The 44572-nt window shown below is 60.9% G+C and carries 40 protein-coding genes and 2 pseudogenes; 24 read left to right on the top strand and 18 right to left on the bottom strand.

Annotated features, from left to right (window positions below):
* Positions 1-345 precede the first annotated feature (345 nt).
* Positions 346-1728: a NorM family multidrug efflux MATE transporter gene (locus VF672_RS06480; RefSeq protein ID WP_331102674.1), complete on the bottom strand. Its 1383-nt coding sequence runs from the start codon at positions 1726-1728 to the stop codon at positions 346-348.
* Positions 1729-1892: 164 nt separating this feature from the next.
* On the opposite strand from VF672_RS06480, the gene VF672_RS06475 reads away from it, so the two are divergent.
* Positions 1893-2813 (top strand): LysR substrate-binding domain-containing protein, encoded by a 921-nt coding sequence (locus VF672_RS06475; RefSeq protein WP_331102672.1) that lies wholly within the window; start codon positions 1893-1895, stop codon positions 2811-2813.
* 239 nt (positions 2814-3052) lie between these two features.
* Positions 3053-5029: a methyl-accepting chemotaxis protein gene (locus VF672_RS06470; protein WP_331102670.1), complete on the top strand. Its 1977-nt coding sequence runs from the start codon at positions 3053-3055 to the stop codon at positions 5027-5029.
* Between the two features lie 276 nt (positions 5030-5305).
* Here VF672_RS06470 and VF672_RS06465 read toward each other — a convergent pair whose 3' ends face one another.
* On the bottom strand, positions 5306-6799 hold the full coding sequence (locus VF672_RS06465) for a YifB family Mg chelatase-like AAA ATPase (protein ID WP_331102667.1): 1494 nt from the start codon (positions 6797-6799) through the stop codon (positions 5306-5308).
* A gap of 113 nt (positions 6800-6912) precedes the next feature.
* Here VF672_RS06465 and VF672_RS06460 point away from each other — a divergent pair, with 113 nt between their 5' ends.
* Positions 6913-7449: a GNAT family N-acetyltransferase gene (locus VF672_RS06460; protein WP_331102665.1), complete on the top strand. Its 537-nt coding sequence runs from the start codon at positions 6913-6915 to the stop codon at positions 7447-7449.
* A gap of 121 nt (positions 7450-7570) precedes the next feature.
* Positions 7571-7684: pseudogene (locus VF672_RS06455) on the top strand (addiction module antidote protein, HigA family); the annotation flags it as partial.
* A 20-nt stretch (positions 7685-7704) separates the two neighbouring features.
* Here the strand turns inward: VF672_RS06455 and VF672_RS06450 are convergent.
* A complete protein-coding gene (locus VF672_RS06450; protein ID WP_331102663.1) occupies positions 7705-7989 on the bottom strand; it encodes an accessory factor UbiK family protein in 285 nt (94 codons plus the stop codon).
* 413 nt (positions 7990-8402) lie between these two features.
* On the opposite strand from VF672_RS06450, the gene glnK reads away from it, so the two are divergent.
* From glnK to VF672_RS06430, 4 genes are all read left to right on the top strand, one after another.
* Positions 8403-8741 (top strand): P-II family nitrogen regulator, encoded by a 339-nt coding sequence (gene glnK / locus VF672_RS06445; protein ID WP_002555808.1) that lies wholly within the window; start codon positions 8403-8405, stop codon positions 8739-8741.
* Positions 8742-8775: 34 nt separating this feature from the next.
* Positions 8776-10113, top strand: coding sequence for an ammonium transporter (locus VF672_RS06440; protein ID WP_331102659.1), 1338 nt, complete (start codon positions 8776-8778; stop codon positions 10111-10113).
* 250 nt (positions 10114-10363) lie between these two features.
* Entirely contained in the window at positions 10364-10795 is a 432-nt protein-coding gene (locus VF672_RS06435; RefSeq protein ID WP_331102657.1) for a secondary thiamine-phosphate synthase enzyme YjbQ, read from the top strand.
* A gap of 93 nt (positions 10796-10888) precedes the next feature.
* Complete coding sequence (locus VF672_RS06430; protein ID WP_192171409.1) at positions 10889-11218, top strand: hypothetical protein; 330 nt, start codon at positions 10889-10891, stop codon at positions 11216-11218.
* 113 nt (positions 11219-11331) lie between these two features.
* Here VF672_RS06430 and VF672_RS06425 read toward each other — a convergent pair whose 3' ends face one another.
* Genes VF672_RS06425 through lptM form a run of 6 tightly spaced genes read right to left on the bottom strand, consistent with a single transcriptional unit; the run spans position 11332 to position 15929 of the window.
* Entirely contained in the window at positions 11332-12027 is a 696-nt protein-coding gene (locus tag VF672_RS06425) for an HAD family hydrolase (protein ID WP_331102654.1), read from the bottom strand.
* Entirely contained in the window at positions 12017-12922 is a 906-nt protein-coding gene (gene xerC, locus VF672_RS06420; RefSeq protein WP_331102652.1) for a tyrosine recombinase XerC, read from the bottom strand. Before xerC ends, VF672_RS06425 begins: the two co-directional genes overlap by 11 nt.
* A 2-nt stretch (positions 12923-12924) precedes the next feature.
* A complete protein-coding gene (locus VF672_RS06415; protein ID WP_331102650.1) occupies positions 12925-13662 on the bottom strand; it encodes a DUF484 family protein in 738 nt (245 codons plus the stop codon).
* A 13-nt stretch (positions 13663-13675) separates the two neighbouring features.
* Positions 13676-14506, bottom strand: coding sequence for a diaminopimelate epimerase (gene dapF / locus VF672_RS06410; protein ID WP_331102648.1), 831 nt, complete (start codon positions 14504-14506; stop codon positions 13676-13678).
* Positions 14507-14510: 4 nt separating this feature from the next.
* Complete coding sequence (gene lysA / locus VF672_RS06405; protein WP_331102646.1) at positions 14511-15758, bottom strand: diaminopimelate decarboxylase; 1248 nt, start codon at positions 15756-15758, stop codon at positions 14511-14513.
* A 9-nt stretch (positions 15759-15767) separates the two neighbouring features.
* A complete protein-coding gene (lptM, locus tag VF672_RS06400; protein ID WP_083233039.1) occupies positions 15768-15929 on the bottom strand; it encodes an LPS translocon maturation chaperone LptM in 162 nt (53 codons plus the stop codon).
* A 286-nt stretch (positions 15930-16215) separates the two neighbouring features.
* Here lptM and cyaY point away from each other — a divergent pair, with 286 nt between their 5' ends.
* Positions 16216-16572 (top strand): iron donor protein CyaY, encoded by a 357-nt coding sequence (gene cyaY, locus VF672_RS06395; protein ID WP_331102642.1) that lies wholly within the window; start codon positions 16216-16218, stop codon positions 16570-16572.
* Positions 16569-16814, top strand: coding sequence for a DUF1289 domain-containing protein (locus VF672_RS06390; protein ID WP_331102640.1), 246 nt, complete (start codon positions 16569-16571; stop codon positions 16812-16814). Before cyaY ends, VF672_RS06390 begins: the two co-directional genes overlap by 4 nt.
* Positions 16815-16834: 20 nt before the next feature.
* Here the strand turns inward: VF672_RS06390 and VF672_RS06385 are convergent, their stop codons facing one another.
* From VF672_RS06385 to argH, 4 genes are all read right to left on the bottom strand, one after another.
* Positions 16835-19684 carry a class I adenylate cyclase gene (locus VF672_RS06385; protein ID WP_331102638.1) on the bottom strand — a complete coding sequence of 950 codons (2850 nt, stop codon included), beginning with the start codon at positions 19682-19684 and terminating at the stop codon, positions 16835-16837.
* Between the two features lie 200 nt (positions 19685-19884).
* Positions 19885-20136, bottom strand: coding sequence for a TIGR02647 family protein (locus VF672_RS06380; RefSeq protein WP_331102636.1), 252 nt, complete (start codon positions 20134-20136; stop codon positions 19885-19887).
* Between the two features lie 171 nt (positions 20137-20307).
* Positions 20308-20601, bottom strand: coding sequence for a hypothetical protein (locus VF672_RS06375; RefSeq protein WP_331102634.1), 294 nt, complete (start codon positions 20599-20601; stop codon positions 20308-20310).
* Between the two features lie 63 nt (positions 20602-20664).
* Positions 20665-22059 carry an argininosuccinate lyase gene (argH, locus tag VF672_RS06370; protein ID WP_331102632.1) on the bottom strand — a complete coding sequence of 465 codons (1395 nt, stop codon included), beginning with the start codon at positions 22057-22059 and terminating at the stop codon, positions 20665-20667.
* A 146-nt stretch (positions 22060-22205) separates the two neighbouring features.
* Here argH and VF672_RS06365 point away from each other — a divergent pair, with 146 nt between their 5' ends.
* The 8 genes from VF672_RS06365 to rsd all read left to right on the top strand — a co-directional run bounded on the left by VF672_RS06365 (position 22206) and on the right by rsd (position 29756).
* Positions 22206-23288 carry a sensor histidine kinase gene (locus tag VF672_RS06365; RefSeq protein WP_331102630.1) on the top strand — a complete coding sequence of 361 codons (1083 nt, stop codon included), beginning with the start codon at positions 22206-22208 and terminating at the stop codon, positions 23286-23288.
* Positions 23285-24031, top strand: coding sequence for a LytTR family DNA-binding domain-containing protein (locus VF672_RS06360; protein WP_331102628.1), 747 nt, complete (start codon positions 23285-23287; stop codon positions 24029-24031). Before VF672_RS06365 ends, VF672_RS06360 begins: the two co-directional genes overlap by 4 nt.
* 162 nt (positions 24032-24193) lie before the next feature.
* Entirely contained in the window at positions 24194-25135 is a 942-nt protein-coding gene (gene hemC, locus VF672_RS06355; protein ID WP_331102626.1) for a hydroxymethylbilane synthase, read from the top strand.
* Complete coding sequence (locus VF672_RS06350) at positions 25132-25905, top strand: uroporphyrinogen-III synthase (RefSeq protein ID WP_331102624.1); 774 nt, start codon at positions 25132-25134, stop codon at positions 25903-25905. The genes hemC and VF672_RS06350 overlap by 4 nt, the downstream gene beginning before the upstream one ends.
* Before the next feature lie 49 nt (positions 25906-25954).
* Positions 25955-27097 (top strand): uroporphyrinogen-III C-methyltransferase, encoded by a 1143-nt coding sequence (locus tag VF672_RS06345; protein WP_331102622.1) that lies wholly within the window; start codon positions 25955-25957, stop codon positions 27095-27097.
* Positions 27094-28341 carry a heme biosynthesis protein HemY gene (locus tag VF672_RS06340; protein WP_331102620.1) on the top strand — a complete coding sequence of 416 codons (1248 nt, stop codon included), beginning with the start codon at positions 27094-27096 and terminating at the stop codon, positions 28339-28341. The genes VF672_RS06345 and VF672_RS06340 overlap by 4 nt, the downstream gene beginning before the upstream one ends.
* Before the next feature lie 249 nt (positions 28342-28590).
* A complete protein-coding gene (locus tag VF672_RS06335) occupies positions 28591-29118 on the top strand; it encodes a disulfide bond formation protein B (RefSeq protein WP_331102618.1) in 528 nt (175 codons plus the stop codon).
* 179 nt (positions 29119-29297) lie between these two features.
* On the top strand, positions 29298-29756 hold the full coding sequence (gene rsd, locus VF672_RS06330) for a sigma D regulator (RefSeq protein ID WP_331102616.1): 459 nt from the start codon (positions 29298-29300) through the stop codon (positions 29754-29756).
* 81 nt (positions 29757-29837) lie between these two features.
* On the opposite strand, the gene VF672_RS06325 is transcribed toward rsd, so the two are convergent.
* Positions 29838-30515: an FKBP-type peptidyl-prolyl cis-trans isomerase gene (locus tag VF672_RS06325; protein WP_331102614.1), complete on the bottom strand. Its 678-nt coding sequence runs from the start codon at positions 30513-30515 to the stop codon at positions 29838-29840.
* A 179-nt stretch (positions 30516-30694) separates the two neighbouring features.
* On the opposite strand from VF672_RS06325, the gene VF672_RS06320 reads away from it, so the two are divergent.
* A complete protein-coding gene (locus VF672_RS06320) occupies positions 30695-31675 on the top strand; it encodes an AlgP family protein (RefSeq protein ID WP_331102612.1) in 981 nt (326 codons plus the stop codon).
* Here VF672_RS06320 and VF672_RS06315 read toward each other — a convergent pair.
* On the bottom strand, positions 31672-32139 hold the full coding sequence (locus VF672_RS06315) for a TIGR02444 family protein (protein ID WP_331102610.1): 468 nt from the start codon (positions 32137-32139) through the stop codon (positions 31672-31674). The two genes, VF672_RS06320 and VF672_RS06315, sit on opposite strands and share 4 nt — an antisense overlap.
* A 46-nt stretch (positions 32140-32185) precedes the next feature.
* Between VF672_RS06315 and VF672_RS06310 the strand changes: the two genes are divergently transcribed.
* From VF672_RS06310 to VF672_RS06295, 4 genes and pseudogenes are all read left to right on the top strand, one after another.
* Positions 32186-34096 carry an ATP-binding cassette domain-containing protein gene (locus VF672_RS06310; protein WP_331102608.1) on the top strand — a complete coding sequence of 637 codons (1911 nt, stop codon included), beginning with the start codon at positions 32186-32188 and terminating at the stop codon, positions 34094-34096.
* Positions 34097-34236: 140 nt separating this feature from the next.
* Positions 34237-34863 (top strand): LysE family transporter, encoded by a 627-nt coding sequence (locus tag VF672_RS06305; RefSeq protein WP_331102606.1) that lies wholly within the window; start codon positions 34237-34239, stop codon positions 34861-34863.
* A gap of 206 nt (positions 34864-35069) precedes the next feature.
* The gene (locus VF672_RS06300; RefSeq protein WP_331102604.1) at positions 35070-36962 is read left to right on the top strand and encodes a cytochrome c/FTR1 family iron permease; all 1893 of its coding nucleotides are present in this window, start codon (positions 35070-35072) and stop codon (positions 36960-36962) included.
* Between the two features lie 27 nt (positions 36963-36989).
* Positions 36990-37439, top strand: a pseudogene (locus VF672_RS06295) (YaiI/YqxD family protein); the annotation flags it as partial.
* 79 nt (positions 37440-37518) lie between these two features.
* Here the strand turns inward: VF672_RS06295 and elbB are convergent.
* The gene (gene elbB, locus VF672_RS06290) at positions 37519-38199 is read right to left on the bottom strand and encodes an isoprenoid biosynthesis glyoxalase ElbB (protein WP_331102602.1); all 681 of its coding nucleotides are present in this window, start codon (positions 38197-38199) and stop codon (positions 37519-37521) included.
* A gap of 127 nt (positions 38200-38326) precedes the next feature.
* Complete coding sequence (locus VF672_RS06285; protein WP_331102600.1) at positions 38327-38944, bottom strand: DedA family protein; 618 nt, start codon at positions 38942-38944, stop codon at positions 38327-38329.
* A gap of 517 nt (positions 38945-39461) precedes the next feature.
* Between VF672_RS06285 and ppk1 the strand changes: the two genes are divergently transcribed.
* On the top strand, positions 39462-41684 hold the full coding sequence (ppk1, locus tag VF672_RS06280; protein ID WP_331102597.1) for a polyphosphate kinase 1: 2223 nt from the start codon (positions 39462-39464) through the stop codon (positions 41682-41684).
* Here ppk1 and ppx read toward each other — a convergent pair.
* Positions 41671-43173 carry an exopolyphosphatase gene (gene ppx, locus VF672_RS06275; protein WP_331102595.1) on the bottom strand — a complete coding sequence of 501 codons (1503 nt, stop codon included), beginning with the start codon at positions 43171-43173 and terminating at the stop codon, positions 41671-41673. The genes ppk1 and ppx overlap by 14 nt on opposite strands.
* Positions 43174-44572 lie beyond the last annotated feature (1399 nt).

Raw genomic sequence — 44572 nt, 5'->3', positions numbered from 1 at the left:
GTAATGCGAAGTCCGATTCGTCGGCTTCTCGATACTCTACGTGGTGGGCAATGAGGCGGGGGGACCTCTCTACAGACAAGGTCAGGCGCAAGTCCTGCCTTAAGGAGCGATCGGTCTCCCCCAGAACACATCTTTTTGGTGGCGCACTCACGAGAATAACGAGTCTCAGTGGGTGTGTGGGAAACATACAAGGAGCGTGGCTTGTCCCGCGATCGGCTGCGCAGCAGTCGTAAATCTGACGACTCCGTTTGTCCTGATGCACCGCGTTCGCTTGTTTTGCTGCCGCTGCGCGGCAGATCGCGGGACAAGCCACGCTCCTACCATTTGACCCGCGCCATCACTTCCTCAGCCCATCACCACAACACCCTTTGCTTCCTTACGCAGCAGCCTCGCCGTCTTGCGCTCGAATGCCCAGGTCAGTGCAACCGCTGAGCAGAGCAGGCCGATCGCCAGCCCCCACCACACACCCACTGCGCCCTGATTCGCCAGAAAGCCCAAGCCCCACGCCAACGGCGCGCCGACGACCCAGTAACTTGCCAGTCCGATCAGGAACGTGGTCTTGGCATCCTTGAAGCCCCGAATCGCGCCCATTGCAATGGTCTGTGTGCCGTCGAGAATCTCGAACCAGGCGGCAATAGCCAACAGTTTTACCGCCAGCTCCACGACACCCTGGTACTTGGGATCGTTGACGTCGACGAACAGACCGATGACGGCATGGGGCGCGACCCAGAACAGAATGCCGAACGACAGCATCAACAGACCGCCGAAACCAATCCCCATGCGTCCGGCAGTGCGCGCCAGCAGCAGGTTCCCGGCCCCGTAGTGCAAGCCGATGCGCATGGTCACCGCGTAGGAAATCCCGACCGGCACCATGAACGCCATCGACACCGATTGCAGGGCAATCTGGTGCGCAGCCATCTGGGTACTGCCCATCGCGCCCATGCAGAACGCCGCAAACGTGAACAGCCCGACTTCCACCGCGTACGTGCCGCCAATGGGCAGACCCAGACGCCACAGTTCTTTCAGGCAGCTGCGGGAGAGCTTCATCAGTTCTTTGTGCAACGGGTAAGCGGCATAAGCGCTGTGATAACGAATGTGCAGGGCCAGGGCCAGGGCCATGGCATTGGTGACAATGGCCGTGACCAGACCGATACCCATCAGGCCCCAGTGCGGCAGGCCGAACAGGCCGTGGATAAAGGCGTAATTGAGTCCGAAGTTCAGCGCCACGCCCACCAGGCTGATAACCATCACGGGGGTGGCACGCCCCAGCGCGCTGGTGAATCCGCGCAGGGCCATGAAGCTCAAAAGGCCGGGCAGCGCCAATGGCAGCGTGATCAGGAATTCACTGGCCATATGGACGTTGGCTTCGTCCTGACCGAAGTGCAGCAGGATGGGCTCCAGGTTCCATAAAATCAGCGCGGCGATCAGCGCCATGCCCCACGCCAGCCACAAACCTGCCTGAGTCAGGCGGGTGACGCCTGCGTGATCATTCGCGCCCTTGCGAATGGCCACCAGCGTGCCGACGGCAGCCATGACGCCGACGCAGAAAAACGACACGAAGTTATAGCTCGCCGCGCCCAGCCCGCCACCGGCCAGGGATTCCGGCCCCAGCTTTCCCATCATTACGGTGTCGGTGAACACCATCAGCATGTGCGCCATCTGCGAAGCAATCAGCGGCGCGGCCAGACGCAGGATGATCCACAGTTCTTTGAAGGCGTGCTGATGCATGGTCTAGGCGCTCGGGTTGCGGGTGTTGGCAGGCCGGTCATTGTGGGGACTGCGGCGTCGATGCACAAAGGGATAAATCCGATCATTGGCATGAGTAAAACTCATCCTGGCGATTGTGCAGTAGAGTGGCCGCAACCGCCCGCCCGTCCGAGGAGTCTGCGCCGATGTCTCGCCATCTTCCGCCGCTGTATGCCCTTCGCGCGTTCGAAGCCGCTGCGCGACACAGTTCGTTCACACGTGCAGCCGAGGAGCTTTCAATCACCCAGAGCGCCGTGAGTCGGCATATCCGCACGCTGGAGGAGCATTTTGCCTGCCGTTTGTTTCGCCGCAACGGTCGCAATCTGCAGCTCACCGAGGCGGCGCGTGAACTGTTGCCGGGCGTGCGTGAGGGGTTTTCGGCGCTGGAGCGAGCGTGCAGCGCGCTGATGGCGGAAGAGGGCATTCTGCGGATGAAAGCGCCTTCGACCCTCACCATGCGCTGGCTCCTGGCCCGGTTGAGTCGGTTTCGCCATCTGCAGGTGGGCAACGAGGTGCAACTGACCAGCGCGTGGATGGACATCGACAGCGTGGACTTCACTCAGGAGCCATTCGATTGCGCGGTGCTGCTCAGCCACGGGCATTTCCCGCCGGAGTGGGAGGCGGCCTATCTGTTCCCGGAGCTGCTGATTCCCGTCGGGGCCCCGACGTTGCTGGATGATGCGCCGTGGGACGCTGATCGACTGGCAGGTGCCGAGCTGCTGCACCCCACGCCCGACCGCCGCGACTGGCGTCGATGGCTGGAGCGAATGGAGTTGTCTGACCGGGTCTCGCTCAAGGGCGGGCAAGTGTTCGACACCCTTGAGCTGGGCATGATTGCAGCGGCTCGAGGGTATGGGGTGTCCATGGGCGATTTGCTGATGGTGGCGGAAGACGTCGCTCAGGGGCGCCTTAGCCTGCCTTGGCGCATAGCGGTGGTCAGTGGCGAGAACTATTACCTCGTCTGGCCCAAGACCCGACCGGGCGGCGAGCGCCTGCGCCGGCTAAGCGACTTTTTGCAGGGCGAAGTGCAGGCGATGGAATTACCGTCGGTGCTGATTCTGGAATGAGCCGGCGGCGCCAGGTTCGCGAAAGCTGTCGTCGCGGGCGCAGGCGAGCGGCACCGGACCGCTGAAGACGCGATTGATTCCGTCGAGTACCGGTGCAGGCCTCAAGTATTTCCAGCGCCAGCCGAATGTGTATTGCAGAGCCGGTTCACTTCAATCGGCTCATCGATTCCCTCTATTAGCATTAGTCCGAATGGTGTCCCTGAGATCAGGACGGCCCAGTCGTTCGGCAAGGAGCACCAATGCCTCAGCCTCGCGCCCGAATTGCTTCGCAACTCGGCATTGCCCTGGCCGTTATTCTGGCCGTCGTCATCAGCGGCAGCACACTGTTCGCCCTGCGCTCACTGGACTCGGCAAACCTGGCCATCCGTGAAGAGCACATGGGCAGCGAAGCCCGGTTGCTCGCCGACCAGTTGAATACTTTCCACAGCACGCTGCGTGACAGTACCCAGCGCCTGAGTGGCCTGTTCGAGAAGCGTTTTTCGGGCGGTCTGAGCCTTCAGGCGGATCAGCAAATTGCAGTCGCGGGCGTGCAGACTCCGGCGTTGCTGCTTAACGGCACCGCGCTGAACAACGATTTCACGGAAGCCGACGACTTCAAAAAGATGACCGCCGGCGTTGCGACCGTCTTCGTGCGCAACGGCGAGGATTTCATTCGCGTCAGCACTTCACTGACCAAGCAGGACGGTTCGCGGGCTATCGGCACCTCCCTGGATCACAAGCATCCGGCCTACGAAAAGCTCCTTGCCGGGCAGGGTTACGTGGGACGCGCGCTGTTGTTCGACCGTCTGTACATGACGCAATACAGCCCGGTGCGCGACAGCAGCGGCAAGGTTATCGCCGTGCTGTTTGTCGGCTTCGATTACACCGACGCGCAGAAGGCGCAATTCGACAACCTGAAGAACTTCCGCATCGGTTCAACCGGTTCGCTGGCCCTGCTCGATGAACAAAACAAATGGCTGGTGGCACCGGCAGGTGTGAAGGATCTGGACCAGGCGAGCACCACGCTGGCCGAGTTCGCCAAAACACCCGGTGTCGGGCGCTTCTGGCAGGACGCCGACGAAGATTTCTACACCGTCGGCGAGAAGTTTGCGGGCGGCCCATGGACGGTTCTGGCGACGATGCCGAGGGATGAAATCAGCGCAGTGACCTGGAGCGTCGGCACGCAACTGGCCATCGGCAGCCTGCTGGCGATGTTGATTGCTGTCACCGCCGCGATCTGGCTGTTGCGCAGCAAGCTGCGGCCGCTGTCGGCTTTGGTTGCCCAGGCCGAAGCCCTCGGCGCCGGTGATCTGAGCGCGCGTCTGAACGTCGCCAGCCACGATGAAATCGGGCAGTTGGCGGGCAGTTTCAACAAAATGGGTCAGGCGCTGGAAACCATGGTTTCCCACATCCGCACGGCTGCTCTGGAAGTCAGCGGCCGGGCCAACGCGTTGTCGGGCCTGTCGGGCGGCGCTTATGAAGGCATGGAGCAGCAGTCCGGCGAGATCACCAGCATGGCCGGAGCAGTGGAGGAGTTCAGCGCCACGGCCCTGACCATCGCCGACAACATGGGCACCACCGAACGCATGGCGCAGGGCAATGCCCAGCAGACGCGCATCGGTCGTACGTCGATGGAGGAGGCCTCGGCTTCGCTGGAGCAGATCGCAGGCTCGCTGAGCAGCACCGCGACGGTGATCGATACCTTGGGCCAGCGCTCGCAAGAGATTGGCGGGATCGTCAGCGTCATTACCTCCATCGCCGAGCAAACCAACCTCCTGGCGCTCAACGCCGCCATCGAGGCCGCACGTGCGGGCGAGCAGGGCCGTGGTTTTGCGGTGGTGGCGGATGAAGTCCGCAGCCTCGCATCACGGACACGTCAGGCCACTGATGAAATTTCCGGCATGATCAGCAGCATCCAGCAGGAAACCAGCAATGCCATCAGCACCATGCAGCAAGGCAATGCGCTGATGCAGGAAGGCCTGTCGCGCAACGCCAAAGTCGCAGCGGCGCTGGCCCAGATCGACGAACAAAGCCGCTCGGCCGGTGAGCAGTTCACGTCGATTACCACGGCAACCCAGGAGCAGAGCAACACCGCGACCCTGCTCAGCGCCAACCTGCAAAGCATCGCCCTGGCGAACAGCGAGCAGCGCGAAGTTGTGTCCAACTTGGCGATCACGGCTCAAGAACTGAATGCCCTGGCGTCTGATCTGCAGAAGGAAGTGGATCGGTTTCGGTGAGGATGTAGGGCCGTCAGTCGCCAGAACGAACCTGTGTAGAGTGAGCAAGCTCAGCCTCATCAAACAACACCGCAGATGGATCTAGCGATACATGAGTTGTGGGAGCGAGCTTGCTCGCGAAGAGGCCGTGAAATCAGCAACGTCTTCAGCGTCTGAAATATTGTCTTCGTGAGCACGCTCACTCCCACATGGGCTTTGTTCGCTGTGGGACGGCGTAGCGTCTAGACGTCGGCAAATCTCCCGCAGTAAATCTTGGTTCACCACGGGATCCGACCTTCAGTTCGTGGAAGGCCGATACTGGAGTGCCTCGGCGATGTGGCGGCGCGCGATGGCGTCCACCTTCTCCAGATCAGCCAGCGTGCGCGCCACTTTCAGCAGGCGGTGGGCGGCGCGCAGGGAGAGGTTCAGCCGTTCGCAGGCGTTCTCGAGCCAGGCTTCGTCTTCCGGCAGCAGCGCGCAGTGTTGGCGCAGCGCCGGCAGATCAAGAAAGGCGTTGGCGCAGCCCTGGCGTCTTTGTTGGCGCTGGCGGGCGTCCGACACCTCTTGCGCGGCACTGGCGCTTTCACCTTTGCAATCAGCTGTGGCCGCCAGAGAAGTGGTTTCGCGAGCGACTGTCAGGTGCAGGTCAATTCGGTCGAGCAACGGGCCGGACAGCTTGTTGCGGTAACGCTGAATCTGGTCGGTGGAGCAGCGGCAGCGCCCGGTTGGCTCGCCGTGATAACCGCAGGGGCAGGGATTCATCGCGGCGACCAGTTGAAAGCGCGCCGGAAAGCGCACCCGGTCTCGCGCCCGGGAAATCACGATGTGACCCGATTCAAGGGGTTCGCGGAGCACCTCCAGAACACGCCGATCAAATTCCGGAAGCTCATCCAGAAACAGCACGCCATGGTGCGCGAGCGTGATTTCGCCGGGTTGCGGACGACTGCCGCCGCCGACCAATGCAGGACCCGACGCCGAATGATGAGGCTGTCGAAAGGGGCGTTGAGGCCAGCTGGTCAGTGGCGCGTGGCTGGCCACAGATTGAATCGCCGCCACTTCCAGCGCTTCGAGTTCATCCAGCGGCGGCAACAGTCCCGGCAAACGGCTCGCCAACAGCGTTTTGCCAGTGCCGGGAGGCCCGCTGAAAAGAAGATTGTGAGCTCCGGCGGCCGCCACCAGCAGGGCGCGCTTGGCAGCGGTCTGACCCTGCACCTCGCTTAAATCGGGATAAGGCTGCGTCCGCAGGATCAAGCCGTTTGATTTATAGGGCGGGATCACCGTGTGCCCATTCAGGTGAGACACCAGCTCCAGCAGATGGCTGACAGCGATGACCTTCAAGCCTGACGCCAGACATGCCTCCTCGGCATTCACCGCCGGCACGATCAGCGTGTGTCCGGCTTCCCGCGCAGCAAGTGCAGCCGGAAGCACGCCCTGCACCGGCCGAATTGCGCCTGACAATGCCAGCTCCCCCAGACATTCAATGCCTTCCAACGCAAGGGCCGGCACCTGCGCGCTGGCGGCCAGCAAGCCAAGTGCGATGGCGACATCGAAGCGCCCGCCGTCTTTGGGCAAATCGGCAGGGGCCAGATTCAGCGTGATCCGCCGCGACGGGAATTCCAACCGGCAGTTGAGGATCGCGCTGCGCACCCGATCCTTGCTTTCCTTCACCGCCCCCTCGGGCAAGCCCACCAGCGTGAGGCTGGGCAACCCGTTGGCCAGATGAGTCTCGACAGTGACAGCAGGCGCTTCGACACCCACTTGGGCGCGGCTTAGAACAATCGCGAGGGACATGTCTTTCCTTGAAGGCAGCACCGCTTCCTGCGGCGAGCTGAAGGATAGTCATTGCTCCGGCGCGTGGCCCCGTGCATGTTCTACGGCATGTGTATGAATGCAAGGAAGGAAGCGTGATGACCAGTAATGGAGAGTGGCCTGTGCATCCAGGGGAAATTCCAAGCGAGGAGTTTCTCGAACCGCTGGCCTCTGCGGTCACCTTCACCGGGGCGCGAGCCGGTGACTTCGAAGCGCTTGTTTCCGTCCGGATTGACGCCATGCGTGAGAGCCTTGAGCGCATTGGTCGATTTGATCCCGTGCGCGCCCGCGAACGTTTCCGTGATGGCTTTTCCCCCAAATTTACTCGTCACGTTGTGGTTGCCCGCAAGCGGGTGGGTTTTGTCGTGGTCAAGCCGCGTATCGACGGACTGTTGCTGGATCACCTCTACATCAAGCAAGGCGCACAAGGATCAGGAATAGGTTCGATTGTCCTTCGTCAGGTCTGCATGGAAGCAGATGCGGCGGCACTGACGTTATACGTTGGGGCGTTGAAGGAAAGCGCTTCAAATCGGTTTTACACTCGTCATGGTTTTCAGTTCGTCGAAGCTGGCGAATTTGACAATTATTATGTTCGGCACGCCGCTCAAGGCTGCCCGCCAGGGGGTGGCTGAACAAAGCCTTCATAGACAGTCGTTGCTGCGGCGCATGTCCCCGTCCATGTTCTACGGAATGTGGAAGAGTCAACGGACTCAGGGGCGTCATGAACAGGATTGGAATGCGGCACGTTTCAAGACCACCCCGGAGTTCTGGCTGAATTTGCAGCTCACTTACGACGTGGGCAAAGCAGAGATAGAGCGGGGTGTGGCGATCAAGCCCCAGGCTCGGCGCAATGCGCACTTTGCCTGAGCATCCTCAAGATTCAACGCTCAATCCTGTGGCTCAGCCCCTGCCGTTTTCGGCTGCGTCGCCAACTGCGCTTCCATGTCTGCCATCTTCGCTTCCAGTGCCTCGAGCCGGGCACGGGTGCGGGCGAGGACGATCATCTGGCTGTCGAATTCTTCCCGGCTGACCAGGTCCAGCTTGCTGAAGCCGCTCTGTAGCAGCGCCTTGAACTGGGTTTCGAATTCGCTGCGGGGAACCGGGGTTTCGCCGTTGAACAGGCGGGAGGCGTGGCCGCTCAGGGCGTCGAGAAAGGCTTTAGGGGCGAGCATGATGAGATTCCAGAATCAGATGGCCCGAGTGTAGCACGCAGCTTTTGCCTCCAAGCCGAGGGAAGCGCTGCACGCTTTTCGCGCATCGTACCGGGCACGCACGCACCGTTGTTGTGCGGTGGTAGCTGAAGATAACTACGCTCATGCATGAATTACCGTCTGAAGCATCGATATTCTTGCCGATCGCTGAAATGGCAAGCTTTCTGCTTAGTGGCTTGTAACCCATGCACTGATGCAGTCGCTGTGACGAATGCAGTGCGGCAGGCGGAGCGGGGATGTTTCGTCAGAAGCGGTTTTCTGGAGTTGGTCAGGTCTGATTCGGGCCACGACGCGTTACAAAGCCAGACACTGCGCTTAGACTTGAGTCGGGTTTGTTTTCCTGGGGCAAGTCCACCAATTCGGGAGAAAGTTTCATGAAGCTAGTCACTGCCATCATCAAGCCGTTCAAGCTGGACGACGTACGCGAGTCGCTGTCCGAAATCGGCGTGCAGGGCATCACGGTAACTGAAGTCAAAGGCTTCGGACGTCAGAAAGGCCACACCGAGCTGTATCGCGGTGCGGAATATGTAGTCGACTTCCTCCCCAAGGTGAAGATCGATGTTGCGATCGACGACAAGGATCTGGACCGCGTTATCGAAGCGATAACTAAAGCGGCCAACACCGGCAAGATCGGTGACGGAAAGATCTTCGTGGTCAATCTGGAACAGGCCATTCGCATCCGTACCGGCGAAACCGATACCGACGCAATCTAAGCCGCCAAACCCCAACGCCCCAGGAGAAAACAATATGACTCTGCGTCAATTCGCAGGGCTAGGAGCCCTGTTGTCCCTCGTCACCCCTGGCTTGGCCATGGCGGCAGACGAAGTGGCAGCCCCTGTACTCAATTCCGGCGACACCGCCTGGATGCTGACCTCGACCGCGCTGGTGCTGTTCATGACCATCCCCGGTCTTGCGCTTTTCTACGGCGGCATGGTCCGCTCGAAAAATATTCTTTCCGTGATGATGCAGTGCTTCGCCATTACCGGCCTGATCAGCATCCTGTGGGTCGTCTACGGCTACAGCATGGCGTTCGACACCACCGGGATGGAAGCCAACGTCGTCAACTTCAACTCCTTCGTTGGCGGCCTTTCCAAGGCGTTCCTGGCAGGCATTACCCCTGCGAGCATCACCGGCCCTGCCGCGCTGTTTCCGGAAGCTGTCTTTGTGACCTTCCAGATGACCTTCGCCATCATCACTCCGGCCCTGATCGTCGGCGCGTTCGCCGAACGCATGAAGTTCTCGGCGATGCTGATCTTCATGGCGATCTGGTTCACCCTGGTTTACGCGCCAATCGCGCACATGGTCTGGAGCGGCGTCGGTGGCCTGTTGTGGGACTGGGGCGTTCTCGATTTCGCGGGCGGCACCGTTGTTCACATCAACGCCGGTGTGGCTGGCTTGGTAGCGTGCCTGGTACTGGGCAAGCGTAAAGGTTTCCCGACTACCCCGATGGCTCCGCACAATCTGGGCTACACCCTGGTGGGTGCGGCAATGCTCTGGGTGGGCTGGTTCGGTTTCAACGCCGGTTCCGCCGCTGCAGCCAACGGCACCGCCGGCATGGCGATGCTGGTTACCCAGATCGCCACCGCTGCTGCAGCGCTGGGCTGGATGTTCGCCGAATGGCTGACCCACGGTAAGCCAAGCGCTCTGGGCATTGCCTCGGGTGTGGTTGCCGGTCTGGTTGCAGTAACGCCAGCGGCGGGTACTGTCGGCCCAATGGGCGGCCTGATCATCGGTCTGGCGGCCGGCGTGGTCTGCTTCTTCTGCGCCACCAGCCTGAAACGCAAACTGGGCTATGACGACTCCCTGGATGCCTTCGGCGTTCACGGTATCGGCGGTATCCTCGGCGCAATCCTGACAGGTGTGTTCGCCGCGCCTTCGCTGGGCGGCTTCGGCACGGTGACCGACATCGCTGCACAAGTCTGGATTCAGTGCAAAGGCGTAGGCTTCACGGTCATCTACACCGCGATCGTGACCTTCATCATTCTCAAGGTGCTGGACGTGGTCATGGGGCTGCGTGTCACCGAGGAAGAGGAAGCGGTTGGCCTGGACCTGGCGCAACACAACGAACGTGGCTACAACTTGTAATCCACGCATCAAATAATGCCCGGTTCTCCGGGCATTTTTTTGTCTGGCGTTTGTCGATAGGGTTGTCGGCACTGGGGGCGGGATTTTTCCCAGCAAAACACCTGCTGCAATGTCCGGCCAAACCTGGCGGTTTTGAACGCTTGCGAGGGCATTTATGCCCTCGTTCAGTGCTTGAGAAAATCGTCGCACATTACGCACTTTGTTTTTTTTTCCAGCGCGTTAGAATGCGCGCCGAAGGGCGGAGAACGGTATGTGGCAACAGACCCTGATCACGCTGCGGGCAAGGCCTCGCGGTTTCCATCTGGTCACTGACGAGATCATTGCGGGCCTTCGCGAATTACGCGAATGCCGTATCGGCTTGCTGCATGTCTTGTTGCAACACACCTCAGCCTCGTTGACCGTCAACGAGAACGCTGACCCGGCAGTGCGGCGCGATTTCGAACGTTTTTTCAACCGTCTGGTGCCTCAGGGACGCGACGGCTATGAACATGACGACGAAGGGCCCGATGATCTGCCTGCGCACTTCAAAGCCAGTCTGCTTGGCTGCCAGCTGACGTTACCGGTTACAAATGGTCGGCTGGCGTTGGGGACATGGCAAGGTATTTATCTGGGCGAGCACCGCGATGCTGGCGGTGCCCGTAAAGTCCTCGTCACGCTTCAGGGTGAGGGGCACGACCGCTGACGGTACGCGGTAGTTGAATTTTTTCCGGCTGTCCAAGTAATCAAGCCCGGCTGGGCTATAACTAATCTGCTTTCGCAAGTCATGAGGTAGAACATGAGCGACGACGACATCGAAGAAGGTCTGGAAGACGATCTGGAAGAAGGGGAGGACGGTGAGGGACTTGCAGCGGCATCCGATGAAGATGTAGTGGAAGTCGACGACAGCGCTGAAGTCTCTGCGACTCCGGCCAAAGGCAAGGCCAAGGCCGCCGTCTCGGTTGACGAATTGCCCAGCGTGGAAGCCAAGAACAAAGAGCGTGATGCTCTGGCTCGCGCGATGGAAGAATTCCTCGCCCGTGGTGGAAAGGTCGTGGAAGTGGAGGCCAATGTGGTCGCCGATCCGCCCAAGAAGCCAGACAACAAGTACGGCAGCCGTCCTATCTAAGGATTGGCTGCGCGTAATGAAAAACCCGCTGTCGCTGCGGGTTTTTTATTGCCCGAAATTCACTTGGAGGAATGCAATGGCTTCAGGACGAACTTCGTTCATTCAGTACGGCATCAACCCCAGCGCGCCAGCACCTCAGGCAATTGCGTCAGGCTGTTGATTTCGGCATCCGGCGCCTTCTCAGCTTCCCAGACCTTGCCGCCCGGGTTGTACCAGACAGCACGCATCCCGGCTTGTTGAGCGCCGGCAATGTCGTCACCCGGATGATCACCGACATGCACGGCCTCGCTGGCGTCGGCCTCGCCGCGCTTCAGCGCCTCAACAAAGGGGGCAGGGTCAGGTTTGCCGATGCCCAGGTCCTCGGCGCACAGCGCGAAGGCGAAATAATCGGCCAGGCCCAGGCGGCGTACGTCTGCGTTGCCGTTGGTCACGACCCCCAGCGTGTATGACTTGGTCAGGATCTCCAGCGTCGGCACGACTTCAGGAAAGATATCCAGCTGGTGCCGACCCTGAAGGAACACTTCAAAGCTCTGGTCCGCCAGCTCATGGGCTTCGTCGTGACCGTAGCCGGCATCCTCAAGGGCGTTAAACAGCACCTTGCGGCGCAACGCACTGATCCGATGCTTGAACGTCGGATCCTGCTCAATCAGCCGCGAGCGTATTTCCCACAGATGCTCGACCGGGACCGGACCGAGTTTTGGCGCGTTAACAGCCAGCCACTCACGCAGCTTGGCCTCGGCACTGACAATCGCCGGTGCGGTTTCCCACAGCGTGTCGTCAAGATCGAAGGTGATCAGCTTAATGCTCATTGTCGGCGTTACCTTTGCGCTTGGCCCGTGGATGGGCGCTGTCATACACCGTGGCCAGATGCTGGAAATCCAGATGGGTGTAGATCTGAGTGGTGGCGATGTCTGCATGGCCCAGCAGTTCCTGTACGGCACGCAGGTCCTGGGACGACTCAAGCAAGTGGCTGGCGAAGGAATGCCGAAGCATGTGCGGGTGCAGATTCTGCCCCAACTCGCGCTCGCCGGCGGCCTTCACGCGCAGTTGGATCGAGCGCGGCCCGAGGCGGCGGCCTTGCTGGCTGACGAACACCGCATCGTCCTGCGGGTTGGCCAGGGCCCGTTGCTTGAGCCACTCTTCGAGCGCTTCGCGGGCCTTTCTGCCGACCGGTAAAACCCGGGTTTTGCTGCCTTTACCGAGGACCTGCACCAGACCGTCCGCCAGATCCAGGTCCTCGCAATTCAAGCCAGTCAGCTCTGACAGCCGCAAACCCGATGAATAGAACAGCTCGAGGATGGCCTGATCGCGCCGGGCCAGAAAATCGTCCTCGACCCCGCCTTCAAGCAGCTGCAGGGCGCGATCGGCATCCAGGGTTTTCGGCAGGCGGCGCTCGCCCTTGGGCGGCGACAACCCATTGGCAGGGTCGTGATCGCAGAGTCCCTCGCGGTTGAGGTAGTGATAGAAACCCCGCACCGCTGACAGCAGTCTGGCTAGGCTGCGCGAAGATTGGCCCTGTTGGTGAAGGCGCGCGACGAGGCTGCGCATCGCCTGAATATCCAGCGCTTTCCAGCTGTCGATAGGCTGTTTTTCGCAGAACGCCAGGACCTTGTTCAGGTCGCGGCGATAGGCTTCCAGGGTATGGCTCGACACCTGGCGCTCACTGCGCAGGTGCGTGCAGTAAGCGTCCAGTTGCCGCTCCATGACTAGCGAACCGACCGAAGCGAATTGGTGAAGCGTGGCAACAGGCGGCTGAGCACGTCGGCGATGTAGCTCAAAAACAGCGTGCCGACCGAGCTTTTGTAATGCTGTGGATCGCGGCTGCCGATCGCCAGAACGCCATGCAGGCCTTGGTGACTGAGGGCCGCCAGGGCCGTTGAGCCGACTTCCTTGCTTTGCTCGCTGCCAAACAGAAACTCGAGTTCGTGCTCACGCAGCGCGCCACTCATGGGCTTGCCGCCGGACAAGAGTCCGCCGATTGCCTTGTGCGCATCGGCGGCGCTGACCCAGCGGCCAACGGTCATCGGGTTGTCGCTGAACAGGATCAGGCTGACGAAGGGCACCTGGAACTCTTGGCGCAGGCTATCTTCAACGGCAATGACGATGTCTTCCAGGCTGGTCGCGTCCATCAGATCAAGCGTCAGCCGGCGAGTTTTCTCGAACAGTCGGTCGTTGTCCCGCGCCACGTCCATCAGTTGCGAAAGGCGATGGCGCATTTCGATATTGCGTTCACGAAGCAGCTTGAGCTGTCGCTCCACCAGCGAGACCGTATCGCCGCGTTGATGGGGGACGCGCATCATTGCCAGCAGTTCGTCGTGCTCGGCGAAGAAATCAGGGTGTTGTTGCAGCCAGGCCGCGACCGCCTCGGCTTCAAGGGCAGGCACTGCGTCATCGGCAGGTGCCTGGCCAGGGGTGTCGTTTGAAGTTTGAGGCTGGTCGGTCATTGGATACTCTCACTCATAGACGTACTTGGCCTTCGTAAACCCGGACAGCCGGACCCGTCATCACCACCGGATGGCCGGGGCCGGCCCACTCGATGGACAAGCGTCCACCTGGCAAATCAATCAGCATCGGCGAATCCATCCAGCCCTGGGTAATGGCCGCCACGGCTGCAGCGCAGGCACCGGTGCCGCAGGCCTGGGTTTCCCCGGCGCCTCGCTCCCACACCCGCAGTTGAGCGCGCTGACGGTCGACGACATGCAGAAAGCCTACGTTCACCCGAGCCGGAAAGCGCGGATGGTGTTCGATCTTCGGCCCCAGCACGTGCACGGGCGCATTGTTGATGTCGTAGACACGCAGCACAGCATGCGGGTTGCCCATGGACACGGCGGCGAGCTCAATGGACTCGCCATCGACGTCGACTGCATAACTGGCAGCCTGCTCCGGCGCCTCAAACGGAATGTCCGCCGGCACCAGACGCGGCGCGCCCATATCCACGCTGATCTGGCCGTCATTGCGGATGTCCAGCTCAATGATGCCGCTCTTGGTCTCGACGCGGATCTGCTTCTTGGCCGTGAGGCGTTTGTCCAGCACGAACCGGGCGAAGCAGCGCGCGCCGTTGCCGCACTGCTCGACCTCGGAGCCGTCGGAATTGAAAATCCGGTAACGGAAGTCCACGTCCGGGTTGTTCGGCGCCTCGACCAGCAGCAACTGGTCGAAACCGATGCCGGTGTGGCGATCGCCCCATTGCTTGGCGTGCTTGGGCAAAATGTGCGCGTGTTGGCTCACAAGGTCCAGCACCATGAAATCATTGCCCAGGCCATGCATCTTGGTAAAACGCAGCAGCATGGGATTACTCCGGCAGCAGGCTTTCGCCGGCAAACAGCTCAGTCACGGTTTCGCGGCGACGTACTTCGAAGGCGTGCTCACCATCCACAAGCACCTCTGCGGTACGTCCGCGAGTGTTGTAGTTGGAGCTCATCACGAAGCCATAAGCGCCGGCCGAATGCACGGCCAGCAAATCCCCTTCAGCCAGCGCCAATTCACGATCCTTGGCCAGAAAATCGCCGGTTTCGCAGATCGGGCCGACGATGTCGTAAGTGCGTTGGGCACCTTCGCGCGGTTTGACAGCCGTTACGTCCATCCATGCCTGATACAGCGCCGGACGGATCAGGTCGTTCATGGCGGCGTCGACGATAGCGAAGTCTTTGTGCTCGGTGTGCTTGAGGTACTCGATACGGGTCAAGAGCACGCCGGCATTGGCAACGATGAAGCGGCCGGGCTCGAACATCAGCGCCAGATCGCGGCCATCGAGGCGTTCACGCACCGCCTTGATGTAGTCGCCTGCGAGTGGCGGCTCTTCATCGCGGTAACGCACGCCCAGACCGCCGCCCAGGTCGATATGCCGCAACTGGATGCCGCAGTCGCCCAGGCGATCGACGAGATCGAGCAAGCGATCCAGTGCATCAACGAAAGGCGCGAGGGTGGTCAGCTGAGAGCCAATGTGGCAGTCAACGCCGATGACGTCGAGGTTCGGCAGTTGCGCGGCGCGGATGTAAACGTCTTCGGCGTCCGCGATGGCGATGCCGAATTTGTTTTCCTTGAGGCCGGTGGAAATGTAGGGGTGGGTGCCGGCGTCGACGTCCGGGTTCACACGCAACGAAACCGGCGCGCGCGCGCCCATTTCAGCGGCGACGACCTGAAGGCGTTCGAGCTCGTCGGTGGATTCGACGTTGAAGCAATGCACGCCGACTTCCAGCGCACGCCGCATGTCATCGCGGGTCTTGCCAACGCCGGAAAAGACAATCTTGTCTGCCTGACCGCCCGCTGCCAGCACGCGCTCCAGTTCGCCACGGGACACGATGTCGAAACCGGCACCCAGACGCGCCAGGACATTGAGGACGCCCAGGTTGGAGTTGGCTTTGACGGCGAAGCAGACCAGGTGCGGCATGCCGCTCAGGGCATCGGCGTAGGCGCGATACTGCGCCTCGATGTGCGCGCGGGAATAGACGTATGTCGGCGTGCCGAAGCGTTCGGCGATGGCAGACAACGCCACTCCTTCCGCGAACAGCTCGCCGTCGCGGTAGTTGAAGGCGTCCATGACTGATTCCTAGTAGGTCGAAGTCTGATGCTTGTGCGAGTGCGACTTGGTCTGGCTGGTGCCGTCGGACGAGTCGTCGTCGGGCAGATACAGTGGACCTTTCTGACCGCAGGCAGAGACCAGACACGCAACTGCAAGCAGCGCGGCCAGGGAGGAAATCAGGCGCTTCATGGCGAAATCCTTTGTATAAGCATTAATTGCGCCCGAGTATACCGACCACCCGACAGATTGCCTATGCGCTGGAGTTCCCGTCCGGCGGGGGTTTGACGCCGCCGCGCGATCTTGCTATTGAGGTGGCGCGGATTTCTGACGCAGCGTGTGGGCGCCGAGAGGCTACACCTCTACCCGACAAAGACAGTCTCACCCCTGCAGTTGGGCGGGTAGGCTTTGCATTTGCCGGGGAGCGACCGTATCGTGCGTCGCTGCGCCATCCGCTGACACTTTTGAGGTTCATGCAATGAGTTTGACCGAAGCCCGCTTCCACGACCTGGTCGATACCACCCAGGAAAAGCTCGAGGATATCTTTGACGAGAGCGGTCTGGACCTGGACCTTGAGAGCTCCGCCGGGGTGTTGACCGTGAAGTTCGAGAACGGCTCTCAGTTCATTTTCAGCCGTCAAGAGCCTCTGCGTCAGCTGTGGCTGGCGGCCGTCGATGGTGGTTTTCACTTCGACTACGACGAAGAGGGCAATCGCTGGGTGTGCGATAAGTCCGAAGAGTTGCTGGGCGAAATGCTTCAGCGCCTGGCGGCCAAGCAGGCGGGCGCCGAGTTGGACTTCGACACCCTTGATGGCAACGACGGCAACCGCGAATGACTGTTGGTGCTACGCCGGCCAGACCGCCAAAGCCGCTGTTCAGTAACGTCAGCCCGGCGGTGCCGTCGCCCTGCATCAGCGTCTGCCGGCTTGACGAGGACAAGGTGTGCACGGGATGTCAGCGCCACGTCGAAGACATCCGCGAATGGCGGGCGGCCACCGATGAGCGCCGTCGGGAGATCGTGCGGCAGGCGGATCAGCGTCGCAGTGCAAGCTCTCTGCCCATGCTGAACCCTCTGTAGGCGTCGACTTCTATTCGGCATCACGCCTCATCCATCGCGGCATTCAATGACTGCTCCAGCTCGGCTTTGTAGCGCAGGAACAGGATGGTCTGGCCGCGTGTATCCCCTAGTATTCCGGACAGATCCAGGTCAGTGAGGTAGCAGCGATAGCGTTGCGTCTCGCGGCGCTGGTCGAGAATGTGCTGCGCCACGACGCAGAATAACTGATCGCCAAACTCGAGCTCGGAAAACTCCATCCCGTTGCAATACAGCGTCACGCTGACCTGACCGGGGGAGGCCTCCTCGATGATCGCCTGCACCTCAAAAAACGATTTATCGACCGACATCGCTGGCGTGGGGCGGTGCTCTATGCGGCGGGCTCTGCCAGGCCCATCGGGGGTGATGCGGTAATACAAAGCCTCCAGCGAGGTTGATTCCAGCGGATTATCCAGTGGCAGCAACGCGACGCGCCGGTACGTCAGCGACTGAAAGAAACGCTGCAGCGGCACCAGCAGGCTGGACTCGTTGTGATAGGGCACCTGCTGATGCCATAACGCATTGCGCTCATCGAGCACGTACAGGTCGGCATAGGGCTCGTTGATCCGGTAAAACAGCTGAATGCATTCAGGCTGCCCGTAAGGAATGAACAGCGACAGGTCCGAGTCATCCAGCGCCTGGGGGTCGAGATGAATCGGGCTGTAGCCGGAGAGCTCTTCTCCCAGATAGTCAAAGAGCGCCGGCAGATGTTCGAGCGCGACATGGCTGACCTGGCCGGGGACCATTTCCAGCACGTGGTAGCGCTGCTCGACCTGAATGAGATAACGATGGTTCAGGCGCCGGTCCAGCAACAGTTGCGCGGTGCCGATGAGCTCCTCCACGCGCTGGGCGATTGCCTGAGCGCGGTTGTGGCAAAAGCATCGCACGCGGATCACAGGCCGGGCGGACTTTTCCGGCAGGCCGTTGAGCAATTCGGTCAGGCAATCCAGCAGCGCGTGCGGGCCGTCGAAGCGATTGACCAGCACCTCGTTCCAGCTGTTGAGGGTGATCTGGTCGAAGGTGAGCACCAGGTTTTCGCGGACCCCGGCGTAGCTCAGCGAGTCAGTCCGCTCGGTGGTCATCAGGATGTTGAGCTCTTTGTGGTGCCTGAGGGGATCGACGCCGACATTGACCAACAGCAGAATCTCGCGGGGCACGCTCGGGCTCAGCAGTACTTGTTCCTCGACCATGCCCGGTGGCAGCGCAATGCTCTGTTGTAGCGCGCTTTGCAGGTTGAACAGCTCGAATTCGGTCAGATCGCTGATGCCGGGGTGCAGCGCCAGGCGCGTGCTGCTGTCGATGACGTTGTTGCGATGGCACCACGTGAGCAGTTCCAGCAGTTCGCGGCTGCGCTTGATCGGCGCGAATGTCTCCAGCTCGTGCGCACTCAGGCTGCCGTTATAAAGGCACCACTGATACCGCCCGGGCTCGCGCTTGTTGGGCAATTGCGCCAGCGTTAGCGTGTCTTCTGCCAGGTCTGGTGCGATGCCCGGATTGAGAAATTCCACTTTGCCCGATTTGCGTTCGAACGCTGCATACAGACGGCGCCCGAGCACATTGAGGTCGCGCTTATTGATCGAGTTGACGGCCTTTTGCGCGCGCGCGAACTGGGTCAAAAAGCGGTAACTGAAGTTAAGCTCGCCGACCAGCGCGCGGCGCTCGCTGGCGACCTGGCGCACTTTCCACTGGCTGCGGCTGTCGAGCAGCGCCAGTTGACGCTCGTCCCAGTGCCACTCTTTGACCAGCCGCTCCAGCAGCAGGCGTTGCCAGCCGCTACTGCGGTGGCGCGTGGCGCCCGTGAGTTTCTTGTTCACCTTCAGGTACAGACTGCGGCGTACCAGCTCGAGTCGCTCCGGTTCGCCCCTCGCCAGCAAGTATTCCTCGATGCGCCGGTACACCATCACGTACGGGTCCAGCTCGTCGAGGTCTACGCGGTTGGCGAAAACGGCTTTCTTGAAGCGCATGCTCAGGCACTGCACATGGGGATGCTCGCTGGCATACACCTCAGTGAGCAGCAGCTTGAGCACCGACTTGTAGGGCGATTCAATGCCCTTGAACAGCTGCCACAGCCCGGCACCGATGAATTCCCCCGGCGGGATGTGCGACATGTTGCCAAGGTCCAGCACCTCGTCCGCACGAATGAACCGCTTCGACAGCAGGGTGTGGGTGAACTCGGCGTAGCGCGTTTCCTCATAGACCGGCACCAGCCACCACATCGGGGTGCGCCCTGCCAGCCAGATGGCGGTGCGATAAAACTCATCGAGGAGCAAATAGTGCTGGGTCGTGCCGCAGTCCTCGCCGCTCAGTTGCGCGTCGCGCTCGCCGAGGACGAAGCGCTCCGGGTCGACGAGGAAGAAGTGCGCCTCGGCGCCCATGCTTGCCGCCCAGCTTTCGAGCGACTGGCATTTCTTGCGCAGTTCCTGGATCTCGTCTGCCGACAGCAGCGGGTCGTGGCAGATCCATACGTCCATGTCGCTCTGGTCGGCTTGGGCGAGCGTACCCAGGCTGCCCATCAGGAAAATGCCATGAATGGGCTGCGGTGGATTCACCCGGCGCGGTTTGTAGGAAAACGACCGCGTCAGGCGCTGCGCCTCAGCAAGGGCCTGGGCGTCAGGCTCGTAGTGGGAGACGCCAGCGGGGGTCGAGCCCGACACATAGCCTGGCAGCAGCGGGTGGTTCACGTGGAAGAACAACGGAAGCAACGAGAGCACGCTTTGCTGGCGCGTCGACAGACCTTCGTAAGCGCGCGCCAGCCGGCTCTTGCTCAGGGCCAGAAAACGGCTGCGTAATTGAGCGAGGACCTTGCGATCAATGCCCTCATCCAGATCCGGGCGAATTTCGGAACTTCGCGTCATCGCGACTCGTGGCCGGCGGGCGGCACTGCATAAGGTGGGGGTTGTAGCGATAATCAAGACAGCAGGGCGTCAGGCCGATACGGCTCAACGGCACGTCTTTTTTATGGCGCCATTATTTTATCGGCGCAGCATCGTCGAAATGGAGGATTCGCGAAACCTTTATTTGATGCGGCCAGGCAAAGGTTTCGCGAGAGACGAAATCAGGCAGCTTCCTGGCTCGTGGCGAGAATAATCAACAGCGATTGGGCGTGGTCGGCGGCATCCAGCCCCAGGCTGGTCAGGTAGCCCCCGTCCTTTTGCGTGGTCAGGCCTTTATCGAAGAGTCGTTGAGCGGCCGCGACGGCCGAAGGTGCCGCAGAGTGAAGGTGGACTTTCAGACCCTCTTTGGTGTTGCTCAGATTGAACAGTGACAGGATTTCCAGCTCGGCAACCAATTCAGGGGTAAAGGACATAGGTGCTCCAGACTTTTTCCAGTGGATACACCGCGACCGGAATCGCAGGCGTGACGGCCCCGTCGCCATGCGGCAGCGAGGCTGTTGGAGTGTAGTTAGCGTCTGGGGGTTTTGCAGAAAGTATCTGGCCGGTCGTCAGGTCAGGTCGAGGACCGGCATCGTAGCCTGGCTTTACTCTTCTTCAGACAGTCGCACGCCGGGCGGCATGTCGGGCAACGCACGCAGCGCCGCCTCGTACCAGACGGTATTGAATGGGCGATCTTCAGCCAGGATCCCGTCGATCTCTAAAGCCAGGATGTGCGCCATCATCTGCAAAATCTCGTCACGCTCGACACCCACCAGCGTGAGCTTGTTGAACGTGGCCCTGGCCGCTGGCGGGTTGTCGCTTTCGATTTGATTCTCGATGGCCTCAATCAGCGTCGCTTCAGCAAACTCTTCTTCGTCGTTTTCGATGTGGTCGCTCATGTCGTTCTCGATGTCCTGCCAATTGAATGGGATCGCCCGCACCGGACGATCCCTTTGATGTGCTTAGCGGGTGGCGAGCAAACGCTGACCACGCACGACCGCCGCCTTGACCTGCTCCGGCGCCGTACCGCCAACGTGGTTGCGGGCATTGACCGAACCTTCGAGCGTGAGCACCGCAAATACATCCTGTTCGATCTGGTCACTGAACTGGCTCAGCTCCTCCAGCGTCATCTCGGCCAAGTCCTTGCCGGTCTCGACGCCATACTTCACCGCGTGACCGACGATCTCGTGGCAATCACGGAATGGCAGGCCGCGCCGGACCAGGTAGTCGGCGAGGTCGGTGGCGGTGGAGAAACCGCGCAGTGCGGCTTCGCGCATGATCGCCGTCTTCGGTTTGATCGCCGGGATCATGTCGGCAAAGGCACGTAGCGAGTCGCGCAGCGTGTCGGCGGCATCGAACAGGGGCTCCTTGTCTTCCTGATTGTCCTTGTTGTAAGCCAGTGGCTGGCCCTTCATCAAGGTCAACAGCCCCATCAAGGCGCCGAATACCCGGCCGCTTTTGCCACGGACGAGCTCGGGCACATCAGGGTTTTTCTTTTGCGGCATGATCGAGCTGCCGGTGCAGAAGCGGTCGGGCAGGTCGATGAACTGAAATTGCGCGCTGGTCCACAGCACCAGCTCTTCGGAGAAACGCGACAAGTGCATCATCGCAATGCTCGCTGCGGAGCAAAACTCGATGGCGAAGTCACGATCGGAAACGCTGTCCAGCGAGTTGCCACCGACCGCTTCGAAACCCAGCAGTTGGCAGGTCAGTTCACGGTCGATCGGGTAGGTCGTGCCGGCCAACGCGGCGCTGCCCAACGGCATGCGATTGGTGCGCTTGCGGCAGTCGACCAGGCGTTCGTAATCACGGCTGAGCATTTCAAACCACGCCAGCATGTGGTGGCCGAACGTCACCGGTTGTGCGGTTTGCAGGTGAGTGAAACCCGGCATGATGGTGTCGGCTTCGCGTTCGGCCAGCCCCAGCAGACCTTCCTGCAGGCGAGTGATCTCAGCCAGAATCAGGTCGATTTCGTCACGCAGCCAGAGACGGATGTCGGTGGCGACCTGGTCGTTGCGGCTGCGCCCGGTGTGCAGCTTTTTACCGGTGACGCCGATGCGGTCGGTCAGGCGCGCTTCGATATTCATGTGCACGTCTTCGAGGTCAACGCGCCAGTCGAACGTGCCGGCTTCGATCTCGCCCTGGATGATCTTCAGCCCGTCGATGATGGTGTCGCGCTCGGCGTCGGTCAGCACACCGACCTTGGCCAGCATCGTGGCGTGGGCGACAGAGCCCATGATGTCGTGGCGATAAAGGCGCTGATCGAAGGTGACGGAGGCGGTGAAGCGTGCGACGAAGGCGTCGACGGGTTCACTGAAGCGGCCGCCCCAGGACTGGTTGGTCTTGTCGGTGCTCATGATTCGCTCGCTGCTGTGCTGGTGACTGAAGCTGATGAAAAATCGGCGTCAGCCGATTCTAAAGACGCGGGCGATGATAACAGGATTGCCGGTTATTTATCCCCGGCGGCTTGCCCGCGACGGTATGAGCGAAGAGACTGGCGGCCATGCAAAACGAGCGCAAACAACCGGGTCAGAGCAGTGCGCCCGGCAAAGAGTTTTTCCTCCCGGAACTGTGTCTGCCCCAGGCGCTGCTGATGCTGGTGGTGCTGGCCGAACTGCTGGTGTTCGTGCTCGTGCTCATCGAACCCATGCGGCCGGATTTCGACTGGGTGCGGCTGGCGCTGATTTCTCTTTTCGTGCAGTGGATCGTGCTGCTTTCCGCCGCGCTGCTGTGTGGCTTGCGCCCCTGGCTGGCGCGCTTGCGTGCGGGTGTGGCCGGCAGCGTCGGTTGCCTGTTGGTGGTGGCGGTAACGCTGCTGTGTACTGCCGTGACGGACTACTATCAGGTGAATCCCCCGACCTCGTTCGATGGCATCGTCGAACGGTACCTGCGCTATGCGCTGATTGCCTTGATCATGTCCGCTCTGATGCTGCGCTACTTTTATCTGCAGAGTCAGTGGCGCAAGCAGCAGCAGGCCGAACTTCAGGCCAGGATCGAGTCCCTGCAAGCGCGTATCCGCCCGCATTTTCTGTTCAATACACTCAACAGCATCGCCAGCCTGGTCACCAGCGACCCGGTCAAGGCGGAGCAGGCCGTGCTTGATCTTTCGGACCTGTTTCGCGCCAGTCTAGGCAGGCCCGGCAGCCTCACAACATGGCGCGAAGAGCTTGAGTTGGCAAAACGCTATTTATCGATTGAGCAATATCGACTTGGCGAGCGTCTACAGTTGGACTGGGCAGTAAGTGCAATTCCCGACGATTTGCCGATTCCCCAGCTAACCTTGCAGCCATTACTTGAAAACGCGTTGATTTACGGCATCGCGCCCCGTGTTGAAGGCGGCGTGGTCAGAGTTGAGGCGGAGTACGAACGGGGAGTATTTATATTGCGCGTCAGCAATCCTTACGATGAGGTCGCCTCACGGCAAAACCCAAGCGGCACTCAGCAGGCCTTGGCAAACATCGGCGCGCGAATCACGGCACTTTTCGGTCCTCTCGCCAGTCTGAGCGTGGAGCGTCGAGACGGTCGTCACTTCACCTGTCTACGCTATCCTTGTGCGAGACTCACGCAGGAAGCCAGAGCAATATGAATGTCCTGATCGTTGATGACGAACCACTAGCCCGAGACCGCCTGAGCCGTATGGTAAGCGAGCTCGAGGGCTACAAGGTTCTGGAACCCAGCGCCACCAATGGCGAAGAAGCTTTGCAGCTGATCGAAAATCTGAAGCCTGACGTGGTATTGCTGGATATCCGCATGCCTGGCCTGGATGGACTTCAGGTCGCGGCAAAACTGTGCGAGCGCGACACCCCGCCTGCTGTCGTGTTTTGCACGGCCCATGATGAATTTGCGCTTGAAGCGTTTCAGGTCAGCGCCGTTGGTTACCTCGTCAAACCGGTGCGGCCCGAGCATCTGCTCGAGGCATTGCGCAAGGCCGAGCGGCCCAACCGGGTGCAACTGGCGGCGATGACCCGGCCTGCTGCCGAAAGCGGTGCCGGTCCGCGCAGCCATATCAGCGCGCGCACCCGAAAGGGCATTGAGCTGATACCGCTGGCCGAGGTGATCTATTTCATCGCCGATCACAAATACGTGACCCTGCGCCACGAAGGCGGCGAAGTGTTGTTGGATGAGCCGCTTAAAGCCCTGGAAGATGAGTTCGGCGACCGGTTCGTGCGTATTCACCGTAATGCGCTGGTCGCCCGGGAACGCATCGAACGCCTTCAGCGTACGCCGCTGGGCCACTTCCAGTTGTTCCTCAAAGGGCTCAACGGTGATGCGCTGATTGTGAGCCGTCGGCACGTTGCCGGCGTGCGCAAAATGATGCAGCAGTTGTAAGCAGCTGCTGCCAGAGGCATGCCGTGCGATGCAGGCGACACGCCGTCGCATGGCGCCCGTGTGTTGATTGAGATAATGATGCGCGCACATTGAATACAGTCATTCGGCCCGATCAGGCTGAGCTGTTATTATTCGCCGCATTTACTCAGTACGGACCGGTTCATGTCTTCTCGCGAAATCCGCATCGCCACCCGCAAAAGTGCCCTGGCCCTCTGGCAGGCGGAGTACGTCAAGGCCCGCCTGGAACAGGCACATCCCGGCCTTATCGTGACGCTGGTGCCGATGGTCAGTCGTGGCGACAAGCTGCTGGACTCGCCGCTTTCCAAGATCGGCGGCAAGGGTCTGTTCGTCAAGGAGCTGGAAACAGCTCTGATCGAACACGAAGCCGATATCGCCGTTCATTCGATGAAAGACGTGCCAATGGATTTCCCTCAAGGGCTTGGCCTGTTCTGCATCTGCGAGCGCGAAGACCCTCGCGATGCCTTCGTCTCCAATACCTACGCCAGTCTCGATGAGTTGCCGGCCGGCGCTGTGGTCGGTACGTCTAGCCTGCGTCGCCAGGCTCAGTTGCTGGCGCGTCGTCCTGATCTGCGCATCCAGTTTCTACGGGGCAACGTCAACACGCGTCTTGCCAAGCTGGATGCGGGTGAGTACGACGCGATCATCCTTGCCGCCGCCGGCCTGATCCGTCTGGGCTTCGAAGACCGCATTACCGCGCCCATCAGCATCGACCACAGCTTGCCTGCCGGGGGCCAGGGCGCGGTCGGCATTGAATGCCGCAGTGTCGACATAGAACTCCACGCCTTGCTGGCTCCGCTGCACCATGACGACACGGCCATGAGGGTCACGGCTGAGCGCGCGCTCAACAAGCACCTCAACGGCGGTTGTCAGGTGCCCATCGCCTGTTACGCGGTATTGGAAGGCGAGCAGCTCTGGTTGCGCGGCCTCGTGGGCGATCCTTCCGGCGCCGTGCTGCTGCACGCTGAGGCGCGTGCCCCATACGTGGACGCTCAAGCGTTGGGCGTACAAGTGGCAGAAGCGCTGCTGGCTCAAGGTGCTGCCAAGATTCTCAAAGCGGTGTACGGCGAGGCAGAGGACGAGTGAACGCCTGGCGTTTGCTGCTCACGCGCCCCGCTGAAGAATCGCAGGCCCTTGCGCAGACGCTGGCTGAGATCGGCGTGCACAGCGCCAGCATGCCGCTGCTGGAGATAGAGCCGCTGCCGGTTTCAGAAACGGCCCGCTCGATCATTTACGACCTCGCTGCGTATTGCGCCGTTATCGTGGTCAGCAAGCCGGCGGCGCGCCTTGGCCTGGCAATGCTCGATGAAGTCTGGCCACAACCGCCGATGCAGAAATGGTTTACCGTCGGCGCTGCGACTGCGCAGATCCTCGATGATTATGGCCTGAACGTGTTCTTCCCCGATCACGGCGACGACAGCGAAGCGCTGCTGCATCTACCGCAGCTTCAACAGGCCCTTTCGGGCTACGACCCTAAAGTGCTGATCATGCGTGGCGAAGACGGACGAGAGCTGCTGGCCGAGCGTTTGCGTGAGCGCGGTGCTGTTGTCGATTACCTGCCACTGTATCGCCGCCGCCTGCCGCAATACCCGGCTTTTGCGCTGCCTGACACCGTCAAAGCGGAACGGTTGAATGGGCTGGTGGTCAGCAGTGGGCAGGGTTTTGAGCATTTGCGTGAGTTGGCAGGCGACGCGTGGCCTACGCTGGCGCAGATGCCGTTATTTGTACCAAGCCCGCGGGTCGCCGAAATGGCGCATGCTGCCGGGTCTCTTACCGTAGTGGACTGCCGTGGCGCCAGCGCCGCGTCCCTGTTGGCTGCACTGCGCGAACACCCCGCGCCTGTCTCGCAGGTTTAATGGTCGACCAGTCGGATTACGCGACGCCGAAAATGCAAAGGATGGATACGTGAGCGAAACACTCTTGCCAAAAGATGACGTTGAACCGGTACTGGCGAAAACCGAGCCCTTGCCGGATCCAGCGTACAAAGAGCCGTCCAATCGCCGAAGCAGCAACGGGCTCGCCATCCTGGCCCTGTTATTGGGCGCTGCGGGCGTTGCCGTTGGCGGCTGGAGCGTTTGGCAACTGCGCGCCATGCAGGCCGGTCATCAGGAACAGTCGGGACAGTTGCAGGACATCGGTTCGCAGACCCAGGCGCTCAAACAGAGCGAGCAGCAAATCGCAGCGCGTCTGGCGCAATTACCTCCTGCGCAAGAGCTGGAAGATCGCCGTCGTCTGGTGACGCAGTTGCAGGGTGATCAACAGCGCCTGAGCCAGCGTGTAGAAACGGTGCTTGGCGCCAGCCGCAAGGATTGGCGCCTTGCCGAGGCCGAGCATTTGCTGCGCCTGGCTAGCCTCAGGCTGTCCGCGCTGCAAGACATCAACAGCGCCGCAGCGCTGGTCCAGGGGGCTGACGAGATTCTCCGCGAGCAGGACGATCCCGGCGCATTCGCCGCCCGCGAACAACTGGCGAAAAGTCTGACCGCGTTGCGCAGCGTGGACCAGCCGGATCGCACCGGCTTGTTCCTGCAACTGGCAGCGGTGCGTGACCAGGTCGCGCAGCTAAACGAGTTGGCGCCGGAATACACGGACAAGGGTGACTCGCTGTTCGGCTTGACCGATGGCAGCGACACCAGTTATTGGGCCAAATGGTGGGAGAAGATCTCTCAGTTCGTACGCATCGACTTCCATGCAGACAAAAATATTCGTCCTCTGCTGGCAGGACAGAGCCTGACGCAGGTCCGTCTCGCCCTGAGCCTGGCGATCGAGCAGGCGCAATGGGCTGCGCTTAACGGTCAGGCGGCGGTCTATGAAAAGGCCATGGCTGAAGCGCGCAGTGTCCTGGATAGCAATTTCAATCGCGACAACCCTCAGAGCAAAGCGCTCGGCCAGCGCCTGGATGAGCTGGGCAAACAGCCGGTTTCGGTGGCGACCCCTGATCTGACTCAAAGTCTGGCTGCGGTTCAGGCTTATCTCGAGCAGCGTCACACGCCGGTTGGCGGCGCGCTGGAGAAACGCACTGATGAGGCGCAGCCGGAGAAACAGCCATGAAGCGGGCGTACGTGATCCTCTTCGTGCTGGTGGTCGCCGCGGCGCTGATAGGCGTCGCGATCTCTCGTCATGCGGGCTACGTGCTGATTTCCTACGACACGTTTCGCTACGAATCCAGCATCTGGGCAGCGCTGGCATTGCTGGTCGCCATCCTGTTCATCCTGTGGCTGGTGCGGGTGGTTATTACGTTGCTGACGACGTCAGGCGGCGTGGTCAACCCTTGGTCCCGTCGTAACCGAAGCCGTCGTGTACAGAGCGCGATTGAGCAGGGGCAGATGGACCTCGCCGAAGGCCGCTGGGCCAGTGCGCAGCGAAACCTGCATCGCGCCGCCGAGGCGGAACGTCAGCCACTGCTGTACTACCTTGGTGCGGCTCGCGCAGCGAACGAGCAGGGCCGTTACGAGGAAAGCGATAACCTGCTTGAACGTGCGCTGGAACGTCAGCCCCACGCCGAACTGGCCATTGCGCTGAGTCACGCGCAGTTGCAGGTAGACCGTGGCGACCTCGACGGCGCGCTGGTGACTCTGCAGGCCATGCAAGAGCGTCATCCGCATAACCCGCAGGTATTGCGACAGCTGCAACGCCTGTACCGCGAGCGCGGTGAGTGGGCTGAGTTGATTCGCATGATGCCCGAGCTGCGCAAGGACAAGGTGCTGCCAGCGCAAGAACTGGCTGAGCTGGAAAGGCGTGCCTGGGGCGAAAATCTCTCGCTGGCAGCCCATCGCGAATCAACCAGCGATGCTGTAGCCGCCGGCTTGCCTTCTCTGGACAACGCATGGCAGCAATTGACCTCGGCTCAGCGCCAGGAACCAGCGCTGGTGCTGGCCTATGCCGAGCAGCTTCGCCGTCTGGGCGCCGATGTCCAGGCAGAGGAAGTTCTGCGCACGGCCATGAAACGTGATTACAACACCCATCTGGCCCGGTTGTACGGGTTGGTACGTGGCGCCGACCCTGCCAAACAGCTGCAGACCGCCGAAAGTTGGTTGAAGAGTCACACCGATGATCCTGGCCTGCTGCTGACCCTGGGCCGTCTGTGCCTGCAAAGCAGCTTATGGGGCAAAGCGCGTGATTACCTTGAGTCCAGCCTGAGGTTGCAGCGCAACCCGGAGGCGTGTGCCGAGCTGGCGCGTTTGCTCGCGCAACTGGGCGAGACCGATCGAAGCAATCAGCTGTTTCAGGAAGGTCTGGGTTTGCTGGACGAGCGTTTGCTCGCCCGGCCCTTGCCTGCACTGACTCGCGTTTAGCCTGAACTCAGGCGCCAACTGAAGAGGCCCGATTGCGGGCCTTTTCAGTGTCTGATTCGTTGATTTATGTAGGACCTTTCTGCGCTTCGTGTGGCTTGTTGGTGGGATCTTTGAACTACCCGTATAACCTCTTATGCGCGGCGTCAGGATTTACCTACATCAACAAAGAAATATCCTCCGTTGGGTGCCTTGAAAGCGACGCGCGCTTTCCTCTACCGTAGCCGCCTTCGTCTTTGTTACGGATTTTCCATGCAGCTGGCTCGTACGCGCTCCTTGTTCTCTTTGGCGTTTCTGGCCTGCGCATCAATTGTGGGGGCGACGATTTATCTCGGCCCTGTGATCGATGCAGCGCCATGCGCGATGTGTCTGCTTCAGCGTGTGTTCATGGCGTTATCGGCAGGGGTCTGCCTGCTCGCCGCGCTGCATGCGCCCGGCAAGTCTGGCTGGCGGGTATACGCAGGCATTCTTTTACTGCTTGCGGTGTTGGGGGCGAGCGTCGCGGCACGCCAGGTCTGGTTGCAGGCTTCGCCGCCGGAGAACATGGCCGCCTGCATTGAAAACCTTCACTACCTGATGCAAACGCAGTCCTTCATCAAGGTCATGACCATGGTGCTGGCAGGGAGCGCAGGATGCTCCGAGATCAACTGGTCTCTCTTCGGCATCAGCTTGCCGGAGTGGAGCTTGCTGGCATTCTCCGGCTTGTGCCTGTTCGCGCTGTATTACCTTTTTATCGAGTTTCGTCGATCCAGATCAATGGATGTGGGGACGTCGGATTAAACACTTGTATGAACTTTCTCCCATGCGTACCTTGATGGGCTAGTCATGCGGGCATAATCTGGGCCGCACGCATCATCGGATCAATGCTGCTGTCGACGCTCCTTTACGCCGGTCACGACAAGCTCGGGCCGGATCGGAACGCCTGAAGCAGCATGCCCCTGAAGGGAAGAGAGAACATCATGCTGGAAAGTTGTCAGAACGCTCAGGAACGCTGGGGTGGGGTTCACAAGCTGATTGACCGCTGGTTGCTTGAGCGCAACGAGCTGATCAAGGCTTACGACGCTCTGGGTGCAGAGCCGGGAACGTTCTCTGAGAAGCGCGAGCCCTTGCAGGACTTCTGCGGCACCCTGGTTGACTACGTGTCAGCCGGTCATTTTGAAATCTACGAACAACTGACCAGTGAGGCCAAGGCGTTCAACAATCAGCGCGGGCTTGAACTGGCTGACACGCTCTACCCTCGAATCGATGTCATCACTGAAAAGCTGCTGGCGTTCAACGATCTCTGCGATGAAGGCAAGTGTGTCGACGAGAAATTCAAGGAACTGGGCGGTTTGCTGCACGAACGTTTTGAGCTGGAAGACTGCCTGATCGAAGTGCTGCACAACGCGCACAAGGAACAGGTTGAAGAGAAGGCCTAAGACGGCTGTTGATGTAAAAAAAGGGTGCCTCAGGCACCCTTTTTTTTGTCTGTCGCGCCCCGGCTCAGATCGCCGCCGGCGTTATTGCGACACGCCGAGCAGTTCGATTTCAAACACCAGCGGCGTGTATGGATCAATCAGATCACCCGCGCCTTCTGCGCCGTACGCTTGAGCCGAAGGGATGACTAGCCGCCATTTTGCACCGACAGGCATGTCGGCCAGGGCGGTGGTCCAGCCAGCAATGACGCTGTCCAGACGGAACCACTGAGGCTGTTTGCTCTGATCGAAGATCGTGCCATCAGGCAGACGTCCCACGTACTTCACTTGTACGCGGCCATTGATGTCCGGTTTAGCGCCGTTGCCAGGCGTCAGCTCGGTCATCAGGATGCCGTCCGCCAATTGGCGTACCCCCGGCTTGGCCTTCTCCGCGTCCATGAACTTGCGCTCGTCCTTCAATGCCGCCTCAGTTTGCGGCTCGGTCTGGCCGGAGTTTTCAGCCTGGGCGAGGGCTGCATCGTGGTCGCTGAGAATCTGCTCCATGCGCTCCTGTTTGATAGCCAGCGGCTTGCCTTGATACGCCGACTGCAATCCCTCAAGCAGGGCGGGCAGCTGCAAATCGGGTGCTTCCTGGCGCAGACGCTCCCCCAGGCTTGCCCCAAGGCTGTAGGAAAGGTCGTGGGTGGTGTCGGACGCCGGAGCATCGGCCGCATGAGCGAGGGGTACCAAGAGGAACAACGACAAAAACAGGTAGCGCGACATGAATGCTCTCCGGCCTGGGAAGTGGGCGATTATGCCAGCGCTGAGGGCCGAGCGTGACGGCTATTGCCGCGTTTTTCGGCGTCTTGCCTGAGCGCAAGGATTGTAGTGTCACGATGCCCTAGCGGCGGTGCGGGCGGAGGTCTAGTATGGCCGCACTCAAATCAGCCAGGAGGTAAGTCATGTCGGCCACCAAGAAGCCAGTAAACACTCCGTTGCATTTGCTTCAACAGCTGTCGGGCAGCCTGCTCGAACATCTCGAAAACGCCTGCTCTCAAGCACTGGCTGATGCGGAAAAACTGCTCGCCAAACTCGAGAAACAACGTGGCAAGGCGCAGGAAAAACTGCACAAGTCGCGCATCAAATTGCAGGACGCTGCTGCCGCCGGTAAGGCCAAGGCGCAAGGCAAGGCCAAAGACAGCGTGGCTGAGCTTGAGTCGTTACTCGACGCTTTGAAAGATCGTCAGACTGAAACCCGTAGCTACATCCTCAGCCTCAAGCGTGATGCTCAGGAAACCCTGAAGCTGGCACAGGGCATCGGCCGCGTAAAAGAAGCCGTCGGCAAGGCATTGAACGACCGTGCGGCAAAAGCCCCGGTTCCAGCCGCTGCCAAGCCGGTCGCCAAGGCAGTGGCTGCCAATGCACCTGCGAAAGTCGCGCCCAAGGCCCCGGCGGCCAAGCCGGCCGCTAAGCTCCCAGTGAAAGCGGTTGCTGAGAAAACCGTCGCCAAAGTGACCGCCAAAACCGTCGCCAAGCCTGCTGCGAGCAAGGCACCTGCTGCCAAGCCAGCGGCCAGTGCCGCCAGTAAGCCTGCGGCTAAAACTGCGGCTGCTGCGAAATCCGCTGTCAAGCCGGCTGCCAAGACAGCTGCTGCCAAACCAGTAGCTGTGAAGGGCGCTGTCAAACCTGCGCCGGCTAAAGCGCCTGCCGCCAAACCCGCGTCCGCTGCCGCTGCCAAGCCTGCCGCCAAAGCGAACCCGGTAGCCAAGTCTGTCGCCAAAGCGGCGTCTGCCAAGCCAGTCGCCCCAAAAACCGCTGCAAAGCCGGCCGCTAAGGCTGCTGCCAAGCCAGCCGCCACTGCGCCTGCTGCTCCGGCCGCCGTTGCTGCGCCAGTCGCTCCCGCTGCGCAAGCCGCTGATTCGACACCGACCAGCGCGTCCTAAGCAATATCGGTCCCGGCGCGAAGCAAAATCTGCAGCGCGTCGGGACTGGCCTGTGCCGCACCTCCCGCCAGCGCCTCCAGCCACACACCGGTCGGTTGGGCATCTCGCTCCGGCCAGTCTTTGGTGAGCCGTTGCAGCCTTACCAGCAGCTCGCGCTCGGCATCAAGCTCCAGTGTTTTCAGCCTGTCGCGTAACGCCGTCAGTTCTTCGTCAATTACTGCGCCTGCCTTCCAGCGTGTCCGTACATCCCGCAACGGTCCTACTACCTGCTCGTGCCAGGGGTCGGCCAATTGTCCGATTTGTTGCGCCCGCTGCGGGTCGAACTGCACACCGCGCCGGTCCATCCAGACGCCGCACAGCAGCGCACAGACATTGGCGCCGTTGGTTTGCAGCGTCAGACACGCCTGCTCGACGCCTGGGCGGGCATAGAAATCCAGGGTGAAACTCCAAAGGTCCGAAAGCATCGTCATCTACCTGTTTTGGGCGAAGCTGGTAGACTCCGCCGCCATTATGATCAGACTTCAAAGCCTTACCTTACAGCGTGGTCCGCAACGTCTGCTAGAAGACGCCGAGCTGACCCTGCACGCCGGCCAGAAAGCCGGCCTGATCGGCGCGAACGGCGCCGGTAAATCCAGCCTGTTTGCGCTGCTGCGGGGGGAACTGACCCCCGATAACGGCGATTGCCTGCTGCCCGCCGATTGGCGCATCGCGCACATGCGCCAGGAAGTCGATACCCTCGATCGCCTGGCAGTGGACTACGTGCTCGACGGCGATCTGCGCTTGCGTCAGGTGCAGCACGACCTCGCCGCTGCCGAGGCGGCCCAGGACGGTGCGGCGCAGGCGCGTCTGCACTCCGAGCTCGACAGTGCCGACGGTTACACCGCCGATGCACGGGCGCGCAAACTGCTGGCAGGGCTGGGGTTCACCAACGAGCAGATGGAGCGTCAGGTCAGCGATTTTTCAGGCGGATGGCGGATGCGTCTGAACCTGGCGCAGGCCTTGATGTGTCCTTCGGACTTGCTGTTGCTCGATGAGCCGACCAACCACCTGGACCTCGACGCCATTCTCTGGCTCGAAGACTGGCTGAAAAGTTATCAGGGCACGCTGCTGCTGATCTCCCACGACCGCGATTTTCTCGATGCGGTGGTGGATCATGTTGCCCATGTCGAGCAGAAAAAGATCACGCTTTACCGTGGCGGTTACAGCGCGTTCGAACGTGCTCGTGCCGAGCGCCTGGCCCAGCAACAGCAGGCCTATGACAAGCAACAGGCCCAGCGCGCGCACATGGAGAAATTCATCACGCGCTTCAAGGCTCAGGCCACCAAGGCCAAGCAGGCCCAGAGCCGGATCAAGGCGCTCGAGCGGATGGAAGAACTGTCGGCGGCACACGTCGATTCCCCGTTCGACTTCACCTTCCGCGAATCGACCAAAATCTCCAGTCCGCTGATGGATTTGTCTGATGCGCGATTGGGCTATGGCGACAAGGCCATCCTGCAAAAAGTAAAATTGCAGCTGACGCCGGGCGCCCGCATTGGTCTTTTGGGGCCCAACGGCGCCGGTAAATCCACGCTGATCAAAAACCTCGCGGGTGAGCTCGAACCGTTGAGCGGACGCATGGTGCGTGGCGAAAACACGGTAGTCGGCTACTTCGCGCAACATCAGCTTGATTCCCTGGACGCTAAAGCCAGTCCGTTGCTGCACCTGCAACGTATCGCGCCCGTTGAGCGCGAACAGGCGCTGCGGGACTTCCTCGGCGGTTTTGACTTCCGCGGTGCGCGTCTCGACGAGCCGGTGCTGAATTTCTCCGGCGGCGAGAAGGCGCGCCTGGCGTTGGCCCTGATTGCCTGGGACAAGCCCAATCTGCTGCTGCTCGACGAACCGACCAACCACCTGGATCTGGAAATGCGCCTGGCCCTGACCATGGCGCTGCAGGAATTCAGTGGTGCGGTGTTGGTGGTCTCACACGATCGCCATTTGCTCAAGAGCACGACGGACAACTTTCTCCTCGTCGCCGATGGCCTGGTTCAGGAGTTCGATGGCGATCTGGACGACTATGCGCGCTGGCTGGTGGACTACCGCCTGCGCAATGCGCCGACGAGCAATACGCCAGTCAACGTCGACAAGACCGACAAAAAAGCCCAGCGTCAGCAGGCTGCCGCATTGCGCCAACAACTCGCTCCGCACAAGCGCGAAGCTGACAAGCTTGAGAAAGAGCTTGGCACCGTGCACGAGAAACTGGCGAAGATCGAAGCGGCCCTGGGCGACAGTGGTGTCTACGAAGCGGCCAACAAAGACAAATTGCGTGACCTGCTGGCCGACCAGGCCAAGCTGAAATCCCGCGAGTCCGAGCTCGAAGAAGCGTGGATGGAAGCACTGGAACTCCTGGAATCGATGCAGGCGGAGCTGGAAGCGTTGTCCTGACGGCGTCGCCTGCGTTAGCCGTGAAACGCTGATCGACCGGAACAGCTATGTGCCAAGTTGCTGAAACAGTCAGAAATGACTGGCTTTCAAAGGCCCGGAAACACTAGGTTAGACAAAGTTTTTCCTGACAGAGGTGCGCAATGTCGCTTGAAACATGGTTTGCGTTCTTCGCCGCTTGTTGGGTTATCAGCCTGTCTCCGGGCGCCGGCGCCATCGCCTCGATGTCCAGCGGTCTGCAATACGGGTTCTGGCGCGGCTACTGGAATGCGCTGGGCCTGCAGGTCGCCCTGGTTGTGCAGATCGCTGTGGTCGCCGCCGGGCTTGGCGCAGTGCTGGCCACTTCGGCATTGGCGTTCACCCTGATCAAATGGTTTGGCGTCGCTTACCTGGTTTATCTGGGCATCAAGCAATGGCGTGCGCTGCCGAGCGATCTGGCGGATGAGTCGGCTGTGCGCCCGGTGGGCAGGCCGCTTGTGCTCATGGCCCGCGGCTTTCTGGTGAACATCAGCAACCCCAAGGCGCTGGTGTTCATTCTGGCGATCCTGCCGCAGTTCATCGACACGCACCTGCCGCTGCTGCCGCAATACCTGATCATCGCCGCGACCATGGTCTGCGTGGACTTGATCGTTATGGCCGGCTACACCGGCCTGGCCTCAAAAGTGCTCCGCTTACTCAAAACCCACAAACAGCAACGCCGAATGAACCGCACGTTCGCCGGATTGTTCGTCAGCGCAGCGGCATTTCTCGCCACTTTGCATCGCGCCTGATCCAGCGAAAACCGGTCCCACTGGATGCATACGACGCATTAGTGGGACCGGCTTCAGCCGGGAAAAGGCCGGTTCGGTTGCCCTCAATTTTACAGGGCGACGCTTGAAGTTCAGCTTGCCTGCTTCGCCTGAACGCAGCGCTTGAGTCCTCAGCGACTAACATGAACAATGGCAACCCTTCGCATTCCTATTTGAGATCCACCCCCATGTTCCGCTCCCGCTTTTCGACGTGCCTGAGCCTCGTGCTGTTGAGCCTGTTCAGCGTCGGTGTGTGCGCAGCGCCCGCCGAGGACGCCGCGCAGGCGTTGCATGTGCTCGATTACGTGGGGGCTGACTATCCGGCGACGATCGCGGGCGGAAAGGTCATCGACGATGCCGAATACCGCGAGCAGGCGGAGTTTCTCGCGGCGTTGCAGGGCATGATCGCCGCGCTGCCGGCCAAGGCAGAGCGGGCAGAGCTTGAGCAGGGCGTTGCAGCGCTGGTGAGTGCCGTCGATCAGAAGCAGGACGGTACTCAGGTGGCCCGTCAGGCGCGTCAGCTCGGCGCCAAGTTGGCGGTGGCGTATGAAGTCAGCCAGGCCCCGGTCATCACACCGGATCCGGCGCGTGGCGCGCCGCTGTATGCGCAGCATTGCTCTGTGTGCCATGGCGATGCCGGGGCAGGGGACGGTCCTGCCGGGATCGGCCTTTCACCGCCACCGGCCAACTTGCGTGACGCCGCACGGCTCGACCGTCTGAGTCTTTACGACATCTACACCACCCTTGGACTGGGCATTGACGGCACTGAGATGCCCGCATTTGCGGACCAGCTGGATGACCGCCAGCGTTGGGACGTTGCCACTTACATCGCAGGCTTCAGCGCTGATGCCGCGACCGGCCGGGACAAAGCCTACAACCTCGCCGATCTGGCGCGACAGACCCCCGCTGAAGTCAGCGCAAGTGAAGGGCCGCAAGCCGCGGCAAGCTTCCGTGCCCAGCGTGCTCAGCCTCCCCAGGTTCAACGCGGCCCGGCGCAGCTGCTCGATTACACCAGCGCCACTCTGGACAAGAGCCTGACCGCTTACCAGTCCGGTGATCGCGAGCAAGCGTATGACCTGTCCGTCGCGGCATACCTGGAGGGCTTCGAGCTGGTCGAAAGCTCGCTGGACAACGTTGATGCCACCGTTCGCAAGGACACCGAGAAAGCGCTTATGGCCTACCGGCAGTCGCTGCAGGACGGTCTGCCCGCCGAACAGGCAGCGCAGAAGCTGGCTGACGCCAAGGCCAAGCTCAAGGCGTCTGCCCAATTGCTCGGCAGCAGTGGCTTGAGCACCTCATTGAGCTTCATCTCCGGTCTGCTGATTTTGCTGCGTGAAGGCTTGGAAGCGATTCTCGTGCTCGCGGCCATCCTCGCGTTTCTGCGCAACACCGGCCAGCAGTCGGCAGTGCGCAGCGTCAACGTCGGCTGGGGGCTGGCGTTGTTGGCGGGACTGGGTACATGGGCGCTAGCGGCCTACGTCATCGATGTCAGCGGTTCGCAGCGCGAACTGCTGGAGGGCGCGACGGCGCTGTTTGCCAGCGTCATGGTGCTGTGGCTGGGTGTGTGGATGCACGACCGACGTCATGCCGCCGCCTGGCAGGACTACATCAAAAACAGTCTCGTCGGCGGTGGCGGCCGTTTCGGCTTCGCCGTGCTGGCGTTCTTCTCGGTCTATCGGGAGCTGTTCGAAGTCATTCTGTTCTATGAAACCCTGTGGCTGCAGGCAGGGCCCGCGGGCCACAACGCGGTATTGGCCGGCGGCGCCACGGCGCTGGTGCTGCTGGTCGGATTGGCATGGGTGATCCTTCGCGGTTCTGCGAAGCTGCCACTGACCCTGTTTTTCGGTATCAACGCAGCGCTGCTGTGTGCGCTGTCGGTGGTGTTTGCTGGTCATGGCGTTAAAGCGCTGCAGGAAGCCGGGATTTTCGGCACCCGTCCGGTGCCGTTCTTTGATTTCGATTGGCTGGGCATCCATGCCGACGCCTATTCGCTTGGCGCTCAAGCTATAGCGCTGCTGGCGATTGTGGTGCTGTACGGCCGCAGCCGTCTGGTTGAGAAGCGCCGCGCCGCAGCTGTATAAACTCACTTTCTGAATCGGAGCCGTGTAATGCGCGTCTGGATCGATGCCGACGCCTGCCCCAAGGCCGCCAAGGACCTCGTCATCAAATTCGCCCTAAAGCGTAAGTTTGAGGTGGTGCTGGTGGCGGGGCAGAGCCAGATCAAGCCAAGCCTGACCCTTGTGAAGTTGATCGTTGTGCCGAGCGGGCCGGATGCGGCGGATGATTATCTGGTGGAGCACGCTGTGCCGGGCGAACTGGTGATCTGTAGCGATGTGCCCTTGGCTGATCGGCTGGTGAAGAAGGGCGTCGCAGCGCTGGACCCACGGGGGAAGGAGTTCGATGCGCAGAACATGGGGCAGCGCCTGGCGATGCGCAATCTCTTCACGGATCTGCGCGAGCAAGGCCAGGCAGGTGGCGGGCAGGGCGCTTATGGCGAGCGGGAAAAGCAGGCGTTCGCCAACTGCCTCGACCGGATACTGACGCGGCTGGCCCGTGAGTACCCCGCGCAGTGGCAGCGGGGAACAATAGCCTCCCTTGAGTGGGCGGATAACGGCGTTACCGAACACGCCTCCAGGATCAGGCGCTGAGGCGGTCCTCGTTTTCCTGCACCAGCTCCAGAACCCGGTCCACCAGCTTGTTGATTCCGGATGCGGCTTCGCTGATGGACGTGGCGACCATGTAAGCCGGCGTGCTCACCAGTTTACGGTCCTTGTCTTCGACGATTTCCGTCACCTCACACGCTTGGTGGGTGCCGCCCATTCGGGTGATCGCTGCGGCGGTCTCGGCGTCGTTGCCGATCGTGCAGGTCACCCCCGGCCCATAGATTTTGGCGGCCAGCGCAGGCGATACACAGATGAGCCCGACGGGTTTTCCGGCCGCAGCGAACGCTTCGGCCATCGCAAGGACTTCAGCCTGAACCTTGCAGCCGGCGCCTTGAGTCGCAAAATCCGACAGGTTTTTCGCAGCACCGAAGCCGCCAGGAATGATCAATGCATCGAATTCAGTGACGTCTGCTTCGCGGATGTCTTCAATGGCGCCCCGGGCGATGCGGGCTGATTCGACGAGCACGTTGCGCGACTCTGGCATTTCGTCGCCGGTCAGGTGATTGACGACATGGTGCTGAGGGATATTGGGTGCAAAGCACTTCACCGCCGCGCCGCGTTGGTCGAGGCGCAGCAAGGTGAGCACGCTCTCGTGAATTTCAGCGCCGTCGTAGACGCCGCAACCAGAAAGAATAACGGCCACTTTTTTGGTCATTCGCGTGTTCCTCTCTCAGGCTCGTACAAGAACCGGTAGGCAGGTCAGACATGCGCTGATCACAGGTCATGAATCTAGGACAACGCTGTCAGCGAATGTCTCCGGATTCATCGGCGTGCGGCTGGCGTTACTCGTCCGGGGTGTTCTTGGCCTCGGTATTGGCCGTGAGGGCCAGCTTGGCTTCCCGGGCGACACGAGCATTTTTGATGCGCCGGCGAATCCACAGCAGCACACCGATGACCAGCAATGCGCCGAGCACCCACAGCTCGTATTTCTTGACGTTGCCCAGCAGGCCTTCGAGTACGGCCCCAAACTTATAGGCCGCCGCGCCGAGGGCCGCAGCCCATACCGCAGCCCCAATGCCATTGAGCAACAGGTAGCGCCCCGGTGGATAGCCGGACAGGCCAATGGCAACCGGCATGACCGTCCGCAGGCCATAGACGAAGCGGAAGCTCAGCACCCAAATATCAGGGTGGCGCCGGATATGCTCCAACGCGCGATCGCCCATCAACTGCCAACGTGGCTTGCGGGCCAAGAGCTTGCGGCCATGCTTGCGCCCCATGAAATACCAGAGCTGGTCACCGGCGTAACTGCCGAAAAAGGCAACCACCACGACCAGATTGATATCCATGTATCCGCGGAACGCGAGAAATCCGGCAAGCACCAGAATGGTCTCGCCTTCAAAAAAGGTCCCGAGGAAAAGGGCGAAGTAGCCAAATTCTTGTAAAAAATGCTGGAGCATCATTTGGGTGCTGGCGAAATGAACGCGCAGCCTAACGCGCCCAAGGCATTCAGGAAAGTATGCAAATGTGTCACGGCGTTAAAGTTTCCTACGTCCAATGGCGATTTTTCGCTCGAAGATGGCGTTTGTGTCCCAAACGTTACGTGGCAATTACAACTGTCATGGAAGTGTCATAAGCGCGGCTTATAAATGTCGCGCTTGCCCTCATTGCGGTATCTCCACCCTTCGGAAATCCTGCTGGCCCGAGCAGATACTCCCGACATGTCGGCGGGCCGGGGTTGCACGTCGCGGAGAAATCCGTAGCGTGGAGAGTCAAACTGCTTATAGCAGCGGGCCTGATGTCCATCGCCCCACCGGGCAACCCAGCGTCATGCCGCAAGCATTTTTCAGAACTGCCACGCCTGGGCGTGACCGTTGCCCCACGCTGTTCGTCACCACTGTTGTGGCGCAAGCGGCATTTCGACCTCGGCCGTATGCGCGGCCCAACTGTCACAAGGCCAATTTCCTTACAGGATTATTCATGATCAACGAAGGATCTACCGAAGCCGCAGCCGAGCTTGACCCACAGCCCCTTAGCCCGGAAGTCACTGCCGTGGTCGAGCCGACCATTGAAGTGGTCCCCGCGCTGGAACCGCATCATCCCGCCCCGCATGCCATCGCGGTGCCCAATCTGGATGACAGCAGCCTCTATATTCATCGCGAGCTCTCGCAGCTGCAATTCAACATCCGCGTGTTGGAACAGGCGCTCGACGAGTCCTACCCGTTGCTTGAGCGGCTGAAGTTTCTGCTGATTTTCTCCAGTAACCTGGACGAGTTCTTCGAAATTCGCGTCGCCGGCCTCAAAAAGCAAATCACCTTCGCCCGCGAACAGGCCGGCGCTGACGGGCTCCAGCCTCATCAGGCCCTGGCGCGCATCAGCGAACTGGTCCACGGCCACGTGGATCGCCAGTACGCCATTCTTAACGACATCCTCTTGCCGGAGCTTGAAAAGCACCAGGTGCGCTTCATCCGCCGTCGCAACTGGAACGCCAAGATCAAGGCCTGGGTGCGCCGTTATTTCCGTGACGAGATCGCGCCGATCATCACCCCGATCGGTCTGGACCCGACGCACCCGTTTCCGCTGCTGGTGAACAAGTCGCTGAACTTCATCGTTGAGCTGGAAGGCATTGATGCCTTTGGCCGCGACTCGGGTCTGGCGATCATCCCGGCACCGCGCCTGTTGCCGCGCATCATCAAAGTGCCGGAGGACGTAGGCGGCACTGGCGACAACTACGTATTTTTGTCGTCGATGATCCACGCCCACGCCGATGACCTGTTCCAGGGCATGAAGGTCAAGGGCTGTTATCAGTTCCGGCTGACCCGAAACGCCGACCTGGCACTCGACTCCGAAGACGTGGAGGACCTTGCACGCGCACTGCGCGGCGAGCTTTTCTCGCGTCGCTATGGCGATGCGGTGCGTCTGGAGGTGGCTGACACCTGCCCGAAAACGCTCTCCGATTACCTGCTCAAGCAGTTCAATCTGAGCGAGAGCGAGCTGTATCAGGTCAATGGCCCGGTGAACCTGACCCGGTTGTTCAGCATCACCGGCCTGGACAGCCATCCCGAGCTGCAGTACATGCCGTTTACCCCGGCGATTCCGAAGCTGCTGCAGAACAGCGAAAACATTTTCAACGTCATCAGCAAGCAGGACATCCTGCTGCTGCACCCGTTTGAATCCTTCACGCCGGTGGTCGATTTGCTGCGTCAGGCGGCCAAAGACCCCCACGTGCTCGCCGTGCGGCAGACGCTGTACCGCAGCGGCGCCAATTCCGAAATCGTCGATGCGCTGGTCGATGCCGCGCGCAACGGCAAGGAAGTGACCGCCGTCATCGAACTGCGCGCGCGTTTTGACGAAGAGTCGAACCTGCAACTGGCGAGCCGCTTGCAGGCAGCGGGCGCCGTGGTGATCTACGGCGTGGTCGGCTACAAGACCCACGCCAAGATGATGCTGATTCTGCGACGCGAAGCCGGCGAGATTGTCCGTTACGCGCACTTGGGCACCGGTAACTATCACGCCGGCAACGCACGTCTCTATACCGACTACAGCCTGCTGACATCAGATGACGCACTGTGCGAAGACGTCGGCAAGCTGTTCAGCCAGTTGATCGGTATGGGCAAGACGTTGCGCATGAAGAAGCTGCTGCACGCGCCGTTCACCCTGAAGAAAGGCATGCTGGACATGATTGCCCGGGAGACGCAGTTCGCGTCCGAGGGCAAGCCAGCGCACATTATCGCCAAGTTCAACTCGCTGACCGATCCGAAGATCATCCGCGCGCTGTACAAGGCCAGTCAGACCGGGGTGAAAATCGACCTCGTCGTGCGCGGCATGTGCTGCTTGCGCCCAGGCGTGCCGGGCGTGTCACACAACATCCAGGTGCGCTCCATCATCGGGCGCTTTCTGGAGCACACGCGGGTGTTCTACTTCCTCAATGGCGGCGACGAGCAGATGTTCTTGTCCAGTGCCGACTGGATGGAGCGCAACCTCGACAAGCGCGTCGAGACGTGCTTCCCGGTCGAGGGCAAGAAGCTGATTCTACGGGTCAAGAAAGAGCTGGAAGGGTACCTGACCGATAACACCCATAGCTGGCTGCTGCAGCCGGACGGGCGTTACCTGCGCAGCACCCCGACCGGAAATCAGAACGCCCGCAATGTGCAGGCGAGTCTGCTTGAGAAGCTGAGCAACCCGGTCCTCAGCGTACGTTGAGGATGATGCCGACTCGGGTCAGCCACTCCGCTTCAAGCGCGAAGTCGGCCTGAGTCAGCTGGTTGTTTTCCAGCCAGCCATCCGGGAACACGATGTCCAGATGGTTGCCGCTGGCGGTCAGCACGGGCTGAGGCATTTCCTGGGTGCCGCGAATGTGGTGAAACAGGATCGCGAAGCGCAGTAGCACGCACAGACGAATCAGCTTCACGCCTTCATTGCCGAACTCGGCAAACCTGTCCTTGGGAATATTACGGCGATGGCCGCGCACGAGCAGGCCGAGCATTTGCTGGTCCTCGCGGGAAAAGCCGGCCAGGTCCGAGTGCTCGATCAGGTACGCGCCATGCTTGTGATAGTGATAGTGGGCGATGTCCAGACCCACTTCATGCACCTTCGCGGCCCAGCTCAGCAACTCGCGATACGAATTGTCTTCAAGCTCCCATGCCTTGGCCACCTGCTCCAGGGCAGAAAGCGCCTTGCGTTCGACACGGGCGGCTTGTTCGAGATCAACGTGATAGCGCTCCATCAGCGAGCTGAGGGTCCGTTCGCGCACGTCTTCGTGATGATGGCGTCCGAGCAGGTCGTACAGCACGCCTTCACGCAGGGCCCCTTCGCAATGGTCCATGCGCTTGAGGTCGAGTGCGTCGAAGATTGCTTCGAGAATCGCCAGACCTGCCGGGAAAATCGCCCGACGATCCGGCTTGAGGCCTTCGAAATCGATCTTGTCCACTTCGCCAAGCTTCATCAGTTTGCGCTTGAGCCAGGCAAGGCCTTCGGCGTTGACCTCGCCGTTGCCATGGCCGCCTGCCTTGAGCGCCAGGCCGATGGCGCGAATGGTGCCGGACGAGCCAATGGCCTCATCCCACGTCAGACGGTGCAACGCATGTTCGATGCTCATGATCTCGAGCCGCGCTGCGGTGTAAGCCTGGGCGTAGCGCGCCGGTGTGATCTTGCCGTCCTTGAAGTAGCGCTGAGTGAAGCTGACGCAGCCCATTTGCAGGCTCTCGCGCAGCAATGGCTCGAAGCGCTGGCCAATGATGAACTCGGTGCTGCCGCCGCCAATGTCGGCGACCAGGCGTTTGCCGGGCGTGTCGGCGAGAGTGTGGGAGACGCCCAGGTAGATCAGGCGCGCTTCTTCACGGCCGGAGATGACTTCCACCGGGTGGCCAAGGATTTCTTCGGCGCGGTGGATGAATTCGTTGCGGTTACGGGCTTCGCGCAGGGCGTTGGTGCCGACGATGCGCACGGCGCCGAGCGGCATACCGTTGATCAGTTGGGCGAAACGCTTTAGGCAGTCGAGCCCGCGTTGCATGGATTCTTCGCTGAGGCGGCGGTCGTCATCGATCCCCGCGGCCAGCTGCACTTTCTCACCGAGCCGCTCAAGGATGCGAATCTCACCCTGATTGGCTTTGGCGACCACCATATGGAAGCTGTTGGAGCCCAGGTCGATCGCGGCGATGAGCGAGAGGTTTTTGGCTGTGGATAGCGGCATGGTCAAAAGGTCTCGGTCGATAACCCCGACATCGTGCCACGATCCATCACCGTCGCCAAACCTGGAACGTATTTACGCGAGGTTCAGTGCGACCGGCTTCAGCCGGAAAGAGGCGGGTGGGTCCGACGTCAGTTTCGCGGCGTGGCAGCTGACGCCTTCCCGGCTAAAGCCGGTCCCACTGACTGACCGCATGTATTCAGCGGGATCGCGTGTATTTGTGGGACCGGCTTCAGCCGGGAAGAGGCCGGTGGGTCCGACGTCAGTTTCGCGGTGTGACAGTTGACGCCTTCCCGGCTAAAGCCGGTCCCACTCACTGACCGCGTGCATTCAGCGAGATCGCGTGTATTTGTAGGACCGGCTTCAGCCGGGAAGAGGCCGGTATGCGCGGCGTCAGTTTCGCGGTGTGGCAGCTGACGCCTTCCCGGCTAAAGCCGGTCCCACTCACCGACCGCGTGCATTCAGCGGGATCGCCTGTATTCGTGGGACCGGCTTCAGCCGGGAAGAGGCCGGTATGTGCGGCGTCAGTTTCACGGTGTGGCAACTGACGCCTTCCCGGCTAACGCCGGTCCCACTGACTGACCGCGTGTATTCAGCGGGATCGCGTGTATTTGTGGCACCGGCTTTAACCGGGAAGAGGGCGGTGGGTCCGACGCCAGTTTCGCGGTGTGACAGTTGACGCCTTCCCGGCTAAAGCCGGTCCCACTCACTGACCGCGTGCATTCAGCGGGATCGCATGTATTCGTGGGACCGGCTTCAGCCGGGAAGAGGCCGGTATGCGCGGCGTTAGTTTCACGGTGTGGCAGCTGACGCCTTCCTGGCTAAAGCCGGTCCCACTCACTGACCGCGTGCATTCAGCGGGATCGCATGTATTTGTGGGACCGGCTTCAGCCGGGAAGAGGCCAGGGTGAGCGCCATCAATTCTGCGGTGTGCCATTTGATGCCTTCCCGGCTAAAGCCGGTCCCACTCACTGAGCGCGTGCATTCAGCGGGATCGCATGTATTTGTGGGACCGGCTTCAGCCGGGAAGAGGCCGGTGGGTCCGACGTCAGTTTCGCGGTGTGACAGTTGACGCCTTCCCGGCTAAAGCCGGTCCCACTGACTTACCGCATGTATTCAGCGGGATCGCATGTATTTGTGGGACCGGCTTCAGCCGGGAAGAGGCCGGTATGTGCGGCGTCAGTTTCGCGGTGTGGCAGCTGACGCCTTCCCGGCTAAAGCCGGTCCCACTAACTGACCGCGTGTATTCAGCGGGATCGCGTGTATTTGTGCGACCGGCTTCAGCCGGGAAGAGGCCAGGGTGAGCGCCATCAATTCTGCGGTGTGCCATTTGATGCCTTCCCGGCTAAAGCCGGTCCCACTCACTGACCGCGTGCATTCAGCGGGATCGCATGTATTTGTG

It is taken from the genome of Pseudomonas sp., from assembly GCF_036387035.1.
In the GTDB taxonomy this organism is placed as follows: domain Bacteria; phylum Pseudomonadota; class Gammaproteobacteria; order Pseudomonadales; family Pseudomonadaceae; genus Aquipseudomonas.
This window is presented reverse-complemented; position numbering and strand designations above follow the sequence as displayed.

Excerpts from the sequence above, each read along its gene's own strand:
- VF672_RS06480 (WP_331102674.1), bottom strand. The coding sequence starts at position 1,728 with ATGCATCAGCACGCCTTCAAAGAACTGTGGATCATCCTGCGTCTGGCC.
- VF672_RS06475 (WP_331102672.1), top strand. The coding sequence starts at position 1,893 with ATGTCTCGCCATCTTCCGCCGCTGTATGCCCTTCGCGCGTTCGAAGCC.
- VF672_RS06470 (WP_331102670.1), top strand. The coding sequence starts at position 3,053 with ATGCCTCAGCCTCGCGCCCGAATTGCTTCGCAACTCGGCATTGCCCTG.
- VF672_RS06465 (WP_331102667.1), bottom strand. The coding sequence starts at position 6,799 with ATGTCCCTCGCGATTGTTCTAAGCCGCGCCCAAGTGGGTGTCGAAGCG.
- VF672_RS06450 (WP_331102663.1), bottom strand. The coding sequence starts at position 7,989 with ATGCTCGCCCCTAAAGCCTTTCTCGACGCCCTGAGCGGCCACGCCTCC.
- glnK (WP_002555808.1), top strand. The coding sequence starts at position 8,403 with ATGAAGCTAGTCACTGCCATCATCAAGCCGTTCAAGCTGGACGACGTA.
- VF672_RS06440 (WP_331102659.1), top strand. The coding sequence starts at position 8,776 with ATGACTCTGCGTCAATTCGCAGGGCTAGGAGCCCTGTTGTCCCTCGTC.
- VF672_RS06435 (WP_331102657.1), top strand. The coding sequence starts at position 10,364 with ATGTGGCAACAGACCCTGATCACGCTGCGGGCAAGGCCTCGCGGTTTC.
- VF672_RS06430 (WP_192171409.1), top strand. The coding sequence starts at position 10,889 with ATGAGCGACGACGACATCGAAGAAGGTCTGGAAGACGATCTGGAAGAA.
- VF672_RS06425 (WP_331102654.1), bottom strand. The coding sequence starts at position 12,027 with ATGAGCATTAAGCTGATCACCTTCGATCTTGACGACACGCTGTGGGAA.
- xerC (WP_331102652.1), bottom strand. The coding sequence starts at position 12,922 with ATGGAGCGGCAACTGGACGCTTACTGCACGCACCTGCGCAGTGAGCGC.
- VF672_RS06415 (WP_331102650.1), bottom strand. The coding sequence starts at position 13,662 with ATGACCGACCAGCCTCAAACTTCAAACGACACCCCTGGCCAGGCACCT.
- dapF (WP_331102648.1), bottom strand. The coding sequence starts at position 14,506 with ATGCTGCTGCGTTTTACCAAGATGCATGGCCTGGGCAATGATTTCATG.
- lysA (WP_331102646.1), bottom strand. The coding sequence starts at position 15,758 with ATGGACGCCTTCAACTACCGCGACGGCGAGCTGTTCGCGGAAGGAGTG.
- lptM (WP_083233039.1), bottom strand. The coding sequence starts at position 15,929 with ATGAAGCGCCTGATTTCCTCCCTGGCCGCGCTGCTTGCAGTTGCGTGT.
- cyaY (WP_331102642.1), top strand. The coding sequence starts at position 16,216 with ATGAGTTTGACCGAAGCCCGCTTCCACGACCTGGTCGATACCACCCAG.
- VF672_RS06390 (WP_331102640.1), top strand. The coding sequence starts at position 16,569 with ATGACTGTTGGTGCTACGCCGGCCAGACCGCCAAAGCCGCTGTTCAGT.
- VF672_RS06385 (WP_331102638.1), bottom strand. The coding sequence starts at position 19,684 with ATGACGCGAAGTTCCGAAATTCGCCCGGATCTGGATGAGGGCATTGAT.
- VF672_RS06380 (WP_331102636.1), bottom strand. The coding sequence starts at position 20,136 with ATGTCCTTTACCCCTGAATTGGTTGCCGAGCTGGAAATCCTGTCACTG.
- VF672_RS06375 (WP_331102634.1), bottom strand. The coding sequence starts at position 20,601 with ATGAGCGACCACATCGAAAACGACGAAGAAGAGTTTGCTGAAGCGACG.
- argH (WP_331102632.1), bottom strand. The coding sequence starts at position 22,059 with ATGAGCACCGACAAGACCAACCAGTCCTGGGGCGGCCGCTTCAGTGAA.
- VF672_RS06365 (WP_331102630.1), top strand. The coding sequence starts at position 22,206 with ATGCAAAACGAGCGCAAACAACCGGGTCAGAGCAGTGCGCCCGGCAAA.
- VF672_RS06360 (WP_331102628.1), top strand. The coding sequence starts at position 23,285 with ATGAATGTCCTGATCGTTGATGACGAACCACTAGCCCGAGACCGCCTG.
- hemC (WP_331102626.1), top strand. The coding sequence starts at position 24,194 with ATGTCTTCTCGCGAAATCCGCATCGCCACCCGCAAAAGTGCCCTGGCC.
- VF672_RS06340 (WP_331102620.1), top strand. The coding sequence starts at position 27,094 with ATGAAGCGGGCGTACGTGATCCTCTTCGTGCTGGTGGTCGCCGCGGCG.
- VF672_RS06335 (WP_331102618.1), top strand. The coding sequence starts at position 28,591 with ATGCAGCTGGCTCGTACGCGCTCCTTGTTCTCTTTGGCGTTTCTGGCC.
- rsd (WP_331102616.1), top strand. The coding sequence starts at position 29,298 with ATGCTGGAAAGTTGTCAGAACGCTCAGGAACGCTGGGGTGGGGTTCAC.
- VF672_RS06325 (WP_331102614.1), bottom strand. The coding sequence starts at position 30,515 with ATGTCGCGCTACCTGTTTTTGTCGTTGTTCCTCTTGGTACCCCTCGCT.
- VF672_RS06320 (WP_331102612.1), top strand. The coding sequence starts at position 30,695 with ATGTCGGCCACCAAGAAGCCAGTAAACACTCCGTTGCATTTGCTTCAA.
- VF672_RS06315 (WP_331102610.1), bottom strand. The coding sequence starts at position 32,139 with ATGCTTTCGGACCTTTGGAGTTTCACCCTGGATTTCTATGCCCGCCCA.
- VF672_RS06310 (WP_331102608.1), top strand. The coding sequence starts at position 32,186 with ATGATCAGACTTCAAAGCCTTACCTTACAGCGTGGTCCGCAACGTCTG.
- VF672_RS06305 (WP_331102606.1), top strand. The coding sequence starts at position 34,237 with ATGTCGCTTGAAACATGGTTTGCGTTCTTCGCCGCTTGTTGGGTTATC.
- VF672_RS06300 (WP_331102604.1), top strand. The coding sequence starts at position 35,070 with ATGTTCCGCTCCCGCTTTTCGACGTGCCTGAGCCTCGTGCTGTTGAGC.
- elbB (WP_331102602.1), bottom strand. The coding sequence starts at position 38,199 with ATGACCAAAAAAGTGGCCGTTATTCTTTCTGGTTGCGGCGTCTACGAC.
- VF672_RS06285 (WP_331102600.1), bottom strand. The coding sequence starts at position 38,944 with ATGATGCTCCAGCATTTTTTACAAGAATTTGGCTACTTCGCCCTTTTC.
- ppk1 (WP_331102597.1), top strand. The coding sequence starts at position 39,462 with ATGATCAACGAAGGATCTACCGAAGCCGCAGCCGAGCTTGACCCACAG.
- ppx (WP_331102595.1), bottom strand. The coding sequence starts at position 43,173 with ATGCCGCTATCCACAGCCAAAAACCTCTCGCTCATCGCCGCGATCGAC.